53 protein-coding genes (2 of these 53 only partly in view) are annotated in these 57,671 nt (G+C 65.8%); 31 read left to right on the forward strand and 22 right to left on the reverse strand.

The annotated features are described in order from the left end of the window. The 3 genes from tpiA to ppc form a co-directional block, all read left to right on the forward strand. A protein-coding gene (gene tpiA / locus ABW18_RS01955) for a triose-phosphate isomerase (RefSeq protein ID WP_049697295.1) crosses the window boundary here: on the forward strand, positions 1 to 368 show its 3' portion. 421 nt of this gene lie to the left of the window's left edge; the window shows 368 of its 789 coding nt (coding positions 422-789); the start codon falls outside the window, past its left edge; it ends in the stop codon at positions 366 to 368. Positions 369 to 517: 149 nt separating this feature from the next. Then, on the forward strand, positions 518 to 751 hold the full coding sequence (secG, locus tag ABW18_RS01960) for a preprotein translocase subunit SecG (RefSeq protein WP_049697296.1): 234 nt from the start codon (positions 518 to 520) through the stop codon (positions 749 to 751). Positions 752 to 884: 133 nt separating this feature from the next. Then, positions 885 to 3,719, forward strand: a complete 2,835-nt coding sequence (gene ppc / locus ABW18_RS01965) for a phosphoenolpyruvate carboxylase (protein ID WP_049697297.1) — start codon at positions 885 to 887, stop codon at positions 3,717 to 3,719. A 20-nt stretch (positions 3,720 to 3,739) separates the two neighbouring features. On the opposite strand, the gene pgl is transcribed toward ppc, so the two are convergent. The 5 genes from pgl to tkt all read right to left on the reverse strand — a co-directional run bounded on the left by pgl (position 3,740) and on the right by tkt (position 10,312). Beyond that, positions 3,740 to 4,492: a 6-phosphogluconolactonase gene (gene pgl, locus ABW18_RS01970; protein ID WP_049697298.1), complete on the reverse strand. Its 753-nt coding sequence runs from the start codon at positions 4,490 to 4,492 to the stop codon at positions 3,740 to 3,742. Continuing rightward, entirely contained in the window at positions 4,489 to 5,406 is a 918-nt protein-coding gene (locus tag ABW18_RS01975; RefSeq protein WP_049697299.1) for a glucose-6-phosphate dehydrogenase assembly protein OpcA, read from the reverse strand. The genes pgl and ABW18_RS01975 overlap by 4 nt, the downstream gene beginning before the upstream one ends. 67 nt (positions 5,407 to 5,473) lie before the next feature. Further along, positions 5,474 to 7,009: a glucose-6-phosphate dehydrogenase gene (zwf, locus tag ABW18_RS01980; RefSeq protein ID WP_049697300.1), complete on the reverse strand. Its 1,536-nt coding sequence runs from the start codon at positions 7,007 to 7,009 to the stop codon at positions 5,474 to 5,476. 5 nt (positions 7,010 to 7,014) lie between these two features. Continuing rightward, a complete protein-coding gene (gene tal, locus ABW18_RS01985; RefSeq protein WP_049697301.1) occupies positions 7,015 to 8,136 on the reverse strand; it encodes a transaldolase in 1,122 nt (373 codons plus the stop codon). Between the two features lie 97 nt (positions 8,137 to 8,233). Next, on the reverse strand, positions 8,234 to 10,312 hold the full coding sequence (gene tkt, locus ABW18_RS01990) for a transketolase (RefSeq protein WP_049697515.1): 2,079 nt from the start codon (positions 10,310 to 10,312) through the stop codon (positions 8,234 to 8,236). 311 nt (positions 10,313 to 10,623) lie between these two features. Between tkt and ABW18_RS01995 the strand changes: the two genes are divergently transcribed. Continuing rightward, entirely contained in the window at positions 10,624 to 11,637 is a 1,014-nt protein-coding gene (locus ABW18_RS01995; protein WP_152929978.1) for a heme o synthase, read from the forward strand. A gap of 28 nt (positions 11,638 to 11,665) precedes the next feature. Here ABW18_RS01995 and ABW18_RS02000 read toward each other — a convergent pair whose 3' ends face one another. Further along, positions 11,666 to 12,628, reverse strand: coding sequence for a quinone oxidoreductase family protein (locus tag ABW18_RS02000; protein ID WP_049697302.1), 963 nt, complete (start codon positions 12,626 to 12,628; stop codon positions 11,666 to 11,668). Between the two features lie 54 nt (positions 12,629 to 12,682). Next, positions 12,683 to 13,201 carry a phosphoribosyltransferase gene (locus tag ABW18_RS02005; protein ID WP_049697517.1) on the reverse strand — a complete coding sequence of 173 codons (519 nt, stop codon included), beginning with the start codon at positions 13,199 to 13,201 and terminating at the stop codon, positions 12,683 to 12,685. Between the two features lie 79 nt (positions 13,202 to 13,280). On the opposite strand from ABW18_RS02005, the gene ABW18_RS02010 reads away from it, so the two are divergent. Continuing rightward, positions 13,281 to 13,658: a hypothetical protein gene (locus tag ABW18_RS02010; protein WP_049697303.1), complete on the forward strand. Its 378-nt coding sequence runs from the start codon at positions 13,281 to 13,283 to the stop codon at positions 13,656 to 13,658. A 21-nt stretch (positions 13,659 to 13,679) separates the two neighbouring features. On the opposite strand, the gene ABW18_RS02015 is transcribed toward ABW18_RS02010, so the two are convergent. The 4 genes from ABW18_RS02015 to mptB all read right to left on the reverse strand — a co-directional run bounded on the left by ABW18_RS02015 (position 13,680) and on the right by mptB (position 18,385). Beyond that, on the reverse strand, positions 13,680 to 14,720 hold the full coding sequence (locus ABW18_RS02015; RefSeq protein WP_049697304.1) for a COX15/CtaA family protein: 1,041 nt from the start codon (positions 14,718 to 14,720) through the stop codon (positions 13,680 to 13,682). Continuing rightward, complete coding sequence (locus tag ABW18_RS02020; protein WP_049697305.1) at positions 14,717 to 15,523, reverse strand: ABC transporter permease; 807 nt, start codon at positions 15,521 to 15,523, stop codon at positions 14,717 to 14,719. The genes ABW18_RS02015 and ABW18_RS02020 overlap by 4 nt, the downstream gene beginning before the upstream one ends. Further along, on the reverse strand, positions 15,520 to 16,491 hold the full coding sequence (locus tag ABW18_RS02025; protein WP_049697306.1) for an ABC transporter ATP-binding protein: 972 nt from the start codon (positions 16,489 to 16,491) through the stop codon (positions 15,520 to 15,522). Before ABW18_RS02025 ends, ABW18_RS02020 begins: the two co-directional genes overlap by 4 nt. Before the next feature lie 118 nt (positions 16,492 to 16,609). Then, positions 16,610 to 18,385: a polyprenol phosphomannose-dependent alpha 1,6 mannosyltransferase MptB gene (mptB, locus tag ABW18_RS02030; protein ID WP_200903194.1), complete on the reverse strand. Its 1,776-nt coding sequence runs from the start codon at positions 18,383 to 18,385 to the stop codon at positions 16,610 to 16,612. 129 nt (positions 18,386 to 18,514) lie between these two features. Between mptB and ABW18_RS02035 the strand changes: the two genes are divergently transcribed. The 8 genes from ABW18_RS02035 (at position 18,515) to ABW18_RS02070 (ending at position 25,436) form a co-directional block, all read left to right on the forward strand. Continuing rightward, entirely contained in the window at positions 18,515 to 19,288 is a 774-nt protein-coding gene (locus ABW18_RS02035; protein ID WP_049697308.1) for a helix-turn-helix transcriptional regulator, read from the forward strand. Continuing rightward, positions 19,285 to 20,718: a Fe-S cluster assembly protein SufB gene (gene sufB, locus ABW18_RS02040; protein WP_049697309.1), complete on the forward strand. Its 1,434-nt coding sequence runs from the start codon at positions 19,285 to 19,287 to the stop codon at positions 20,716 to 20,718. Before ABW18_RS02035 ends, sufB begins: the two co-directional genes overlap by 4 nt. After that, on the forward strand, positions 20,718 to 21,905 hold the full coding sequence (gene sufD / locus ABW18_RS02045; RefSeq protein WP_049697310.1) for a Fe-S cluster assembly protein SufD: 1,188 nt from the start codon (positions 20,718 to 20,720) through the stop codon (positions 21,903 to 21,905). The genes sufB and sufD overlap by 1 nt, the downstream gene beginning before the upstream one ends. An 88-nt stretch (positions 21,906 to 21,993) precedes the next feature. After that, positions 21,994 to 22,767: a Fe-S cluster assembly ATPase SufC gene (gene sufC / locus ABW18_RS02050; RefSeq protein ID WP_049697311.1), complete on the forward strand. Its 774-nt coding sequence runs from the start codon at positions 21,994 to 21,996 to the stop codon at positions 22,765 to 22,767. A gap of 3 nt (positions 22,768 to 22,770) precedes the next feature. Further along, positions 22,771 to 24,054, forward strand: a complete 1,284-nt coding sequence (locus ABW18_RS02055) for a cysteine desulfurase (protein WP_049697312.1) — start codon at positions 22,771 to 22,773, stop codon at positions 24,052 to 24,054. Between the two features lies 1 nt (position 24,055). After that, positions 24,056 to 24,526 carry a Fe-S cluster assembly sulfur transfer protein SufU gene (sufU, locus tag ABW18_RS02060; protein WP_049697313.1) on the forward strand — a complete coding sequence of 157 codons (471 nt, stop codon included), beginning with the start codon at positions 24,056 to 24,058 and terminating at the stop codon, positions 24,524 to 24,526. Then, positions 24,523 to 24,933: a metal-sulfur cluster assembly factor gene (locus ABW18_RS02065; protein ID WP_049697314.1), complete on the forward strand. Its 411-nt coding sequence runs from the start codon at positions 24,523 to 24,525 to the stop codon at positions 24,931 to 24,933. Before sufU ends, ABW18_RS02065 begins: the two co-directional genes overlap by 4 nt. Positions 24,934 to 24,992: 59 nt before the next feature. Next, complete coding sequence (locus tag ABW18_RS02070) at positions 24,993 to 25,436, forward strand: DnaJ family domain-containing protein (RefSeq protein ID WP_049697315.1); 444 nt, start codon at positions 24,993 to 24,995, stop codon at positions 25,434 to 25,436. Between the two features lie 27 nt (positions 25,437 to 25,463). Here ABW18_RS02070 and ABW18_RS02075 read toward each other — a convergent pair whose 3' ends face one another. Together ABW18_RS02075 and ABW18_RS02080 are read right to left on the reverse strand one after the other, a co-directional pair. Beyond that, entirely contained in the window at positions 25,464 to 26,600 is a 1,137-nt protein-coding gene (locus tag ABW18_RS02075; RefSeq protein ID WP_049697316.1) for a lycopene cyclase family protein, read from the reverse strand. Further along, positions 26,597 to 27,373 (reverse strand): SDR family oxidoreductase, encoded by a 777-nt coding sequence (locus tag ABW18_RS02080; protein WP_049697518.1) that lies wholly within the window; start codon positions 27,371 to 27,373, stop codon positions 26,597 to 26,599. Before ABW18_RS02080 ends, ABW18_RS02075 begins: the two co-directional genes overlap by 4 nt. Before the next feature lie 116 nt (positions 27,374 to 27,489). On the opposite strand from ABW18_RS02080, the gene ABW18_RS02085 reads away from it, so the two are divergent. Then, complete coding sequence (locus tag ABW18_RS02085) at positions 27,490 to 29,118, forward strand: ABC-F family ATP-binding cassette domain-containing protein (RefSeq protein WP_005202799.1); 1,629 nt, start codon at positions 27,490 to 27,492, stop codon at positions 29,116 to 29,118. A gap of 3 nt (positions 29,119 to 29,121) precedes the next feature. Here the strand turns inward: ABW18_RS02085 and ABW18_RS02090 are convergent, their stop codons facing one another. The 4 genes from ABW18_RS02090 to ABW18_RS02110 form a co-directional block, all read right to left on the reverse strand. Continuing rightward, positions 29,122 to 29,676, reverse strand: coding sequence for a prealbumin-like fold domain-containing protein (locus ABW18_RS02090; RefSeq protein ID WP_235434265.1), 555 nt, complete (start codon positions 29,674 to 29,676; stop codon positions 29,122 to 29,124). Then, complete coding sequence (locus tag ABW18_RS02095; protein WP_049697317.1) at positions 29,658 to 30,254, reverse strand: class F sortase; 597 nt, start codon at positions 30,252 to 30,254, stop codon at positions 29,658 to 29,660. Before ABW18_RS02095 ends, ABW18_RS02090 begins: the two co-directional genes overlap by 19 nt. Then, entirely contained in the window at positions 30,251 to 31,225 is a 975-nt protein-coding gene (locus ABW18_RS23075) for an MSCRAMM family protein (RefSeq protein ID WP_235434266.1), read from the reverse strand. The genes ABW18_RS02095 and ABW18_RS23075 overlap by 4 nt, the downstream gene beginning before the upstream one ends. A gap of 135 nt (positions 31,226 to 31,360) precedes the next feature. Then, complete coding sequence (locus ABW18_RS02110; protein ID WP_049697318.1) at positions 31,361 to 31,708, reverse strand: hypothetical protein; 348 nt, start codon at positions 31,706 to 31,708, stop codon at positions 31,361 to 31,363. 31 nt (positions 31,709 to 31,739) lie between these two features. On the opposite strand from ABW18_RS02110, the gene ABW18_RS22870 reads away from it, so the two are divergent. Beyond that, positions 31,740 to 32,081, forward strand: a complete 342-nt coding sequence (locus ABW18_RS22870) for a hypothetical protein (protein ID WP_049697319.1) — start codon at positions 31,740 to 31,742, stop codon at positions 32,079 to 32,081. Between the two features lie 66 nt (positions 32,082 to 32,147). Here ABW18_RS22870 and ABW18_RS02120 read toward each other — a convergent pair whose 3' ends face one another. The 3 genes from ABW18_RS02120 to ABW18_RS02130 all read right to left on the reverse strand — a co-directional run bounded on the left by ABW18_RS02120 (position 32,148) and on the right by ABW18_RS02130 (position 37,238). Continuing rightward, positions 32,148 to 33,692 carry an acyl-CoA synthetase gene (locus ABW18_RS02120; protein ID WP_049697320.1) on the reverse strand — a complete coding sequence of 515 codons (1,545 nt, stop codon included), beginning with the start codon at positions 33,690 to 33,692 and terminating at the stop codon, positions 32,148 to 32,150. 119 nt (positions 33,693 to 33,811) lie between these two features. Beyond that, positions 33,812 to 34,390 (reverse strand): TetR/AcrR family transcriptional regulator, encoded by a 579-nt coding sequence (locus ABW18_RS02125; protein ID WP_005202820.1) that lies wholly within the window; start codon positions 34,388 to 34,390, stop codon positions 33,812 to 33,814. A gap of 13 nt (positions 34,391 to 34,403) precedes the next feature. After that, positions 34,404 to 37,238 (reverse strand): aconitate hydratase, encoded by a 2,835-nt coding sequence (locus ABW18_RS02130; protein ID WP_049697321.1) that lies wholly within the window; start codon positions 37,236 to 37,238, stop codon positions 34,404 to 34,406. Between the two features lie 511 nt (positions 37,239 to 37,749). On the opposite strand from ABW18_RS02130, the gene ABW18_RS02140 reads away from it, so the two are divergent. The 9 genes from ABW18_RS02140 (at position 37,750) to ABW18_RS02180 (ending at position 47,221) form a co-directional block, all read left to right on the forward strand. Continuing rightward, complete coding sequence (locus ABW18_RS02140; RefSeq protein ID WP_049697323.1) at positions 37,750 to 38,334, forward strand: Rv1476 family membrane protein; 585 nt, start codon at positions 37,750 to 37,752, stop codon at positions 38,332 to 38,334. A gap of 394 nt (positions 38,335 to 38,728) precedes the next feature. Continuing rightward, a complete protein-coding gene (locus ABW18_RS02145) occupies positions 38,729 to 40,261 on the forward strand; it encodes an NlpC/P60 family protein (RefSeq protein ID WP_049697522.1) in 1,533 nt (510 codons plus the stop codon). A 162-nt stretch (positions 40,262 to 40,423) separates the two neighbouring features. After that, positions 40,424 to 41,644, forward strand: a complete 1,221-nt coding sequence (locus ABW18_RS02150) for an AAA family ATPase (RefSeq protein ID WP_049697324.1) — start codon at positions 40,424 to 40,426, stop codon at positions 41,642 to 41,644. Continuing rightward, on the forward strand, positions 41,634 to 42,572 hold the full coding sequence (locus ABW18_RS02155; protein WP_049697325.1) for a DUF58 domain-containing protein: 939 nt from the start codon (positions 41,634 to 41,636) through the stop codon (positions 42,570 to 42,572). Before ABW18_RS02150 ends, ABW18_RS02155 begins: the two co-directional genes overlap by 11 nt. 8 nt (positions 42,573 to 42,580) lie before the next feature. Next, a complete protein-coding gene (locus tag ABW18_RS02160; RefSeq protein WP_049697523.1) occupies positions 42,581 to 43,558 on the forward strand; it encodes a VWA domain-containing protein in 978 nt (325 codons plus the stop codon). Between the two features lie 70 nt (positions 43,559 to 43,628). Beyond that, positions 43,629 to 44,366, forward strand: a complete 738-nt coding sequence (gene fabG1 / locus ABW18_RS02165) for a 3-oxoacyl-ACP reductase FabG1 (RefSeq protein WP_049697326.1) — start codon at positions 43,629 to 43,631, stop codon at positions 44,364 to 44,366. A gap of 82 nt (positions 44,367 to 44,448) precedes the next feature. Beyond that, positions 44,449 to 45,285, forward strand: coding sequence for an NADH-dependent enoyl-ACP reductase InhA (inhA, locus tag ABW18_RS02170; RefSeq protein ID WP_005202835.1), 837 nt, complete (start codon positions 44,449 to 44,451; stop codon positions 45,283 to 45,285). After that, positions 45,282 to 46,430: a ferrochelatase gene (locus tag ABW18_RS02175; protein ID WP_049697327.1), complete on the forward strand. Its 1,149-nt coding sequence runs from the start codon at positions 45,282 to 45,284 to the stop codon at positions 46,428 to 46,430. The genes inhA and ABW18_RS02175 overlap by 4 nt, the downstream gene beginning before the upstream one ends. Before the next feature lie 2 nt (positions 46,431 to 46,432). After that, positions 46,433 to 47,221: a class I SAM-dependent methyltransferase gene (locus ABW18_RS02180; protein ID WP_049697524.1), complete on the forward strand. Its 789-nt coding sequence runs from the start codon at positions 46,433 to 46,435 to the stop codon at positions 47,219 to 47,221. A gap of 8 nt (positions 47,222 to 47,229) precedes the next feature. Here the strand turns inward: ABW18_RS02180 and ABW18_RS02185 are convergent, their stop codons facing one another. Next, complete coding sequence (locus ABW18_RS02185) at positions 47,230 to 48,030, reverse strand: hypothetical protein (protein ID WP_049697328.1); 801 nt, start codon at positions 48,028 to 48,030, stop codon at positions 47,230 to 47,232. Between the two features lie 130 nt (positions 48,031 to 48,160). Between ABW18_RS02185 and ABW18_RS02190 the strand changes: the two genes are divergently transcribed. The 3 genes from ABW18_RS02190 to ABW18_RS02200 all read left to right on the forward strand — a co-directional run bounded on the left by ABW18_RS02190 (position 48,161) and on the right by ABW18_RS02200 (position 50,709). Next, positions 48,161 to 48,991, forward strand: a complete 831-nt coding sequence (locus ABW18_RS02190; RefSeq protein WP_049697329.1) for a DUF3097 domain-containing protein — start codon at positions 48,161 to 48,163, stop codon at positions 48,989 to 48,991. A 62-nt stretch (positions 48,992 to 49,053) separates the two neighbouring features. After that, the gene (locus tag ABW18_RS02195) at positions 49,054 to 49,482 is read left to right on the forward strand and encodes an NfeD family protein (protein WP_049697330.1); all 429 of its coding nucleotides are present in this window, start codon (positions 49,054 to 49,056) and stop codon (positions 49,480 to 49,482) included. Continuing rightward, on the forward strand, positions 49,483 to 50,709 hold the full coding sequence (locus ABW18_RS02200; RefSeq protein ID WP_049697331.1) for an SPFH domain-containing protein: 1,227 nt from the start codon (positions 49,483 to 49,485) through the stop codon (positions 50,707 to 50,709). A 6-nt stretch (positions 50,710 to 50,715) separates the two neighbouring features. On the opposite strand, the gene ABW18_RS02205 is transcribed toward ABW18_RS02200, so the two are convergent. After that, positions 50,716 to 51,426 carry a TVP38/TMEM64 family protein gene (locus ABW18_RS02205; protein WP_049697332.1) on the reverse strand — a complete coding sequence of 237 codons (711 nt, stop codon included), beginning with the start codon at positions 51,424 to 51,426 and terminating at the stop codon, positions 50,716 to 50,718. A 127-nt stretch (positions 51,427 to 51,553) separates the two neighbouring features. On the opposite strand from ABW18_RS02205, the gene ABW18_RS02210 reads away from it, so the two are divergent. The 4 genes from ABW18_RS02210 to ABW18_RS02225 form a co-directional block, all read left to right on the forward strand. Next, complete coding sequence (locus tag ABW18_RS02210) at positions 51,554 to 53,497, forward strand: methylmalonyl-CoA mutase family protein (RefSeq protein WP_049697333.1); 1,944 nt, start codon at positions 51,554 to 51,556, stop codon at positions 53,495 to 53,497. Then, positions 53,494 to 55,803 (forward strand): methylmalonyl-CoA mutase, encoded by a 2,310-nt coding sequence (gene scpA / locus ABW18_RS02215; RefSeq protein WP_049697334.1) that lies wholly within the window; start codon positions 53,494 to 53,496, stop codon positions 55,801 to 55,803. The genes ABW18_RS02210 and scpA overlap by 4 nt, the downstream gene beginning before the upstream one ends. Then, entirely contained in the window at positions 55,803 to 56,795 is a 993-nt protein-coding gene (gene meaB / locus ABW18_RS02220; protein ID WP_049697335.1) for a methylmalonyl Co-A mutase-associated GTPase MeaB, read from the forward strand. The genes scpA and meaB overlap by 1 nt, the downstream gene beginning before the upstream one ends. A gap of 93 nt (positions 56,796 to 56,888) precedes the next feature. Then, a protein-coding gene (locus ABW18_RS02225) for a lipase family protein (protein WP_049697336.1) crosses the window boundary here: on the forward strand, positions 56,889 to 57,671 show its 5' portion. It continues 411 nt past the right edge of the window; 783 of the gene's 1,194 nt are visible here — the first part of the coding sequence; its start codon is at positions 56,889 to 56,891; the stop codon falls past the right edge of the window.

Below are 57,671 nucleotides of genomic sequence, written 5' to 3' on the forward strand. Positions count from 1 at the left end.
AGGCCGGAAACCAGGTCTCACACAACGTCGAGCAGCTCAAGGGTTCGCTGGCAGGGCTCTCGGCAGAAGAGATCGGCAAGGTCGTCGTCGCCTACGAACCCGTCTGGGCCATCGGCACCGGCCGCGTGGCCAGTGCGGAGGATGCCCAAGAGGTCTGTGGCGCCGTGCGCGGTGCGCTTGCCGAGTTGGCCGACGAGGCCACCGCGGCGACGGTACGCGTGCTCTACGGCGGCTCGGTCAATGCCAAGAACGTCGGCGACCTCGGGGCACAGCCCGACGTCGACGGCGCCCTTGTCGGCGGTGCATCGCTGAAGGCCGACGACTTCGCAACGCTCTCGGCCATCGCGGCAGGTGGTCCGCTGCCCTGACGGGTGGTGCCCACCGGCCGTGGGTCGCTCGCGGGGTCATAGCTCGCGACGCGTAGACTATGGCAGGTTGGTTTCGTCATGCGCGCTTGCGCCCGCAACGAGGCCAACCTGCCCTCTGCCGTACACGACGAAACAGGAATGCTCACCGGATGAAGCTCGCGCTCGAAATCGGTCTGATCGTGACCAGCGTTATGCTGGTCGTTCTCGTGCTGCTGCACCGCGGTAAGGGCGGTGGCCTGTCCTCGCTGTTCGGCGGCGGCGTGCAGTCGAGTCTTTCGGGTTCGAGCGTTGTCGAGCGCAATCTCGACCGGCTGACCATCTTCGTTGGCCTGGTGTGGTTCATCCTCATCATCGGCGTCGAACTCGACATCAAGTACTCCTGACCCAGATCACGTACTTCTGACACATTCAGCACAAGGGCCGCGCACATTGCGCGGCCCTTGTGCTGTGTCCGCTCTGTCCTTCTCGGGTTGCGTCGAGATGCCCCGTTCGCTGAATACCTGAATACTTGAGGACATGACCTCAACCGATCCGTCCCACGGTGCCCCGGCCTGGCGTCCATCGACGTCCATCGATGATCTGATCTCCGTTGACGACGAGGGGCGTGCCCTCACCGAACCGCTGCGTGAAGACATCCGGTTGCTTGGCGGTCTTCTCGGTGACGCGATCAGAGAGCACGCGGGCGCCGAGGTTTTCGATCTGGTCGAAGCTGCGCGCGTCGCGGCTTTCAAAATCCGACGCGCCGAGATCGACCGAGATGATCTCGCCGACATGTTCATCGATCTCGACATCGACACCGCGATGCCGGTCATCCGTGCATTCGGTAACTTCGCGCTTCTGGCGAATCTCGCCGAGGACATCCACCGTGAGCGTCGGCGTGCCATTCACGTGCGTGCGGGCGATCCGCCACAGGAGAGCAGCCTTGCGGCCACCTACGCGAAGCTCGCGGCCGCAGACCTGTCCGACGCGCAGGTGGGAGCGGCGCTCGCCGACGCGACGGTTGTCCCGGTGATCACCGCCCATCCGACCGAGACCCGACGTCGCACCGTCTTCGACGCACAGAACCGCATCACCGAGCTCATGCGCTTTCGCGGACGCACCAACCTCACCTCCGACGAGGACGCCGAGGTCATTGAGGCGATCGAGCGCCAGATCCTGACGCTGTGGCAGACGGCACTCATCCGTCTCGAACGTCTCACCATCCAGGACGAGATCCGCTCCGGCCTGCGCTACTACGACGCCTCGTTCTTCGACGTCGTGCCGAAGATCAATACGTCGGTGCGGTCGACACTGCAGGCGGCGTACCCCGACGCGGGCCTGTCCGACGAGCCGATCCTGCGGATGGGCTCGTGGATCGGCGGCGACCGTGACGGCAACCCGTATGTGACCGGCGATGTGGTCGCGTTGGCGACGTCCCTCGCGGCGCGCACCGCGATCGGACACCACCTGTCCGAACTCCGTCTGCTCCGTCAGGAGCTGAGCATGTCGGCGCGGTTGATCGAGACCAGCGGGCGGCTCGTCCAACTCGCGGGTGTCGACGCAGACGATCCGGCAACCGACGAGCCATTCCGGTTGGCACTCAAGCACATTCGTGCGCGACTCGTCGCGACGGCGGAGTCGCTGTTCGGCCCGGACGTGCTGCAGAAGGAGGATCTCGACCTCATCGACGGCAAGCCGCCCTATGCCGACTCCGCCGAACTTCTCGCCGAGCTCGACGTCGTCGACGAAGCGCTCCGCGAGAACCACGACGACGCCATCGCCGACGACCGTCTCCTGCGCCTGCGTGAGGGCGTCAGGACGTTCGGATTCAATCTGTCCGGTCTCGACATGCGGCAGAACTCCGACATGCACGAAGAGGTCGTCGCCGAGCTGCTGGCATGGGCAGGCGTCACACCCGACTACCTGTCGTTGTCCGAGGAGGACAGGGTGGCGGTGCTGTCGGCGGAGCTCCAGGCACGCCGTCCGCTCACCAGGCGCGACTCGGACCTGTCGGAGCTCGCGCGCAAGGAACTCGACATCGTGCGCGCTGCCGCTGTCGCCGTCGCGGCATTCGGCCCGCAGTCGGTACCGAACTACGTCATCTCGATGTGTACCTCGGTCAGCGACATGTTGGAGCCGATGATCCTGCTCAAAGAGGCAGGCCTGATCGACATCGACGACGACGGCAAGCTGGTCTCGACGGTGCGGATCGTCCCGCTGTTCGAGACGATCGAAGATCTCCAGCAGGGCGCCGAAACGCTGCTCGCTGCGCTCGATCTGCCGTTCTACCGTGACCTCGTCGATTCGCAGGCCGGGATGCAGGAGGTCATGCTCGGGTACTCGGATTCGAACAAGGACGGCGGGTACATGGCCGCCAACTGGGCGCTCTATCGCGGTGAGCTCGACCTCGTCGAGGCGGCCAAGAAGGCGGGTATCCGCCTGCGTCTGTTCCACGGCCGCGGTGGCACGGTCGGTCGTGGTGGCGGCCCGAGCTACGACGCGATCCTCGCCCAGCCGCCGGGTGCGGTGCAGGGTTCGCTGCGTATCACCGAGCAGGGCGAGATCATCGCCGCCAAGTACGCGGAACCCGTTGTCGCCGAACGCAATCTGGAGACGCTTCTCGCGGCAACCATCGAGTCGTCGTTGCTCGACGTCGAGGGTCTCGGTGACGAATCGGAACAGGCGTACCAGAACATGGACGAGGTAGCGGCCCTTGCCCGTGCCGCGTACTCGAAGCTCGTGCACGAGACGCCCGGGTTCGTCGAGTACTTCACCACGTCGACACCGCTGTCGGAAATCGGCGCACTCAACATCGGCAGCAGGCCCGCGTCGCGCAAGCAGACCGAGAAGATCTCGGACCTGCGCGCCATTCCGTGGGTGCTGTCGTGGACGCAGTCCCGTGTGATGCTGCCGGGGTGGTATGGCACCGGCACGGCATTCGAGCAGTGGGTCGGCGACGACCCGCAGCGACTCGAGACCCTCCATCGGTACTACGAGAAGTGGCCGTTCTTCCGCACGGTGATGTCGAACATGGCGCAGGTGCTCGCCAAGTCGGACATGGGTCTAGCGCACCGGTACGCGCAGCTCGTTCCGGATGAAGCGTTGCGGGACAAGGTATTCGGAATGATCGTCGACGAGCATGAGCGCACCCTCGCGATGTACGCGAAGATCACCGGCACCGACGACCTGCTGGCCGACAACGCGGCGCTGAAGCGTTCGGTGTACAACCGATTCCCGTATCTCGAGCCGTTGAACCTGCTCCAGGTGGAGCTCTTGCGACGGTTCCGCGCAGGCGACGACAGCCCGCGGGTACGGCGTGGCATCCAGCTCACGATGAACGGGCTGGCGACGGCACTGCGGAACAGCGGCTAGCCAGACCGCCGACCGGGGAACTACACCGCGAGTTTCCCGGCGGCGGCGTCGTCGAGGAACCACACGGTCTCCGACGTCCCGTGCGCTCCGGCACACGGCCAGTCGTCGCGCGACGCCCCCGAATGCGCGGCGGCCACGGCCTCGGCCTTGTCGGCGCCCGACACCAGGAACCACACCGCTGACGACCGGTTGAGCGCGGGGAAGGTCAGCGTGATCCGACGCGGCGGTGGCTTCGGCGAGTTCTCGACGGACACGACTGTCCGCACGTTCTCCGCCGTGGCATCGGTGTGGGGGAAGAGCGAATTGATGTGACCTTCGCCGCCCATCCCGAGCAGGTGCAGATCGAACGCGGGGGAGATTCCGTTATCCGCGTTGGCCGCGAGGACGGTCGCGTAATCCTGTGCGGCAGCCTCGATGTCGTCGCCGAACGGTCCGTCGGACGCCGCCACCGGATGCACTCGGGCCGGGTCGACCGGCACGTGCGCGAGAAGGGCTTCGGTCGCCTGTCCGACGTTGCGTTCGGGGTCGTCGTTCGGAACGAAACGTTCGTCACCCCAGTAGAAGTCGATCCGCGACCAGTCCAGCGGGCTCGTGTCGACCTCGCCTCCCGGTGCCAGAGCGCGCAGAATGCCGATCCCGTTGCTTCCTCCGGTCAGCACCACCGACGCGACCCCACGCTCCTTCTGCGCACGTGACACTATGTCGACGAATCGTGCTGCCGCCGTGGTGGTCAGCATGTCGCGGTCGTCGAACACGAGGGTTTCCGTCGTCATACCGGCGCTCCCTGTGCCTGTAGCTCCACCGCGCCGCGCAGGGCGAGTTCGTACATGTCGTCGGTGTCGAGTCGGCGCAATTCCTCTGCCAGGCAGATCGGCAGGTCGCGGTGCATCATCGCCACGCGGCCGTCGGGTTTGCCCGGGGCGCTCAGTACGGCGTTGCCGTTCTGGTCGATCGACATGACCGTGGTGCCCTCGTCACGGTGAAGGCGTACCTCGAAGCTGCCGATGTTCCGCCGTGTCGGAACGCCGAGCGTCGAAAGAAGCCATCCCGCAAGCAGATCGACGCTCGGGGACGTCGCGGGTCCGGTCACCTCCGCAGCAGTGATCGGGGTATGCGGAGGCCGCTCGACAGCCGACGCGAGCAGCGCTCGCCACCCGGTGATCTGCGTCCACGCGAGGTCGGTGTCGCCGGGAGCGTACGTGGCCAACCTGCGTTCGAGGACCGTCTCCGGGTTCGCCGACTTCGTCGCGTCGAGAATCCGCCGACGCCCGATCTTGCCCATCGTGTCCTTGGCGGGATCCTCGGGCGCCGCACCGGGCCACCACGTCACGATGGGGGTGTCTGGTAGCAGGAACGGAGTCACGACGCTGCGCGGATGATTCGCCAGCTCGCCATGCAGCGTCAGCAGCACGACCTCCGACGCACCCGCATCACCACCGACACGGATCTCCGCGTCGAGCCGCGATTGTTCGTCGCGCGGATCGCAGGAGATCACGATCACCCGGCTCGGGTGTTCGCTACTGGCACCGATGGCCGCCTCGATGGCTGCCTCGGTCGGTTCGCCGTGTTCGGCGACGACCACCAGGGTCAGCACGCGCCCGAGGCTGATGGCGCCTCCGGCCTCGCGGACCATGACGATCTTTTTGGCGACCTCGTTGGTCGTCGTATCGGGCAGGGTGACGATCATCAGTGCCTCCTCGGCGCGGGCGGGGGATGCGGCGAAAACCGGTCGGTCGGCATCGGCCGAGTCGGCGTCAGGGTCGACGCCATGTTCGGCCGGTACGTTCCATCATCTCGTCGGCGGAATCGGGTCCCCAGGTACCCGACTCGTAGGTGTCGGGTCGACCGGACTGCGCCCAGTGCTCGAGGACGGGATCGAGGATCTTCCACGACAATTCGACCTCGTCGTTGACCGGGAACAGCGACGGCTCACCGAGCAGCACGTCGAGGATCAGCCGTTCGTAGGCCTCGGGAGATGCTTCGGTGAACGCCGTGCCGTAACTGAAGTCCATGTTGACGTCGCGGACCTCCATGCTCGACGCGGGCACCTTCGACCCGAACCGCAGTGTGATGCCCTCGTCCGGCTGCACTCTGATCACGAGTGCGTTCTGCGACAGCTCCTCGGTCATCGTCTTGTCGAACGGAAGGTGTGGTGCACGCTTGAAGACCAGTGCAATCTCGGTCACCCTGCGGCCCAAGCGTTTTCCCGTGCGAAGGTAGAAGGGCACGCCCGCCCAGCGTCGTGAATCCACCTCGAGCGCGATCGCCGCGTAGGTCTCGGTGATGGAGTCGGCGCTGAACCCTTCCTCCTCCAGGAGTCCCGGGACCTTCTGGCTGCCCTGCCAGCCCGGCCCGTACTGGCCGCGCGCAGTGTTCTCGTCGAGAGGCAGGATGTTGCTCGTCGCCGAGAGCACCTTGATCTTCTCGGCCTGTAATTGCTTGGGCTCGAACGAGATCGGCTCCTCCATCGCGACCAGCGCCATGAGTTGGAGTAGATGGTTCTGGATCACATCGCGCGCGGCACCGATGCCGTCGTAATAGCCGGCACGTCCGCCGAGGCCGATGTCTTCGGCCATGGTGATCTGGACGTGGTCGACGTAGTGCGAACTCCACAGGGGATCGAACAGTTGGTTCGCGAAGCGCAGCGCGAGAATGTTCTGCACCGTCTCCTTGCCGAGGTAGTGGTCGATGCGGAACACCGACGACTCCGGGAACACGGCATTGACGATGGCGTTGAGTTCTTTCGCCGACTGCAGATCGTGGCCGAACGGCTTCTCGATCACCACGCGGCGCCAGTTGTCGCCCTCCTCGGAGGCCAACCCACTGCGCTCGAGTTGCTCGCATACAGTCGGGAAGGCGTTGGGCGGAATCGACAGGTAGAACGCGTGATTGCCGTCGGTGCCGCGCTCCTTGTCGAGGCGCAACAGCGTTTGCTGCAGACGATCGAACGCGGCGTCGTCGTCGAAGGAGCCCTGAACGAAGCGGAACCCCTCGGACAGCCGCTCCCACACCTCCTCCCGGAACCCGGTGCGGGCATGCTCGCGTACGGCGTCGTGCACGACCTTCGCGAAATCCTCGTCGTCCCAGTCGCGTCGGGCGAACCCGACCAGCGCGAACGAGGGCGGCAGGAGGCCGCGATTGGCGAGGTCGTACACCGCGGGCATCAGCTTCTTGCGTGCGAGATCTCCGGTGACACCGAAGATCACGAGACTGCACGGGCCTGCGATGCGGGGGAGGCGCTTGTCACGTGGGTCGCGGAGCGGGTTCTTCCATCCCTCGGTGCCTGCCACCTACGTCAGCTCTTCTTCGCGGCGGAGAGCTGCTCCTCGGTGGCACCGAGGAGATCGGTCCATGCGTCGACGAACTTCGACACGCCCTCGTCCTCGAGGACCTTGAACACGTCCGAGAAGTCGACGCCGACAGCGGCGATCGCGTCGAAGACCTCACGCGATTCCTGCGCGCGGCCCACGATCGACAACGTGTCGACCCAACCGTGGTCGGCGAACGCGTCCATGGTCTTGCCCGGCATGGTGTTGACGGTGTTCGGTGCGACGAGTTCGCTGACGTAGAGCGTGTCGGCGTAGTCGGGATTCTTGGTTCCCGTCGATGCCCACAGCGCACGCTGCGGCAGCGCTCCCTGTTCCCGGAGTGCGGCGAATCGTGAGTCGATCTCGAACGCCTGCTGGTAGGCGTGGTAGGCCAGACGCGCGTTCGCGAGTGCGGCAGAACCCTTGAGCTGCACGGCCTGTGGCGTGCCGATCGCGTCGAGACGCTTGTCTACCTCGGTGTCGACGCGGGAGACGAAGAACGACGCAACCGAGTGGATCTTCGAGATGTCATGCCCCGCAGCGAGTGCGGCGTCGAGTCCGTTCAGGTAGGCGTCGATGACCTCCTGGTAGCGCTCGACCGAGAAGATCAGGGTGACGTTCACGCTGATGCCCTCCGCGAGGGTGCGGGAGATCGCGGGCAGGCCCTCCTTGGTCGCCGGGATCTTGATCAGCGCGTTGGGACGGTCGACGATCTTCCACAACTCCACGGCCTGCGCGGCCGTGTTGTCGGTGTCGTGTGCAAGGCGGGGATCGACCTCGATCGACACCCGACCGTCGAGTCCGTTGGTGCTGTCAAAGACGGGCTTGAGGACGTCGCAGGCGTTGCGGACGTCGTCGGTGGTCAGCGTCCGGACCGTGCTGTCGACATCGGTGTCGCGTGCGGCCAACTCATTGATCTGGTCGTCGTACGCGGTGCCCTTCGACAATGCGGCCTGGAAGATCGACGGGTTGGTCGTCACGCCGACCACCGACTTGGTGTCAATCAGTTCCTGGAGCTGTCCCGAGCTGATCAGGTCTCGGGACAGGTCGTCCAGCCACACCGAAACCCCGGCTGCGGACAATTCTGCGAGCTTCTCGTTCTGTGTCACGGTTCTCTCCTCCGGCAGTGCGCCCCTTGTGGGGGCGCCTCTAGTGGGTGTGCCTCGGTTGGGATTTCGATGTTCAGTTATGGATCTCGTCCGGCGATCAGCCCGCGACTGCGCGTAGCGACGCCGCGACGACGGCTTCGGCGGTGATGCCGAACTTCTCGTAGAGCACCTTGTAGTCGGCCGATGCGCCGTAGTGCTCGAGCGACACGATCTGGTCGCCATTGCCCACCCAGCGGTACCACGGCATCGCGATACCGGCCTCGACCGAAACCCGCGGCACTGCGGGGGGCAGCACCGAGTCGCGGTAGCCCTGTGGCTGTTCGTCGAACCACTCCATGCTCGGCATGGACACCACACGGGCCGCGATTCCCTTCTCGGCCAGAGTCTTCTGCGCCTCGAGCGCCAACTGCACCTCGGAGCCGGTGCCGATGATGACGACCTGCGCGTCGTCGTCCGAGTCGCTGAGTACGTACGCGCCTGCGGCAACTCCCTCGACCGACGTTCCCTCGAGAACCGGAACGTTCTGTCGGGTGAGCACCAGGCCGACGGGATGGTTGCGACGCGTCAGCAGGTGCGCCCACGCCGCCGCCGTCTCGTTGGCATCAGCCGGACGTACGACGTCGAGGTGGGGGATGGCACGCAGTGCGGCGAGATGCTCGACGGGCTGATGGGTCGGGCCGTCTTCGCCGAGTCCGATGGAATCGTGCGTCCACACGTAGATCGGATCGATCTCCATGAGAGAAGCCAGTCGGACCGATGGACGCATGTAGTCGGCGAACTGCAGGAACGTGCCGCCGTAGGCGCGCGTCGGTCCGTGCAGCACGATTCCGGAGAGCACCGCGCCCATCGCATGCTCGCGGATACCGAAGTGCAGCGTGCGGCCGTAGGGATTGGCCGACCACTTCTTGGTGGAGATCGCGGTCGGGCCGAACGACGCCGCCCCGTCCATGGTGGTGTTGTTCGAGCCCGCGAGGTCGGCCGAACCGCCCCACAGTTCCGGCAGGATGCCACCGAGCGCCGAGAGCACCTTGCCCGACGCCGCGCGGGTCGCGAGATCTTTGTCGCCGGGAGCCCACGTCGGGATCACGTCGCGCCATCCCTCGGGTAGCTCGTGTGCGTGCAGACGGTCGAACAGCTTCTTGTTCTCGGGATTGGCGCTCGCCCAGGCGTCGAACGCCGGCGTCCACGATTCCTTGGCCTCGATCCCGCGCTCGACGAGCTTGCGGGTGTGGCTGATGACCTCTTCGGAGACGTCGAAGTTCTTGTCGGGATCGAATCCGAGGGCTTCCTTGGTCTTGGCGACCTCGTCGGCGCCGAGAGCCGAACCGTGGATGGCGCCGGTGTTCATCTTGTCGGGAGCGGGGTAGCCGATGATGGTGCGCACGCAGATGAGCGACGGCTTGTCGGTGACCTTCTTGGCCGCCTCGATTGCCGCTTCGATCGCCACGACGTCCTCGCCGCTCTCGACCGTCTGCACGTGCCAGCCGTACGCCTCGTAGCGCAGCGGGGTGTTCTCGCCGAGCGCGATGGTGGTGTCGTCTTCGATGGAGATCTGGTTCTGGTCGTAGAACACGATCAGGTTGCCCAGTTCCTGGGTGCCCGCGAGCGAGGACGCCTCGGACGTCACGCCCTCTTCGATGTCGCCGTCGGAGGCGATGACGTAGATGAAGTGGTCGAACGGGCTGGCACCCGGCGCGGCGTCGGGGTCGAAGAGGCCACGTTCGTAACGCGACGCCATGCTCATGCCCACGGCCGACGCGAGTCCCTGACCCAGCGGACCCGTCGTGATCTCGACGCCCTTGGTGTGACGGAACTCGGGGTGTCCCGGCGTCAGCGACTCCCAGGTGCGGAGTGCTTCGAGGTCGGCGAGTTCAAGGCCGAATCCGCCGAGGTAGAGCTGGATGTACTGCGTGAGGCTCGAGTGTCCACACGACAGGACGAAACGGTCACGACCGACCCAGGTGGTGTCGACCGGGTCGTGACGCATGACGCGCTGGTACAGCGTGTAAGCGAGCGGAGCAAGACTCATCGCGGTGCCGGGGTGGCCGTTGCCGACCTTCTGGACGGCGTCGGCGGCAAGAATGCGAGCCGTATTGACCGCACGCGTGTCCACGTCGGACCAGTCCTCGGGGTAGGCCGCCTCGGTGCGTTCGCGGATCTCGTCGGTATCAGCCACGTGTGCCGTCTCCTGTACGTGTTGGTGTGCCTGCGTGATGCGTGTGGTGCTGGTGTGTCGGGCGAACGCCAACTCGCGGGCGTTACGTCCGAGTGCTGATGCAGGGCCTTTCGACCCACGATGACCAGAGTAATCGGCTAGTGCCGTCGGTGTGGGGGGTGGCCGGTAACGATCGTCATGTCAGCCGGTCGTCGCAGGTCGCCGGCGGCGCGGAGCCTCAATTCTTTGATCGAACACCCCAGCGTCTACCATGCTGAGTAGTAGTCGGAAATGCCCGCGAGCCGAATCGTCGGCGGGGCAGGGGAGTTGACGTGAGGATCGGTGAGCGTGTGAGCGGAGATGGTTCCGCCACTTCTCGCGGCACGTCCGAGGTGGATTCTGACCGCCCCGTCAGCGAATCGAACACGACCGTCGGCACGAGTCTCGTCGCTCGCGTTCGCGGCACGGTGATGGCCTATATCGCGCTCACCAAGCCTCGTGTCATCGAATTGCTGCTGGTGGCGACGATCCCGGTCATGCTGCAGGCAGATCGTGGACACGTCGACCTCAGAATCATCGCGTTCACGCTGCTCGGTGGCTGGTTGGGCGCGGCGAGCGCGAACACGCTCAACATGGTCGTCGACGCCGACATCGACAAGAAGATGCGACGCACCGCGAAGCGTCCGCTGGCTCGTCACGCGGTGACGAGAACCAACGCGTTGATCTTCGGATTGCTGCTCTGGGTGGCCTCGTTCGCTGTCCTGTGGTGGTCGGCGAACCTCCTGAGCGCGCTGCTCGTGTCCGCCACGATCATTTTCTACGTCGGTGTGTACACGCTGATTCTCAAGCGTCGTACCTGGCAGAACGTGGTGTGGGGCGGCGCGGCCGGATGTATGCCGACGTTGGTCGGCTGGGCTGCGGTCACTGGTTCGCTCAGTTGGCAGCCGATCGTGCTGTTCGGTGTGATCTTCTTCTGGACGCCGCCGCATACCTGGGCACTGGCAATGCGCTACCGCGAGGACTACAAGGCCGCGGGCGTGCCGATGCTGCCGGTGATCGCCACCGAAGAGCACGTCACCCGCCAGATCCTCATCTACACGTGGCTCACGGTGATCTGCTCGTTCCTGCTCATCGGAGCGGCGAGCTGGATCTACGCCGGCGTCGCCGTGGTGGCGGGCGTGTGGTTCCTCAACCGGGTGCACAAGCTCTATCGCGACACTCGACGCGGCGTCGAGGTGGCACCGTTGAAGGTGTTCCTGCAGTCGAACGAGTATCTCGCGGCCCTGTTCTGCGGACTCGCCATCGACGCCGTGGTCAACCTGCCGACCATCGCCAGCTACTTCTGACGAGTGGCCGCAGGTCGGCGTCACCGCCTCACGGAATGAGTGCGGTGGCTCCCGTTGTGATCCGGTTCTCCAGGTCGGTTTGAGCCTGCGCGGCGTCGGCGAGGCGATACTCCTGACCGACGCGGGCATCGAGGCCGTCGAGAACAGCGTCGAAGTACTCACCCGAACGCCACCGCAATTCGTCGGTGTCGGCGATGAAATGGCCGAGCGTCGGACGCGTCACCGACAGCGAGCCCGCCGGATTGAGTCGCTGGATATCGAACGGTGGGACAGGGCCGCTGGCCGCGCCGAACACGACGACGATCCCGCGGACCGCGGTCGAGGCGAGTGACTGTTCGAAGGTGTCGGCTCCGACGCCGTCGTACACCACCGGGACCCCCTTGCCGTCGGTGAGGTCACGGACCTGACCGACGAGGTCGTCGCCGTATCGCAGGACATGGTCGGCACCCGCCTGCGCCGACAAAGCTGCCTTCTCGTCTGTCGACACGGTGGTGATCACCGTGATGCCACGACGTTTGGCGAGTTGCGTCAGGATCAGGCCGACGCCCCCGGCGCCCGCGTGCAGCAGGATCGTGTCACCGGCCGCTGGGTGTGCACTGCCGTCGAGCGGATAGTGGGCGGTGAGGCCGCGCAGCATCGTCGAGCCCGCCACGACGTCGGGAACACCGTCGGGGACCGGGATGGCACGGGCGGAGCGCACCGCAACGAGTTCGCCGTACGAACCCGGTGCGTCGACCCAGGCGATTCGTTGGCCGGGCTCGAGGTCGGTGACGTCGCTGCCGACCGCGACGATCTCGCCTGCGCCCTCGGTGCCCGGAACATACGGCGGGGTCGACGGGTACATGCCACGCCGTAGATAGGTGTCGATGAAGTTGACCCCGATGGCGGTGGTCCGCGCGATCACCTCGTCACGAGCCGGGATGGGGTCGTCGACGGTCCCGTAGTTGAGCACCTCGGGACCGCCGTGATGTGTCACCTGAATTGCGCGCATGAGTCGTTTCTACACGGCGCCGAATTGTGGCCGTCGCCGGTACCGAACGCCACGCTAGAGGTCCGACTCGCTGCTGGAGTTCCTCGTGCCGACGACCGGCGGATCCACCGACCACGGGAAGTTGATCCACTTGTCCGTGGTGCGCCAGCAGTAGTCGGGAGTCGTGATGGTGTGCGGCTTCTGGAAGATCACCGCATTGCGGACCTCGGCGACGCGCCCCTGCTGTTCGCAGAAGTCGTCGACCAGTTTGAGGGTCTTCCCGGAGTCTGCGACGTCGTCGACGACAAGCACCCGCTGATCGTGCAGGCCGCTGCTCTCGAGTAGTGAGGGGAGCATCACGGGCTCGGACAGCGTCTCACCGATGCCGGTGTAGAACTCGACGTTGAGCGACAGCATCAGCTTGCAGTCGAGCGCGTATGCCATTGCTCCGGCGGGGATGAGGCCGCCGCGAGCTATCCCGATGATGATGTCGGGGACGTACCCGTCGTCTGCGACCATCTGGGCCAGCTCGCGGCAGGCGACGCCGTTGAGTTCCCAGGTGAGGATTTCGCGCTCCTGCGCGGGCGAGTTCATGAACACAACTCTGCCAAGTCTGCGGCTGCCGCACACCTCGGATGGGCCACCGGCCGTCGGTCGGTATGCTCTACAGACCATGAGCGATGTGCAGACCACCGAAAAGGCCGAGAGCTCGACACCGCCGGTCAAGGCGCCCGCCGAGGTCGTCGCCTCGATCAAGAAGTTCGTCGCGGGCGAGGGCGGCGCTGCCAAGGCGGTCCTGCAGCCCATCGGCACCGCCGGGGTACGCATCACGCTCGTCGGCGAGTCCGACGGATACCTCGGCGACCGGGTCGTCGACGACATCGCGACCGCACATGCCGTCGTCGACGCCGTACCGGGCCTCGAGATCGGGGAGTGGGATCGGGAGCTGACGTCGAAGGCAACCGTGTCGCCCGAGCACTATCGCAAGATGGCCGGCTGGGTCGCCCATTCCGAGCACTTCCCCAAGGCGCGCAACAGCGCGATCATCTGACAGTCCAGCAGGCGTGCCCGGTCAGTTGACGGGTGCGTCGCTGACTTCGCGTCGGGTGGAATCCTGCTGATCGCGACCCGCCCGCTGGTCGCTGCCGAACCACAGCACCAGCCAGGTGGCGCCGATCATCAACAGCGCGCTTCCGAGCATGTGCGCGATGACCAACACCATCGGTAGGTCCTTGGCGTACTGAATGCCACCGATCACGCCCTGGAGTGCCAGCAGCCCGACGTAGATGAGCGCGGCGCGGGTCTGGGGCATGCGGAGCACCCGTGCGGTGACGGCGCCTGCCAGTGCAAGACCCACGAGCACGAACACGAAGTCGGCGTGCAGTTGCGTCATCGCGCTCGGATCGAGTCCATTGCGCGGCGCATCGGCATCACCGGCATGCGGCCCCGATCCGGTGACGATGGTCCCGACGTAGATGGTCGCCCAGGTGAGCACGTAGATCAGCCATGAGAGGGCGCTGCCGAGGCGAGCTGCCACGACGTTGGTCGACTTCTCCCGCTCGTACGGAGAGGTACGGAACACCAAGACGGTTGCCGCCGATACCAACGCCATCGACAAGACAAAGTGCAGCGAGACGACCCACGGATTCAGGTCGGTGAGCACGGAGATGCCGCCGATGACAGCTTGGAACGGGATGCCGAGCGCGATGAGTGTCGCCAGCCAGCGGTCGCCGGGCGTCGAGCCGCGTCGGCGGAACACGGCGAGCCATGTGCCGATGGCCACGACGACCAGGACCCAGGTGAGCATCCGGTTTCCGAACTCGATGGCTCCGTGCATCCCGAGCGCCTGATGCGGAACGAAGGAACCGTCGGTGCACTGGGGCCACGTCGGGCAGCCGAGGCCGGAACCGGTGAGACGCACCGCGCCCCCGGTGACGACGATGCCGACGTTGACCACCAGCTGTGCGATTGCCCAGCCGTAGACGAAACGCGCCGTCGGATCTGCGAATCCGGGGACGCGGCCCAACAGGCCACGACGCCGAGTCGTGGTGTCCAGCGATTCGGCATCGTTGGACTCGGGGGAGCGCTCGGTACGGGTTTCTGACGTCGTCATTGGAATCGGAACCACCTCACTGCCAGCGCCGAGCCGACGACGGCCCAGGCCAGCAAAACCACTACGCCGAAGACGTCGACACGTCCGTCGGCAGCTTGTTGTAGCGCTTCGGTCAACGCGCCGGACGGCACGACGCGCGCCACCCACCACACGGAGTCGGGTACGCGCGACGACATCACGACGAGGCTGCCGATGCCCAGCATCGCGAACCACAGGAGATTCGCCAGCGCCAGGACGACCTCTGCCTTGAGTGTTCCGCCGAGCAGCAACCCGAGGGCCGAGAACGCAGCCGTGCCCAGCGCGATGACGAAGGCGCCGATCAGTAGGCCGACGGGTTCGGGACGCCATCCGAATGCAAAGCCGATCGCTCCGAGCAGGATTGCCTGTGCGATGACGACGATGACGACGGCCATCGCTTTGCCCGCGATGATGCCCCACCGCGGAATCGGCGTCGCCCCAAGTCTTTTCAGTGCGCCGTACCGTCGGTCGAACCCGACGGCGATGGCCTGTCCGGTGAATGCGGTCGACATGACCGCGACGGTCAGGATGGCGGGCACGAACGTCGCTGCGCGCTCGGCATTGGTCGTGCCGAGGTCGGTGTCGAGGGGTAGCAGGCACAAGCCGATCAACAGTGTGATCGGGATGAACATGGTCAGCAGGAGTTGCTCACCGTTGCGGAGCAGCAGGGTCAACTCGAGCCGCGTCTGTGCGGCGAGCATGGCGGGAAGCGACGCGGGCTGCGGGTTCGGCGCGAAGGTTCCCGGCGGGAACTGCGACGTCGACCGTGTGCGTGCGGCGGTCATCGACGCAACTCCCGTCCGGTGAGGTCGAGGAAGACGTCTTCGAGGCTGCGGGTCTCGACGCGCAGGTCGGTGGCGAGAACGTTGATCTTGGCGCACCACGCGGTCACCGTCGCCAACACCTGTGGTGTCACGTCGCCGCTGACCAGGTAATTGCCGGGCAGCGGTTCGGTGCACCGATAGTCCTCGGGCAAAGCGAGTTCGAGCATCGTGAGGTCGAGTCCGCGCGGGGCGGTGAACCGCAGTTCGTTCTCGGCTCCGCGGCTGGTCAACTCCGCCGGGGTGCCGTTCGCGACGACCTTCCCGTGGTCGATGATCACGACCTGGTCGGCGAGTTCTTCTGCTTCGTCCATGAGGTGTGTGGTGAGCAACACCGAGACGCCGTCGCCGCGCAGGCGGTCGATGATCTCCCAGACCACCAGGCGTGCCTGGGCGTCGAGTCCCGCGGTGGGTTCGTCGAGGAAGACCAGTTCCGGTCGGCCGACGATGGCGCACGCGAGCGAAAGCCGCTGCTGCTGACCGCCGGAGAGACGTCGGAACGGGGTACGCGCGGCCGATTCGAGACCGAGGGCGCCCAGCAGCCAGTCGGGATCGATGGGGTCGGCCGAGTAGGCGGCGCACAGGCGCAGCATCTCCTCGGCGCGAGCGCCGGGATATGCGCCGCCGCCCTGCAGCATGACCCCGATCCGCGTGCGGAGTCGATCGTTGTCACGCCAGGGATCGAGGCCGAGTACCGACACACTGCCCTCGTCGGCGTGGAGGAATCCCTCACAGATCTCCACCGTCGTGGTCTTGCCCGCGCCGTTGGGACCGAGGAGTGCCAGGACGGTTCCGGTCTCCAGATCGAGGTCGAGGCCGTCGACGGCGGCACGGTCGTCGTATCGCTTCACCAGTCCGCGTACGCGGAGTGCGGCGTCGGGTTCTGTCGTCGCGTCCGTCGATACGGATCCGCGAGGGCGACGATCGGTCATCGGATCGTCTGCCGGAGATGGTGAAGGTGAAGCCGTGCTGCGCACACGCCAAGACTATGCGTTGAGGGGTGCTGGAGAGAAAACGGTGTTCCCTGGGACACCCCCGTGCTCGACGTCGTCACGTGTCGGCGTTCGACGACGACCGTCGGCGTCTGTGCCGGGTGAACGGCAGATCTTCGAAGAACAGCGCGGTCAGGACCGCGACCATGATCACACCGGCGAGCAGTCCTTGCGCGAGCACAACGCCGCTCGTGTTGGAGCTGGTCGGCATGACGACGATCGCGATGATCGCCGACGCCGCGATGCTCAGTACGCGGAACCACGGGCCGGTCGCCCACGCGGCGAGAGGGATGACGGCCCACAGCAGGTACCAGGCCTGCACAAACGGGAAGAACAAGACGACGGTCGCCATCGCGATGCCGAGACCGCCGAGCGGGTGTAGCCGTCCGGCGAGCGTCGCAAGCATCCACCGGACGACGAAGATCGCGGCGATGAGCTGGCCGATCGGTCGTGCGACGTCGAGGATGGCCTGCGTCTGATCGCCGAGGCCGAGCCACACGCCGACCCTGCCCGTGCTCACCGACATCAACGTCGGCATCGACATCCAGGATCTGACGATCTCGCCCGTCGACAGCGTCGTGGTCCAGCCGAAACCGAGCCCTGTGCCAAGACAAATGCCCACGACGACTATGGCGAGAATCACGAAGAGAAAGCCTGCCGACGCCGCGAGTGCGCGCACGGAATCGCGCGAGCGCGACCACCAGGTACTCACCGGAGCATGACGAAGCGCGGGCAGAGTGGCGCCCCACCGTCTCGCGAGGGCGATACCGACGAATCCGAGGGCGAGCATCGATGTGACCTTCACCATGGACGACGCCGCGATCACCGCCGTGCCGGCGATGAGCATCCACCCGGCTTGGGTCGGCCAGAATCCGGATCCCCGCAGCCTCCCGCTGCTGTAGATCCCCGCGAAACACAGCTCCAATCCGACGAGCATCAGGCCGAGCATGAGTGCCTCGTTGTGGATGCCTCCGACGAGGTGCAGGATCACGAGCGGATTCATCGCGCCGAGCCAGAGCGCGGCAACTCCCGACACCCCGCAGCGCCGTGCGAGGCGGGGTAGCGCCCAGACGATCAAGCCCACCCCGAGCAGCGCAACGAGTCGATGCAGGAAGATCGCCGCGGTGATGTTGTCGCCGGTGATCTTGGTGATGCCCTCACCGATCCAGATGAAGAACGGGCCATAGGGCGCGGGGGTGTCTCGCCAGAGATTGGGCACCGATCGCGTCAGGACGTCGTCGACGCCGAGTCCGCGGACGGGGCTCACCGAGTACGGATCCATGCCGCGTTCGGCGATGGCGCTCTGTGCCAGGTACGAGTAGATGTCCTTGCTGAGCAGCGGGGGAGCGACGAGGATCGGGGCGATCCAGAGCAGCAGCGTGCTGTCGGCCTGGCGGCGGGTCATGCGCCGCTGCGGGCTTCGACCTTCGAGCACCTCCACGCTGAACCTGCCGACCGCGAAGCGTCCGATCATCAGCCACGCGACGACGAGCATCAGCGTTCCGCCGATCGACATCGTCAGCGCCGTGCTCCACATTCGGGACGGCAGCGACAGGAGGCGCATCCCGGCGACTGGATTCTGCAGCACGGGGATCTGGCCGGTACCCAGCGAACCGATCAGCAGCAGCACCGAACCGGTGGCTCCGAAAATCTTGATCCGGAAGAGGCGTCGATTCTCTTCCGCGTTGAGTGGGCCGACTTCCTGCTCGGTCTCGTGCAGTGTCGCCACCGACCGGCCGTAGCCGCCGGGCGTATCGGAATCCGTGTCGGCTGGTCGGGCAGACTTCAGCCCGAGGTACGTCGCGGCACGACGCAGGACACTGGTTTCAGGCACGAGACGACTGTAATGGTTGCCGCCTCGCGGTCCTCCGACGCCGCACCTGAGCATCGTGCGGGCCAACCCCTTAGGTCACCCTTGCTGGAAGCCGGGAAGCAATTACGTCACACTGGCGTTGTGAAAACCATGCGGAGTGATGCAGTGCTGTCTGCCGACAGCGCCCGTCCCGGTGTGGTCGCCGATCCAGGAGCCATGCATGCCGACGGGCAGACGCGTGCTGCCGTGGTGTCGCTGCTCGTCGAAGACGGGCCGCTGACCGCGGGAGAGATCGCCGAGCGGTTGGGTATCAGTCCAGCAGGCGTGCGTCGTCATCTCGACGCGCTCGTCGATGCCGGTGATGCCGAACACGCCTCGCCCGGTTTCGGCCGGGGCGGCGAGCGCGGTCGGGGCAGGCCTGCGAAGTGGTTCCAACTGACGGCGACAGGCCGCGGAAAGCTTCAACACGCATACGACGATCTCGCCGGAGCTGCGATGCGCAAACTCCGCGACATCGCCGGCGAGGAAGCGATCGGTGAGTTCGCGCGCGACCGCATCGAGGGCATCGTCGACGGGGTACGTCCCGTCGCGGAGTCCGGTTCTGTCGCCGACACCGTCGAAGAGATCGCCGACGCCCTCACCAGCGCGGGTTACGCCGCCAACACCAGGTTGGTCGGCTCCGGCGTCCAGATTTGCCAGCATCACTGCCCCGTGGCACATGTCGCGGCGGAGTTCCCCGAGCTCTGTGAGGCAGAAACCGCGGCGTTCACCGAGCTTCTCGGTACGCACGTACAACGTCTCGCGACGATCGCCAACGGCGATTGCGCGTGTACAACGCATGTCCCCCTGATGATCGGCGACAACCAGCCCGGCAATGACGCCGTCGCCGACCCGAAGCAGACGAGTCGAAAGGCCCAGCGATGACAGTTACAGATGGACAGGCTCCATTGACCCAAGAGGAGACCATCGCCTCACTCGGCACGTACGGATACGGGTGGGCCGATTCCGACGTCGCAGGAGCGAGCGCGCAGCGTGGACTCTCCGACGCCGTGGTCGCCGACATCTCGTCGAAGAAGAGCGAACCGGAGTGGATGCTCGAGAACCGCCTCAAGGCGCTGCGCATCTTCGACCGCAAGCCCATGCCGCACTGGGGCGCCGAGCTCGACGGCATCGACTTCGACAACATCAAGTACTTCGTGCGCTCGACCGAGAAGCAGGCCGCTTCCTGGGAAGACCTGCCCGAGGACATCAAGAACACCTACGACAGGCTCGGCATCCCCGAGGCCGAGAAGCAGCGCCTCGTCGCTGGTGTCGCCGCTCAGTACGAGTCCGAGGTGGTCTACCACCAGATCCGTGAGGACCTCGAGCAGCAGGGCGTGATCTTCCTCGACACCGACACCGGTCTCAAGGAGCATCCCGAGCTCTTCCGCGAGTACTTCGGATCGGTCATCCCGGCGGGCGACAACAAGTTCTCCGCGCTGAACACCGCGGTGTGGTCGGGCGGATCGTTCATCTACGTGCCCCCGGGCGTGCACGTCGACATCCCGCTGCAGGCCTACTTCCGGATCAACACCGAGAACATGGGCCAGTTCGAGCGGACGCTGATCATCGTCGACGAGGGTGCCTACGTGCACTACGTCGAGGGTTGTACCGCGCCGATCTACAAGACCGACTCGCTGCACTCGGCCGTGGTCGAGATCATCGTGAAGAAGGGCGGACGCTGCCGCTACACCACCATCCAGAACTGGTCGAACAACGTCTACAACCTGGTCACCAAGCGTGCCAAGGCTGAGGCGGGCGCCACGATGGAGTGGATCGACGGCAACATCGGCTCGAAGGTCACGATGAAGTACCCGGCCGTCTGGCTGACGGGCGAGTATGCCAAGGGCGAGGTGCTCTCCGTCGCATTCGCCGGCGAGGGTCAGCATCAGGACACGGGTTCCAAGATGGTCCACCTCGCGCCGCACACCTCGAGCAACATCGTCTCCAAGTCGGTCGCGCGTGGCGGTGGACGAGCCTCCTATCGCGGCTTGATCAAGGTCAACAACGGTGCGCACGGCAGCCGTTCGACGGTGAAGTGCGACGCACTGCTCGTCGACACCATCAGCCGTAGCGACACCTACCCGTACGTCGACATCCGCGAGGACGACGTCACGATGGGCCACGAGGCCACCGTCTCCAAGGTCAGCGACGATCAGCTCTTCTACCTGATGAGTCGCGGACTGACCGAGGACGAGGCGATGGCCATGGTCGTGCGTGGATTCGTCGAGCCCATCGCGAAGGAACTCCCGATGGAGTACGCACTCGAACTCAACCGCCTCATCGAACTTCAGATGGAAGGAGCCGTCGGCTGATGGCTGATCCGACAATCCCGGTCTCGGTTCCGGGCAGCACAGTCGCGCCCGTCAACAAGGGCGAACTGTTCACCTCATTCGACGTCGAGGCGTTCGAGGTTCCCAGCTCGCGTGAAGAGGCGTGGCGATTCACCCCGTTCCGACGCTTGCGCGGCCTGCACGACGGCAGCGCGACGGCCGACGGACAGGCAACTGTCTCGGTCACCGGCGCCGGTGACGGCGTCACCGTCGAGACCGTCGGGCGCGACGACAAGCGACTCGGACAGGGCGGAGTCCCGTTCGATCGCATTGCGGCGCAGGCATATTCGTGCTTCGACGAGGCCACGGTCGTCACCGTCGCCCGCGAGGTCGAGGTCGCCGACCCGATCGTGGTCACGCTCGAGGGTCCCGGCGTCGACAAGACGGCGTTCGGTCACGTGCAGATCCGCCTCGAGGCATTCGCGCGCGCCGTCGTCGTTCTCGATCAGAAGGGCAGCGGAACCTACGCGGAGAACGTCGAATTCATCGTCGACGACCAAGCCGCGCTGACGGTCGTCAATGTCCACGACTGGGCCGACGACGCCGTGCACGTCGCAACGCACCACATCAAGGTGGGTCGCGATTCCGTGCTGCGTCACTTCGCGATCAGCCTCGGCGGCGACCTCGTCCGCCTCTCACCGCTGGTCCGCTACGCGGCGCCGGGCGGCGACGTCGAACTCTGGGGTCTGTACTTCGCCGATGCCGGACAGCATCTCGAACAGCGACTCCTCATCGACCACAACCAGCCGAACTGCCGCTCCAACGTGGTGTACAAGGGTGCGCTGCAAGGAGATCCGTCCGGCGACCGCAGTCGTGAGGCGCATACGGTCTGGATCGGCGACGTGCTGATCCGTCCGGAAGCCGAGGGCACCGACACCTTCGAGCTCAACCGCAACCTGCTGCTCACCGACAACGCGCGTGCCGACTCGGTGCCGAACCTCGAGATCGAGACTGGCGAGATCGTCGGTGCGGGCCACGCCAGCGCCACCGGCCGATTCGACGACGAGCAGCTGTTCTACCTGCAGGCCCGCGGCATTCCGGAAGACCAGGCCCGACGCCTCGTCATCCGTGGATTCTTCGGCGAGGTCATCGCCAAGATCACGGTGCCCGAACTGCGCGAACGTCTCTCCGCCGCAATCGAACACGAACTCGAGATCTCCGGCGCCTGATCGCGCTGATCGAGACCGAACCCGCTGATCGAGACTGAACCCGCTGATCGAGCTTGTCGAGATCACCCAGCCCCAGAAAGAAAGCCACATGAGCACACTCGAAATCCGTGACCTGCACGTCGACGTCGCGCAGTCCGACACCGACGCCGAGCCGATCCACATCCTCAAAGGCGTCGACCTCACCGTGAAGTCGGGGGAGACCCACGCATTGATGGGCCCCAACGGCTCCGGCAAGTCGACGCTCTCCTACGCCATCGCCGGCCACCCGAAGTACACGGTCACCAGCGGGTCCATCACCCTCGACGGTGAGGATGTGCTGGAGATGAGTGTCGACGAGCGCGCCCGCGCGGGCCTGTTCCTCGCGATGCAGTACCCCGTCGAGGTTCCCGGCGTCTCGATGTCGAACTTCCTGCGCACCGCGGCGACCGCCGTCCGTGGCGAGGCTCCCAAGCTGCGCCACTGGGTCAAGGAGACCAAGGAAGCGATGACCGCGCTCGACATCGATCCGTCGTTCGCCGAGCGCTCGGTCAACGAGGGCTTCTCCGGTGGCGAGAAGAAGCGCCACGAAATCCTGCAGCTCGACCTGCTCAAGCCGAAGTTCGCGATTCTCGACGAGACCGACTCCGGCCTCGACGTCGACGCCCTGCGCGTTGTCAGCGAGGGCGTGAACACGTACAAGGCGGAGGAGAACGGCGGCATTCTGCTGATCACGCACTACACGCGAATCCTGCGCTACATCAAGCCGGACTTCGTGCACGTGTTCGTCAACGGTCGCGTCGTCGAATCCGGTGGCCCCGAACTGGCCGACGAGCTCGAAGAGAACGGTTACGTCCGCTTCACGACGGCTGCTGCGGCGGGCTGAGCCATGTCGACGGAGACCGTGGCCGAACAGGCTTCGACGCTCGACGTCGACGCCATCCGTGCCGATTTCCCGATTCTGTCTCGCACCGTGCGCGACGGAAAGCCGTTGGTCTACCTCGATTCCGGTGCCACCTCGCAGCGTGCGGTCCAGGTGCTCGACGCCGAGCGTGAGTTCCTGACGACCCACAACGCCGCCGTGCATCGTGGTGCGCATCAGCTCGCCGAGGAGGCCACCGACGACTACGAGGGCGCCCGCGAGAAGATCGCCGCCTTCGTGGGTGTCACCGCAGCCGAGACGGTGTTCACGAAGAACGCCACCGAGTCGCTGAACCTGGTCACCTACACGCTCGGCGACGACCGCAGCGCACCGCTGTTCGGAGGCCGACAACTCGGCGAGGGCGACACGGTCGTCATCACCGAGCTCGAACACCACGCGAATCTCGTTCCGTGGCAAGAGCTGTGCCGACGCACCGGCGCCACCCTGCGCTGGTACGGCGTCACCGACGACGGTCGCATCGACCTCGAATCACTCGAGCTCGACGACACCGTGAAGGTCGTCGCGTTCACGCACCAGTCCAACGTGACCGGTGCCGTGGCCGACGTCGACGAGTTGGTTCGCCGCGCACGTGCTGTCGGTGCGCTCGTCGTGCTCGACGCCTGCCAGTCGGTTCCGCACATGCCCGTCGATTTCCGTGCCCTAGACGTCGACTTCGCGGCGTTCTCCGGACACAAGATGCTCGGACCGTCGGGCGTCGGCGTGCTCTACGGCAAAGCAGAGCTTCTGGCCGCGCTGCCGCCGTTCATCACCGGTGGATCGATGATCGAGACCGTCACGATGGAGGCAACCACCTACGCCGATCCGCCTCAGCGATTCGAGGCAGGCGTGCCGATGACCTCGCAGGTCGTCGGACTGGGTGCAGCGGTCGACTACCTGTCGGCGATCGGGATGGATGCTGTTGCCGCGCATGAGCATTCGCTCGTCGAGCATGCATTGCGCTCGCTCGGTGAGATCGATGGACTGCGCATCATCGGACCGAACACGACCGAAAACCGTGGCGGTGCAGTCTCGTTCGTCGTCGACGGCATTCACGCACACGACCTCGGGCAGATCCTCGACGACGAGGGTGTCGCGATCCGCGTCGGACATCATTGCGCGTGGCCGCTGCACCGACGTTTCGGAGTTGCCGCGACGGCTCGTGCGTCGTTCGCGGTGTACAACACGCACGATGAGGTCGACGCTCTCGCCGCAGCAATCGTCAAGGCGCAGAAGTTCTTCGGGGTCGTCTGACATGCGTATGGAGCAGATGTATCAAGACGTGATCCTCGATCACTACAAGCACCCGCACGGCCGCGGGCTGCGCGAGCCGTTCGGCGCAGAGGTCCATCACGTCAACCCGACATGTGGTGACGAGGTGACCCTGCGCGTGGCGCTGTCCGACGACGGCAACACTGTCACCGACATCTCCTACGACGGGCAGGGCTGCTCGATCTCGCAGGCGTCGACATCGGTGCTGTTCGACCAGCTCGAGGGTGCCAGCGTCGACGACGCGCTGGCCACGGTCGCGTCGTTCAACGCGATGATGACTTCGCGCGGCTCCGACGAGGGCGACGAAGACATCATCGGCGACGGCATCGCGTTTGCCGGAGTGAGCAAGTATCCGGCACGCGTCAAATGTGCACTGCTGGGCTGGATGGCGTTCAAGGACGCCCTGGCCCAGTCGGTGGAAGAACGTGAATCAGAACAGGTGGAAGCTCCATGACCGAACAGCCTTTGGCAGATACTGCCGCAGTCGAGACACCCCCTGTCGAGACGCCCGCGGCTGACGCGCCCGTGAGCGCGCCGAGCACCTCGTTGCCCCAGCTCGAGGACGTCGAGGAAGCGATGCGCGACGTCGTCGACCCCGAGCTCGGAATCAACGTCGTCGATCTCGGACTCGTTTACGGCATCGAGGTCACCGACGACGCGGTCGCCAAGATCGACATGACCCTGACGTCGGCGGCGTGTCCGCTGACCGACGTCATCGAGGACCAGTCACGCGCAGCGCTCATCGGCAGCGGTCTGTGCACCGAGTTGGAGATCAACTGGGTGTGGCTGCCGCCGTGGGGCCCCGACAAGATCACCGACGACGGCCGCGAGCAGCTACGCGCGCTGGGCTTCACCGTCTGAGCCGTCGGAGACACGGAGGCGCGAGGACACGGTGACAGGACGCCCCGGTGCCTGAACACATGGACGAACCCGAAGGACGGTTTCGTCGTGTCCGCCGCTGGAAGCCGCCCACGTACGAGACGCGCGTGGAGAAAATGATCCGCGAGGCCACCGAGCGGGGCGAGTTCGACAACCTGCCGGGCATGGGCAAGCCGCTCGACCTCTCCGATACCGACGACCCCGACTGGTGGGTCAAGCGCAAGATCCGCGACGAAGGACTTGATTCGACGGCCCTGCTGCCCGCCTCGCTGCAACTCCGCAAAGAGGCGCAAGGGTTTCCCGACTCCCTGGCCGACATCGCCGACGAATCAGCGGTGCGCGATATCCTCGCCGACTTCAATCGCCGTGTACGCGAAGCACATCTGACCACGCGGGCCGGACTCCCGTCGGTCGTCACTGCCCACGTCGTCGACGTCGACGAGATCGTCGAGCAGTGGCAGGCGCTCAGGCAGGGGCGTCGGTGACCCTGACGGCACCGCTCGCCTGACCGGTCACACGTCCGACCAGCCGTGACCGGTCGCCGCACCGCGCGCGATCGTCATCTTGGTTCGCATTCCGACGCCCTTGACCACGCGGCCCATCGCCTCGAGTGTGCCCGCGAGGTTGTCGCGCTCGCTGAGGTAGCTGCGTTGGGCGCTGATCGGCATGGTGAAGAAGGCGTCGAAGAAGTCGAGGGTCTGCTCGGCCGAGAGGTCCAGCAGTGCCGACAGACCGCGGATTCGGAGTTCGTGTACCGAACGTGCCGATGCCGGCCACAGCGCGGCCTTCGGGTCGTCGCCGTCCGCGATCGCGACCGCGACGGTGTCGGCACAGGCGAGTGAGGTGGCGACGCTGTAGCCCGTCGTCGGATTCTTCATCCCGCCCGCAGCGCCGAACCGGAAGACCGGGTCCTTCCACGGCGTCGTCGACGCGCCGACGAGCGGAAAGTTCACCACCTCGGTGCGGAGCACGGTCGGTTCATGGTCGCCCAATCGAAAGCGCAGGCGGTGTTCGAGGTCTGGGATCGACAGCGCGGGATGCCCTGCGAGACAGGTCTCTTCGAGCAGCACAGTCCCATCACCGAGCGGCACGGCGTAGAGAAACGACGGTAGTGGTGAGCCTGCGGCACCGAGCTGGCGAGGACTCGCCCAGTCCATGAGCAGCGCGCCCGCGCCGCCGAGTACCGCCTCCGCGTCCTTCGCGTCGACGATGATCCCGAACGCGGTCTGGTACGGGGCGTCGTGCGGCAGCGCACCTCGACAGTCGACGATCTGATCGGCCCGGACGACCGAACCGTCAGCGCACACCACCCGATCAGCCGACACCGACGTCGCGGCCGACGCCACCAGCGCCACCCCGTCGAGGTTCAATTCGGTTGCGAGAGCGACATTGTCGAGAACCGTGTATCCGCGGGCGATCTCGTGACGGGTTCGCGCAGACACCTGCACGGCGTCGGTCTGCGCTGCTATGGCGTTGTCGCTCAACCAGTTCGGCAGTTCGTCGGTCCATGCCGCATAGGTGGCGTGCCACGCCCTGTCGGGGTGCGGATCGATGAGAGTGGTATCCACCCCGTGGTGGCGTAGGCGGTGGGCCAGGCCCCTGCCCGCCGGACCGCCGCCGACCACCGCCGCCGAACGGGACACGGTCACATCGATCCGGTGGCCAACAGTCCGCCGTCGACCTGCAAGGTCTGACCGGTGATCCACGACGCGTTGTCGCTGACGAGGAAGGCGGCAGCCTGCGCGATGTCTTCCGGGTTGCCGAGTCGGCGCAGCGGGTAGCCGGCAATCGCGCGTTCTTCGTTGTCGCCAGCGATGAGTGCGTCGGCGAACTTCGTCTTGACGATGGCGGGCGCGATCGCGTTGACGCGGATCTGCTTGGGCCCGAGTTCCCACGCGAGCTCCGCGGTCAGGCGGATCAACGCGGCTTTCGACGCCCCGTAGGCGGCGATGACTCCGGTGGAGCGGATTCCGGCGACCGAGGCGATGTTGAGCACAGCTCCTCCTGATTCGGCCATGCCCGCCCGATATGCCTCTTGCACGAACCCGAGGGCGGCGACCACGTTCGTGTCGAAGATCTTGCGCACCGCGTCGAGATCGGCGTCGACGAGCGGCCCATACGTCGGGTTGATTCCCGTGTTGTTGACCAGTATGTCGATTCCGCCACCGAGCCGCACCGCGTTCGCAACGGCGTCGGCTCGATGAGCGGCGTCGCCGGTATTGCCGGGACAGATGTCGACCTTCGCCCCGTCAACCGCAGTCCGGATCGACTCGGCTGCCTGCTGCAGCGGTTCGGGTTTACGGCCGGTGATGACCACCGTGGCGCCTCGACGGGCGAGTTCGGTGGCGATGGCCAATCCAATGCCGCGGCTCGCGCCGGTGACGAGTGCGGATCGCCCGGTGAGATCGGGTGTCGGCAACATTCCGGTGGGTTCAGCTGTGCGTTCGGTCACCCTGCCACCGTATCGAGCGACGTGAGGAAGTCGCGGCCGCCCGGGGTGGAAAAACCACGGGCCGACGCACAGTAGACTGGACCGTCGTGATCACCGCGACCGACCTGGAAGTTCGAGCGGGCGCTCGGACCCTGCTGTCGGCGCCCGGCTCAGCATTGCGTATTCAACCCGGCGACCGGATCGGCCTCGTCGGCCGCAATGGCGCAGGTAAGACGACCTCGCTGCGCATTCTCGCGGGCGAGACCGAGCCCTACGCCGGAACGGTGACCAGGACCGGCGATCTCGGCTATCTGCCGCAGGACCCCAAAGAAGGCGACCTCGACGTCGTCGCACGCGATCGCGTGCTGTCTGCGCGTGGGCTCGACGACATCATGCATCAGATGGAAAAGCAGCAGGCCCTGATGGCCGAGGCTGCCGACGACAAGGTGCGCGACAAGGCTGTCGCACGATACGGCCGTCTCGAGGAGCGCTTCTCCGACCTCGGCGGCTACGTCGCCGAGTCCGAGGCCGCGCGCATCTGCAACAGCCTCGGATTGCCCGATCGCGTACTCGGCCAGCCTCTGCGCACGCTCTCGGGCGGACAGCGCCGTCGCATCGAGCTCGCCCGCATCCTGTTCGCAGCCTCCGACGGCTCGGGCAAATCTGCGACGACGCTGCTCCTCGACGAGCCGACCAACCACCTCGACGCCGACTCGATCACCTGGTTGCGCAGCTTCCTGCAGAACCACGAGGGTGGACTCGTGGTGATCAGCCACGACGTCGACCTGCTGGCCGACGTGGTCAACAAGGTGTGGTTCCTCGACGCCGTCCGCGGCGAGGCCGACGTCTACAACATGGGCTGGAAGCGCTACCTCGACGCACGCGCAACCGACGAGCAGCGTCGTAAGCGTGAGCGCGCCAATGCGGAGAAGAAGGCGTCCGCACTGCGCGCACAGGCTGCAAAGCTCGGCGCCAAGGCCACGAAAGCCACTGCGGCACAACAGATGCTCAAGCGTGCCGATCGGATGATCGATTCCCTCGACGAGGAGCAGGTGGCCGACCGCACCGCCCGGATTCGCTTCCCGGAGCCCGCGGCGTGTGGCAAGACTCCGCTGATGGCGTCGGGACTGAGCAAGTCCTACGGCTCGCTCGAGATCTTCACCGGCGTCGACCTCGCGATCGACAAGGGCAGCCGTGTGGTCGTGCTCGGACTCAACGGTGCGGGTAAGACCACCCTGCTCAAGGTGCTCGCCGGTGTCGAGGCGTCGGATACGGGTTCGCTGGAGCCCGGCTACGGACTCAAGATCGGCTACTTCGCGCAGGAGCACGACACCCTCGACGACATGGCGACGGTGTGGGAGAACATTCGGCACGCCGCGCCCGACGCAGGCGAACAGGATCTTCGTAGCCTGCTCGGTGCCTTCATGTTCACCGGACCTCAGCTCGACCAACCCGCGGGCACGCTATCCGGTGGCGAGAAGACGCGACTGTCGCTGGCAGGCCTAGTGTCGTCGGCGGCCAACGTGCTGCTACTCGACGAGCCGACCAACAACCTCGACCCGATCTCGCGCGAGCAGGTGCTCGACGCCCTGCGCAGCTACACCGGTGCCGTGGTCCTCGTTACCCACGATCCCGGTGCCGCGGCGGCGCTCGATCCGCAACGCGTGATTCTTCTGCCCGACGGCACCGAAGACCACTGGAGCGACGAATACCAGGAGCTCATCGAGCTCGCGTGAGCATCACGGCCCCTCCGTCGGTCCAGTCACGATGCCCGACAACTGCACGCGCTTGCCGACGTCCCGCGTGCTGACGTGACCGACGGGAGTGGCCAGAATCTCGTGATGATCGGTGGCATCGGACTCGACGTGCATCGTTCCCGACGCCTCGTTCGCGATGTATCCGCTGGGAGCTGCTACCTCGCGAGCGCGGTAGCAGCCCGTCGGCAGCGAACGAATCAGCAGTCCCTGTGCATCGGTGACACCTGAGCCACGGGATTGCCCGGCGCACGTCGTGATCGCGAACCGCGCACCCGGCAGTGGGTGGCCGTGGATGCGGTCGCGGACTGCGATCCGCAGTTGGCCCGACCCGTCGTCGAATCCGCCCTTGCGGTCGACGCCGGTTCCGATGGATCGACTCGGTTGCTGGTCTCGCGTCGTCACGGTGAATGTTCCCGAACCGGGTGTGGCCGAGGCGGACGCCGACGCTCCGACGATTCCGGCGAGTGTCATTGCGCCGACAACCGTGAGAGTCGTTGTCACACGGACGAATCGGCCGTTCATGCTCGCGTCGCCCACGCGATGATGTTGTCGGCGTAGCCGAGCGGGGGACCGACAAACGCCCCACCGCACGTGACGAGGGCGAGGGTCTCCGGCCCGTCGAGACGGTTGAGTTCCGCTGCCGGAAAGCCCTTCTCCTTGTCGGCCTTCTGGACGTTACGCACCCGGTAGTGGACGGTCTCACCCTTCGCTGTGGTGACCGCGACTTCGGTTCCCGGTGCGAGAGAACTGAACCGGGCGGCGAAGCCACGCCCCTGCGAGGCCTCGTCGACGTGGCCGGTCACGACGATTGTGCCCTTGCCCGATCCGGGTAACGCCGAATCGACCCACCAGCCGAGACGATGGACGTCCTGTGGCGGCAGGAGGGCACCGGTCGTATCCGTCGCAACCGCATCGGTGACAGCGGAATCACCGCCGACCTCAATACTTTTCGGTGCTGCCGGCTCGTCGGTGCGTGCGGCAACGGGTGCGGGTAGCTGGGTCTGAGCAGACGGTGTGGCCACGGACGATTCGCTCGTGCGTGTCGAGCAGCCGACGAGAAGCGTCAGACTCAGAGCCAGCAGGCAGAACAGTGTGAGTATCGGCGTGGTTTTCATGGTCGATCCACCGGTCCCGAAGGAATCGACGACAGCGATGTCCTGCCCGACGGATTGCGGTCGGTCACGTGGTCGACGGGGGTGTTGTAGACCGTCACCGTCGACACCTTGTCGGTGGACACGTCGACGGTGTACGAGCGACCCTCGGGCACATAGCCTTTCGGTGCCGCCGTCTCCTTGACGCGGTAGCAGCCCGGTGCCACCTCACGGTTGACCACACCGCCCTCGCCGGTGGTTTCCCACCCCAACACATCCCCGGAGCAGGTGGACACGATGAAGCTCGCTCCCGGCAGCTTGGCGCCGGTGACTCTGTCTGCCTTGACCACCTGCAGGGTTCCGGAACCATCTCCGCCGCCGTCGGTACGTGCGAAGGAAATCTGGATATGGTTGCCGAGCAGTCCGAGTTCGACTGTGCCGCTTCCCGAAATCAGCCTCAATCCGTCGGGCCAACTGATCGTCTCGAAACTGTAGGTTCCCACGTTCAGGGTCAGTTCGGCGGGGGCGGTGACCATCGTTACCGCGCCGGTCTCGTTGTTGGTGAGACGTACCCGAGCACCCTGCACCGGCGTGATGCCGTTGGGGTAGGGGATGAATGATGTGACATAGAGGTGTGCGGTCCCGGACTCCGGAGGGGCCGTCGGAGAACTCGGGGTTGTCGACGTCGGCGCTTCGACGGTCGTCGACGGACCGGGGGCGGAGGTACTCGGTGCCGACGAACTCGGGGGCGCCGGATTGGTGGCCGTACTCTCCGGTGTCGTGGTTGAAGGTGCCTGCGTCGTCGGCTGGTCAACCGTCGTGGCGGGTGCCACGGTGGTCGACGAGGTCGACGAGGTCGACGAGGTCGACGGGGTTTCCGCCGAACCGACTGCGGGAGCCATCGCAAGGCTGAGCAGGATTCCCGCCGCAAAGGCTGCGGTGCTTGTCCGCGGAGTGCGGAATCTGCTGGGGTGCTTGGGTGATCGTTTCGACATTGGAGTGAGCCTTTCGGTGGGGTGGACGGCCCCGACACCCGTGAAGTCGGGTGGGCCAATCGATTCGTTATCGCCTGCGGCCGTCGGCGGGCGGAAATCATTCACGCGTCGTACGGCCTGTACGTGGCGGTGCATTCACGGCCGGTAGACGGGCCCCGAGGGAATCGAGCTCAGCGGAGTGCGTGCGCCCGGATCACGGCCGGGAGCCGAGGGTCCGGGATTCGTTGTTCCCGGACCTGACGTGCCCTTTGCGGCGAAGTGGATCGTGTAGATGATGTCCCGGCCACGCTCGAGTGGAATGTTGAACGACGACGGCCCCACGAGCGTCAGTCCCGCGGGTACTTCGAGCACAAGGACACTCACCGTCCCGGTCGGGGACTGCACGGTAGCGGGCAAGGTCGTGACGTAAGGGTTGACCGCGACCAGGCGAACCAACACGCCGTTGACCCCGTCGTGCGCGCCGTCGAGCACGGCATTGATCATCACGGACCCATACGCGACAGGGCTTGTGGGCGTGGACGTTTCGGTGCTCGCGGGTGTGCTCGGTGGGGTCGATGACGAGGGCGGGTTGGTCGTCGGCGGCGTGGTTGTTGTTGGCGGTGTTGTCGTCGGCGGCGTCGTGGTTGTCGGCGCCGTGGTGGATGGAGTGGTCACCGACGGCGCGGTCGTGTCGACGTCGGCGTGGGCACCACCCACCCCGAGAGACAGACACGCCACGACGACGATGAGTGTGCTCGAGAAAGAACGGAAATGTGTGACGGTACGCATGAGCGGACTCGCGATCTCCCCGACCCGAATCGGATCACTGTGTGACCCCCGATGTCTGATGAGTCCGAATCGGGAGGGCGATCGTTAACACGCGCGAAGAACCGTTATCCACGCGTTATCTGGTGTCATTCACGCGTTCGACGGCGACCACTGCTCATCTCGACGCCGCATACCGCTTCGTGAGCTCGCCCTTGACCAGCTTGCCGGTGGGTGTGCGAGGCAGATCTGCAACGAAATCGACCGAGCGTGGAACCTTGTACCGCGCAAGCGAATCGCCCGCGAAGTCGAGGAGCTCGTCGGCAAGCGTCGGCGAGGCCTCGTACGCCGGATCGAGTTGCACGAGCGCTTTGGCGACCTCGCCGAGGTCGTCATCGGGCACACCGATCACGGCGACGTCGTAGACGGCCGGGTGGTTGATGAGAACGTTCTCGGCTTCTTGGGGATAGATGTTGACGCCGCCGGTGATGATCATGAACGCCTTGCGGTCGGTGAGATAGAGGAAACCCTCATCGTCGACGTAGCCCATGTCGCCTGTTGTGGCCCAGGTCGGGTGTTTCGGGTGATACGCCGACGCCGTCTTGCCCGGGTCGTTGTGGTACTCGAAAGCGGGTGTCTCACGCTCGAAATACACGAGGCCGACGTCGCCGATGGGCACCTCGTCGCCGGCGTCGTCGCAGATCCTGATGACGCCCATGCCCGCTCGTCCGACGGAACCGGGATGCGTCAACGCGTCCTCGGGGCCGATGAACGTCGCGCCCGCGGCCTCGGTCGATGCGTAGTATTCGTGGATCACCGGACCCCACCATTCGATCATCGCGCGCTTGACTTCGGCGGGGCACGGGGCCGCGGCGTGGATCGCCACCTTCAGGCTCGACACGTCGTATTTGTCGCGGATATCCGCGGGCAACTTGAGCATCCTGATGAACATCGTCGGCACCCATTGGCTGTGCGTGGCGCGATACTCCTCGACGAGACTCAGCGCTTCCTCCGGCTCGAAGTGGTCCATGAACACCACGGTGCCGCCGACAGAATTGGTGACGCCGCAAAAGCGCAGTGGCGCAGCGTGATACAACGGCGCTGGGGATAGGTAGACGCTCTCGGCGTCGAATCCGTACAGCGGGCTGAAGATCGCGGTGTACGCATCGGGGACTTCTGCGACCAAGCCATCCGGTAGCGGTGTGCGAATCCCCTTGGGGCGTCCCGTGGTTCCCGACGAGTAGAGCATGTCGGTGCCGCGGGGTTCGTCGGTACGCAGCGTGTCCGGTGCTGCCGCCAACACGTCGTCGTAGGGTTCGAAGCCATCGATGACCCCACCCCACGCGATGCGATGACCCGCTTCGGCAAGCGCTGCGATATCGCCGCTCGTCGAGACCGCTTCTGCCACAGCGGCATCGGCAAACAGCACCTTCGCCGCGCTGTCGGTGAGGATGTAGGCGGTTTCGTCCGCGGTCAGGTGATGATTGATCGCGGTGACGTAGAGGCCACTGCGGATCGCTGCCCAGTACACCTCGAACATGTGAAGGTTATTGCGCGACACCATCGCGATCGTGTCGCCAGGACGTAGCCCGAGTTCGTCGAGGTGGTTCGCCAACCGCGCGGAGTTGTCGTCGAGTTCGCGATAGGTGAGTGCGGTTCCGGTTGCAGCGTCGACGACGGCGGCTTTGTCAGGTGTGGTGGCGGCGATGGTTCCTGGGAACACGACGATCTCCTCGATGACTCGGGATACGGACGATGCCGAGTGTGATCGGCATCATGCGAGATCGTATACCGAGCGATAGTTCGGCGGGGCCGTCATTGCCGCAATGGCGGGCGCCTAACTCATGACTCCGCAGTGGCGCGCGAGCGCACCGAAGCCTCCACGAGGTCGAGAACTGCCGACAGGTCGTCGGTAGGACGTCCCGAAGCCAATCGGGTGATCAGCCCGTCGAGGACGAGGTCGAGGTAGTCGAGCAGAACGTCGGTGGGGACGTCGTCACGCAGTCGGCCGGTCTCACGGCCGCGTTCGAGTCGATCGAGAGTGGCCTTCTCGAGCTCAGCCGAGCGTTCCAGCCATGCCGACCGGAACGTCGGATCGGTGCGGAGCTTCCGCGCGATTTCCAGCCGCGTGCCCAACCAATCGAAATCCTGTGGGCGCGCGAGCATGTCGCGCATGACCTGAACAAGGCCCTGCTCTGCCGCGACGTCGGCCATGCGTTCGGCGTCTTCCCGTGCGAGCGCGAGGAAGAGTGCCTCCTTGTCGCGGAAATGATGAAAGATCGCACCGCGAGAGAGTCCTGTCGACTCCTCGATGCGTTTGACCGTCGCTCCGTCGTAGCCGTACTCCGCGAAGCAATGCCGCGCGCCGTCGAGAATCTCCCGACGACGCGCGGCAAGGCGGTCATCACTGACCTTGGGCACTGCTATCGCCCTGTCAGCTCTTGATCATGTTGCGGAGCACGTACTGCAGGATGCCACCGTTGCGGTAGTAGTCGGCTTCACCGGGTGTGTCGATGCGCACCTTGGCGTCGAACTCGACCTTCGAGCCGTCTTCCTTGGAGGCGGTGACATGCACCGTCTTCGGCGTGGTGCCGTTGTTCAGCTCCTCGATACCGGTGATGTCGAAGGTCTCCGTGCCGTCGAGGCCCAGCGACTTGTGCGACTCGCCCTCGGGGAACTGCAGCGGGATCACGCCCATGCCGATGAGGTTCGAGCGGTGGATGCGCTCGAAGCTCTCGGTGATGACGGCCTTGACGCCCAGCAGGCTGGTGCCCTTGGCTGCCCAGTCACGCGAGCTACCGGTGCCGTACTCCTTGCCGCCGAGCACGACCAGCGGGGTGCCCTCCTTCGCGTAGTTCTGCGCGGCGTCGTAGATGAACGACTGCGGAGCGCCCTCCTGCGTGAAGTCACGGGTGTAACCACCGGTGACGTCGACGAGCTGGTTCGCCAGGCGGATATTGCCGAAGGTCGACCGGATCATCACCTCGTGGTTACCGCGGCGGGCTCCCAGCGAGTTGTAGTCCTTGCGAGCCACACCGTGCGCGTCGAGGTACTGCGCGGCGGGAGTGCCGGGCTTGATCGTCGAGGCGGGGGAGATGTGGTCGGTGGTCACCGAGTCGCCGAGCTTCGCGAGGACGCGGGCGCCCTTGATGTCGGAGACCGGATCGGCTTCGAGCTTCATGCCGTCGAAGTACGGAGGCTTCCGCACGTAGGTCGACTCGTCGTCCCAGTCGAAGGTCTTGCCCTCGGGGGTCGGCAGGCTCTGCCAGCGCTCGTCGCCCTTGAAGACATCGGCGTAGTCCTCGGCGTACTGCTCGGGGCTAATCGAGCTCGAGATGGTCTGCGCGATCTCCTCGTTGGTCGGCCAGATGTCCTTGAGGAAGACGTCGTTGCCGTCCTGGTCCTGGCCGAGAGGATCGGACTCGAAGTCGAAGTCCATCGTGCCCGCGAGCGCGTAGGCGATGACCAACGGCGGCGACGCGAGGTAGTTCATCTTCACGTCGGGGTTGATACGACCCTCGAAGTTACGGTTACCCGACAGCACCGCGGTCGCGGCCAGGTCGTTGTCGTTGATCGCCTTCGAGATTTCCTCGGGCAGCGGGCCCGAGTTACCGATACAGGTGGTGCAGCCGTAGCCGACGAGGTAGAAGCCGAGCTTCTCCAGGTACGGCCACAGGCCCGCCTTGTCGTAGTAGCCGGTCACGACCTGCGATCCGGGGGCCATCGAGGTCTTGACCCACGGCTTGGAGGTCAGGCCCTTGTCGACGGCCTTCTTGGCGAGCAGGCCGGCGCCGAGCATGACCGACGGGTTCGACGTATTGGTGCAGCTCGTGATCGACGCGATCGTCACGATGCCGTGGTCGAGGATCATGTCGCCACGCTCGGTCGACGACACCTTGACGGGCTTCGACGGCCGACCCGCAGCACCCTTGCTGGCGTTGTGGGCGGGCTCGTAGCCGTCATCGGCGAACGAGAGCTTTGCACCACTGGGGTCGATGGCGGGGGAGTCCGAGGCGGGGAAGCTCTCCGCGTTCGACTCGTCGACACCGTTGTAGGCGGGCGTGTTGCCCTCCTCGACGTAGTTGTGGATGTCCTTGCGGAATGCGTTCTTGGCGTCCCACAACTCGATGCGGTCCTGCGGGCGCTTCGGACCTGCGATCGACGGGACGACCGTCGACAGGTCGAGCTCGATGTACTCGGAGTACTGCGGCTCGGTGGCGTCCTTCTCCAGCCACATGCCCTGTTCCTTGGCGTATGCCTCGACGAGGGCCAGCGTCTCCGCGCTGCGGCCGGTGAGCTTCAGGTAGTTGATGGTCTCGCCGTCGATCGGGAAGATCGCGCAGGTGGAGCCGAACTCGGGGCTCATGTTGCCGATGGTGGCGCGGTTGGCCAGCGGGACCTCGGCGACACCATTGCCGTAGAACTCGACGAACTTGCCGACGACGCCGTGCTTGCGCAGCATCTCCGTGATGGTCAGCACGACGTCGGTCGCGGTGACGCCCGGCTTGGCCGCACCGGTCAGCTTGAAGCCGACGACGCGCGGGATGAGCATCGAAACCGGCTGGCCGAGCATGGCGGCCTCGGCCTCGATACCGCCGACGCCCCAGCCGAGCACGCCGAGACCGTTCTGCATCGTGGTGTGCGAGTCGGTGCCGATGCAGGTGTCGGGGTAGGCGACCTCGGTGCCCTCGGAGTTGGGGCGAACCATGACCGAGCGGGCGAGGTGCTCGATGTTGACCTGGTGCACGATGCCGGTGCCCGGCGGCACGACGCGGAAGTCGTCGAATGCGCCCTGGCCCCAGCGGAGGAACTTGTAGCGCTCTTCGTTGCGCTGGTACTCGATCTCGACGTTGCGCTCGAATGCCTGCGCGTTGCCGAAGGCCTCGATGATGACGGAGTGGTCGATGACCATCTCGGCGGGTGCTAGCGGGTTGACCTTGTCGGGATCGCCGCCGAGTTCCTTGACCGCGTCGCGCATGGTGGTCAGGTCGACCACACAGGGAACGCCGGTGAAGTCCTGCATGATGACGCGAGCCGGGGTGAACTGGATCTCGATGCTCGGCTCGGCCGAGGGATCCCAGTTGGCGATCGCTTCGATGTGGTCCTTGGTGACGTTCGCGCCGTCTTCGGTGCGAAGCAGGTTCTCGGCGAGGACCTTGAGTGCGTAAGGGAGCTTCTCGGTTCCCTTGACAGCGCTCAGCCGGTAGATCTCATACGACTTGTCGCCCACCTCGAGGGTGCCTTGGGCGCCAAAGGAATTGATACTCACGACTTAATCCACTCTCCTCGTGCCGACGGGCTGCGTCGGCGTCGTTCGACGTCTCACGTGTGCGCACGTGGACTGCTTGGCCGGCTCGTCGACGAACGCCGCTCGTCGACTCCGACCGTGACCCGACGGGCTGCGCCGGGTGTTCGAGTGCTGTCGGTGGCGCCGGTGGGTGGTACCGATGCCTCCCTGCCCTCGCGGGGCGGCCACGGGGCCGCCGTGGTCACCGTGTCATCCTAACAGTACGGCTGTACTGTTTACAACACGCGACACGCCCGTTTACCGCCTACCTACAGCATCCTCCATTCTGTCGCATGGCACGAGGCGAGGGTCACGCGGTCGTGTGCGCGTCGGCGACATTTAATGGCTGCGAAACCTTCTCCGGTGACACGCGGGGGTGGGTCCCCGGCCGTGACGACCCATTGGGCAGGATTGTCGTGGCAGCGCGCATGCGGTTCGGAGCATGCGGTAGGTGCACGCAGTTTCGAGCAGAACAGAAAGTTGGGTACAGCCGATGAGTCCAGGTCCACAGGGCTACCCCGCGATCATTCCTGCGAATGTCGACATGACGGCCCTGCGGCAAGAACTGCTTGCCGACCACGTCGCCGCACCCGCCGATCAGGAACCAGCGCTTCGCGCCCTCGTGGCCCGGGCCGAGTCCGACGGGCATGACCTCAACGTGGTCGTTCTGACCGTGCCGCAGCCGAACTTCACCTACTACCGCGACATCGCCACCCAGTTGCAGTCCGAGGTCGGTGGGACCGTGCTGGTCATCGGCCCGAACTCGGTCGGTAGCTCGTCGGCCGACTTCAGTCGCGTGGTGCAGGAGCAGGCCATGGACGACCTGACGCTGCAGAATCCGTCCGTCGCCGCCACACAGATGTACGACGAACTGACGTCGCCGCAGATCGACTGGACGCTCGTGACGCTCCTCCTGGTGGTCGTGACGATCATCGGTGCCGTGCTCGCGCGTGTGCGGACCGTACGTGCGCGTCGGCGCCGCGGTGAGGTCGCGCAACCGGCTGCACAACCGCCGCGAGCAGCCGAGTCGACCTCGGGTGACGACGTGGTGTCGGCGACCGAGTCGTCCGCCCGCTGAGGCAGGCTGCACCAACCAACCTCGCGAAGCTCGGACCCGGGTCGTACGGCACAACCGGGTCTCGTCGTCGTTCGACGCTCTGTTGCCAATTCGATACCTGGCAAGTCATGTCACCCTTTGGGCTGTTCACGGCATTTTCCCAGGTAATCACCCCTATGTAATTCGTTGCAGCGGTTTTCTCGTGTGTCCGATGTGACGTACGGTTCTCATGTCGCTTGTGTTGCTGTTGGTATCCAATGCACCACATGTGGTAGGTGATGCACGTTGGTTGGTTGGGGAAGACGTGCACCCTGTGTTCGGACATGGAGATGCGTGCGACTCGAGACGGTGCGACTCGAGGCATGACATCGCCGGCGAGGGCGAGGAGTTTCACGTGAGGCGAGTGACCACCGGTGTGGCTCGTGGTACCCCGGGGCGGGGTAGGCCGCGATTCGCACGTCTAGGGGCCGTACTTGCGGTCGCGATACTCAGCGGAATGGGTGCGGGCCAGGCATTGGCCGCTCCTGGCGCGACGGCGCCGAAAAAGCCGACGAGTGCGGTGTCGACGTTGATCAATCAGATCGCGACGGCAAATCAGAACATTAAGGATCTCGACGGAGCGGTCGCCGTTCGCCAGGAGAACGCCAACAGGTCGCTTGCCGATTATCAGAACTCGATCGCGGCGCAGCAGCTGGCCACCCAGGCGGCATCCGGCGCCGAGAACTCTCTCACCAAAGCCAACCGTGCTGCCAAAGACGCCCAGAAATCGTTCGATGCACTGATCCGCGATGTCTATCGGAATGGCACCACGTCGAGTTCGATGACCAAGTACGTGTCCTCCGACAATCCCGACAGGGTGCTCGAGCGGATGTCGACGCTCGACCGGCTCGCCCGGAACCAGCAGGACACGATCCGTCGCCTGCAGGTGGCCCGCAACCAACAAGCCAACAGGGTGTCGGCGCTCGAAGCTCTCAAACGGCAGGCGGCGCTTGCCACCTCGGGCGCGGAGCAGCGCAAGAACGACGCACTTGCCGCCGTACGCGAAGCCCGGTCGGCGATGCTCAACGAACAGCAGCGTCGCAATTCGCTCGTGACTCAACGTGATTCGGTCCAGCAGAAACTCGACAAGCTGCGTGGCACGGTCACAACACCCAAGAAGGTCGACGCTCCCGCGCCGACCGACCTGTTGTCGGGACTCTTCCCCGGAATCCCGGGACTCCCGGGACCTCGTCCGAGCGCGCCCGGCGCGACTCAGGTCGAAGGGACGAGTGACAACCAAGCGCTTCAGGTGGCCGCGGAGGCCGCCGCTCGTCTCGCGGGAGACCTTGGCCAGAAGGCACTCGCGGCAATGGTCGGCCAGGCGCAGATCCCGCACTCGGAACTCCTCGACGAACTCGGCCTCGGGGGTGCGTCGCTGGGATCCTCCGGTGCCGACAGCATCGCCAGCAGGCTCGGTTCCGGCAGTCTCGGCACGCTGTTCGGCAGCTCCTCGGGCGGCGGTGGCCCGGTGCGTCCTGGTCTGCGTGGCCCTCAGGCCGTCGAGATCGTGGTGAACCGCGCGCTCTCGCAGCTCAACGTGCCCTACGCGTGGGGTGGTGGTGACGCCAACGGTCCCACCCTCGGTATCCGCGACGGTGGTGTTGCCGACAGCTACGGCGACTACAACAAGGTGGGCTTCGACTGCTCGGGCCTCATGATGTACGCGTTCGGAGGTGTCGGTATCCAGCTCCCGCACTACACGGGTTACCAGTACACATCGGGTCCCCAGGTGCCGCTGGCGCAGATGCAGCGTGGCGACATGATCTTCTACGGTCCCAATGCGAGTGAGCATGTCGCGCTCTACCTCGGCGACAACAAGATGGTCGAGGCGCCGCAGTCGGGCGACGTCGTCAAGGTGTCGCCGCTGCGGACGGCGGGCGCGATGCCCAACGTGGTGCGCCTGCTCTGATTCCGCACCGAGCCGGATGCCGTGATACCGCGCCATCCGAACGACCTTCTTGGCGCGTTTTCAGGACGCACGGCTAGGCTGGCTTGCAATCATGTCGGCAACCGATTCTGCGAAGGCACAACGCGGCTGCGCCGGGATCCGGACGAACCTTAGGAGTAGGGGTTGACCTCTTCGCATCCGAACACTGAGCAGGCGCACGCCGCGTCGAACTCGGGCGGGGGAGCGGTGACGCTCAGCGACGACGACGTGAAGCTCGTGGAACGTGCGATCTATGAGGTCAAGCGTGTGATCGTCGGCCAGGATCAGCTCGTCGAGCGCATCCTCGTCGGACTGCTCGCTCGCGGGCACATCCTCCTCGAGGGTGTCCCCGGTGTGGCCAAGACGCTCGCGGTCGAGACGTTCGCGAAGGTCATCGGCGGCAGCTTCTCCCGCGTTCAGTTCACGCCAGACCTCGTGCCAACCGATCTGCTCGGAACGCGCATCTACCGCCAGGGCCGTGAGGAGTTCGACACCGAGCTCGGCCCGGTTGTCGCGAACTTCCTCCTCGCCGACGAAATCAACCGTGCACCGGCAAAGGTGCAGTCGGCGCTCCTCGAGGTGATGGCCGAGCGGCACGTCTCGATCGGCGGAACCACCTATCCGATGCCGAGCCCATTCCTCGTCATGGCGACGCAGAACCCCATCGAGAACGAGGGTGTCTACCCGCTGCCCGAGGCGCAGCGCGACCGCTTCCTGTTCAAGATCCTCGTCGACTACCCGTCGGTCGAGGAAGAGCGCGAGATCGTCTACCGGATGGGCAATGTGCCACCGAGCGCGGCGCAGATCCTCGATCCGGAGACGACGATCCGGCTGCAGGAGACCGCGGCCAACGTGTTCGTCCACCATGCTTTGGTCGACTATGTCGTCCGTGTCATCAACGCGACCCGACGTCCCGCCGAGCTCGGTCTGCACGACGTCGATTCCTGGTTGTCCTACGGCGCCTCACCGCGTGCGACGCTCGGCATCGTTGCGGCTGCCCGCGCGCTGGCACTCGTGCGTGGTCGCGATTACGTGATCCCCGCCGACATCGTCGAGCTCATCCCCGACGTCCTGCGCCATCGTCTGGTGCTGAGCTACGACGCTCTCGCCGACGAGGTCACAGCCGACCAGATCATCAACCGCATCCTGCAGACCATCGGGTTGCCGCAGGTGGGTACACAGCCCGTGCAGCAACAGTCGCCGCCGATGCAGGCGATGCCGGGTCAGCCCGGCGTCGGACCACAGGCCCCGGGCGTGAACGGCGCACCCGGTCAGAACCCGCAACAGGTACAGCCGGTCAACGGTGCACAGGGCCGCTACCCGGCGGGGCCGGCCAACCAGACGTCAGCGCGGTATGGCGGCTAACAGCACACTGCCGTCGCTCGAATCAGGCCTGCTCGACGAACCGCAGCTCTCGGCAGCGCTGAAGTCGCTCGAACTGACGGTGCGCCGCAAGCTCGACGGCGTGCTGCAGGGCGAACACCAGGGACTGATTCCGGGACCGGGTTCCGAACCGGGAGAGGCACGGCCGTACCAGCCCGGCGACGATATCCGCCGGATGGAGTGGTCGGTCACTGCCCGTACGACCCAGCCCCATGTCCGTCAGATGATCGCCGACCGCGAGCTCGAGACGTGGCTCGTCGTCGACGCGTCAGCGAGCCTCGACTTCGGCACCGTCGCCCACACCAAACGTGAGCTCGCGGTGGCCGCGTCGTCGGCCATCGTGCATCTCACCTCCGGTGGTGGCAATCGCCACGGCGCGGTGGTGTGTACCGGCGACAAGATCGTCCGCGTACCCGCCCACGCCGGGCGTGCCCACGACCTGAGTCTGCTGAAGACGATCGCCACCACCCGTCGCGCGGAACCCGGCGTGCGGGGCGACCTGAAAGCAGGACTCGAAGCGCTGCGCCGACCGCAGCGGCGTCGCGGACTGGCGGTCGTGATCAGCGACTTCCTGGGTCCGATCGACTGGGAGCGCTCGCTGCGCGCCATCGGCGCCCATCACGAGCTGCTGGCGATCGAGGTTCTCGACCCACGCGATCTGGAATTGCCACCCATCGGCGACGTCACCCTCGCCGACGCCGAGTCGGGTGAGATCAGGCAGGTCACGATCACCGAGTCGCTGCGTCGCGACTTCGCCGACGCTGCCCGAGCTCACCAGCAGAAGGTGCATCGGACCATCCGTGGCTGTGGCGGCCCCGTGTTGTCGCTGCGTACCGACCGGGACTGGATCAACGACATGGTGAAGTTCGTGGGGCGTCGTCGCCGCGGACTCGCCGCCGGGGTTGGGTGAGGACGGCAGTGTTCTCGCACCCATGGTGGTTGCTCGCGCTTGTCCTCGTCGCCGCTCTCGGCGCAGGCTATTGGTACATGCTCCGGATGCGGCGCCAGCGGGCGTTGCAGTTCGCCAACACCGAGATGCTCGACCGCATCGTGCCCGCAGAGCCGCGGTGGAAGCGTTGGCTGCGCCACGCACCGATGGTCGCGCTGCTCTTGGCGTTGGTGCTGCTCGTGGTCGCAGTCGCCGGACCGCAGGCCAACCGCAAGATCCCGCGGAACAAGGCGACGGTGATCCTGGTGATGGACGTGTCGCGCTCGATGAACGCCACCGATGTCGCACCGTCGAGAATCAAGGCGGCACAGTCGGCGGCGAAACAGTTCGCCGACAACCTCACCGACGGCATCAACCTGGGACTGATCTCGTTCGCCGGCACGGCGTCGACGTTGGTCACCCCGACGCCGAATCACGACGCCACCAAGCAGGCGGTCGACAAGTTGCAGCTCGCCGACAAGACGGCGACCGGTGAGGGAATCTTCGCCGCTCTGCAGCAGATCCAGACTCTCAACGCGGTGCTCGGCGGAGACGAGGGCGCACCACCCGCGCGCATCGTGCTGCTCTCCGACGGTAAAGAGACCGTGCCGGACGACCCGGACGACCCGCGCGGAGCCTTCACCGCCGCTCGCAAGGCGAAAGAGGAGAAGATCCCCGTTTCCACGATCTCGTTCGGTACCTCGACGGGAACCGTCGATCTCGAGGGCGATCAGGTTCCGGTTCCGGTCGACGACGAGTCGCTGCGCAAGATCGCCAACCTCAGCGGCGGCCGGTTCTTCACGGCGTCGAGTCTCGATGAGCTGAACAAGGTCTACAGCACCTTGCAGGAGGAGATCGGCTACGAGTACCGCAAGGGCGACGATTCGTGGCCGTGGCTGCTCGCCGGCACCATTTTCGTCATCCTCGCCGCGGGCGGTGCGATGCTCATCAACCAGCGATTACCCTGATCGTCGTCGATCATCACCGCATCGACCCTGCCGACGTCACACGCACTCGCAACCGATAGGTTTGTAACCCATGTCGCAGAGCAATGAATCTCCCAGCCGTGTCTCGCGTTCGGTTCTCGTGACCGGAGGCAACCGCGGCATCGGTCTCGCGGTCGCTCGCCGGCTCTCCGCGGACGGTCACAAGGTCGCCGTCACCCACCGCGGCTCCGGCGCCCCCGAGGGCCTGTTCGGCGTGACGTGCGATGTCACCGACACCGCATCCGTCGACGCCGCGTTCAAAGAGGTCGCCGAGCACCAGGGGCCGGTCGAGGTGGTCGTGTCGAACGCGGGTATCACCGCAGACACCCTTCTGATGCGGATGAGCGTCGAGAGCTTCGAAGACGTCGTCGACGCCAACCTGACGGGCGCATTCCGCGTCACCAAGGCCGCGACACGCGACATGCTGCGCAAGCGGTGGGGTCGGTTCATCTACCTCGGTTCGGTCGTCGCGCTGATGGGCACCCCGGGGCAGGCCAACTACGCGGCGTCGAAGGCCGGATTGGTTGGCCTCGCCCGCTCGGTCACCCGCGAGCTCGGCGGACGCAACATCACCGCGAATGTCGTCGCACCCGGCCTGATCGACACCGACATGACCCGGTCGCTGCCCGAGGGGTACACCAAGACGGCCGTCGACCAGGCGATCCCCGCCAAGCGCATGGGGCAGCCGGAAGAAGTGGCCGCAGTGGTCAGCTTCCTCGCGTCCGACGACTCGGCCTACGTCACCGGCAACGTGATCAACGTCGACGGCGGCCTCGGCATGGGCCACTAGACCCCCTCGGCCGCACACCCCCCAGCCTCACACGCACAGACACCATCCACAGACACGCCTACCCGCAGAGGAGCCCAGCACTGTGAGCGGAATCCTGGACGGAAAGACCGTCCTCATCACCGGCATCATCACCGACGCGTCAATCGCGTTCAGCACGGCCAAGGTCGCGCAGGAGCAGGGCGCGAAGGTGATCATCACCGGCATCCCCGAACGACTGCGACTGATCGACCGCATCGCCAAACGGCTCCCGCAGGAGGTTCCGCCAGCGATTCCGCTCGATGTCACCGACGAGCAGAGCCTCGGCGAGCTCGCCGACAAGGTGCGCGAACTCGCGCCCGAGGGGGTCGACGGTCTCGTGCACTCGATCGCGTTCGCACCGAAGACGCTGATGGGGCCCGACGCCGTGCCCTTCCTCGACGGTCCTGGTCCCGATGTCGCGAAGTCGTTCGAGATCTCGGCGTGGAGCTACGCCTCGCTGGCTCGCGCGGCGCTGCCCGTGATGAACGAGGGCGGTTCGATCGTCGGCATGGACTTCGACCCGCGGACCGCGCTGCCGGACTACAACTGGATGGGCGTTGCGAAGGCCGCACTCGAGTCGGTCAACCGCTACGTGGCGCGCGAGGTCGGCTACGCGAAGAAGATCCGTTCCAACCTCGTCGCCGCCGGTCCGATCAAAACGCTTGCAGCCAAGGCGATTTCGGGTACGGCTACCGACGATGCCAAGAAACTCACCATGCTCAACACCTACTGGGACGGCGCGTCGCCCATCGGTTGGGACGTCAACGACCCGGTAGTGGTCGGTAAGAGTGTGTGCACCCTGCTCAGCGATTGGCTGCCCGGCACAACGGGCTCGATCGTGTACGTCGACGGCGGAGCCAGCCACAACACCTGGTTCCCGGAGAACTTCCTCAGCGAGTGACTTCGCAGAGCTCGAGCGCACAGAACAGCACGGCATTCGACGCCGTGCTGTTCCTCTCGTTCGGCGGACCCAACGGGCCCGACGAGGTGATGCCATTCCTCGAGAACGTCACGCGCGGTCGAGGCATCCCGCGCGAGCGACTGGAAGCCGTCGCCGAGCACTACTACCACTTCGGTGGGGTGTCGCCGATCAATCGACTGAACCTGGACATGATCGAGTCGTTGCGTGCCGAACTCGCGCGACGGGGACGCGACCTTCCGGTCTACTTCGGCAACCGCAACTGGGAGCCGATGGTCGAGGACACCGTCGAGCAGATGTACGCCGACGGTCATCGGCGGGTGCTCGTGTTCCCGACCTCCGCCTGGGGCGGCTACTCGGGATGCCGTCAGTATCACGAGGACATCGCCCGTGCCCTCGACGCACTCGCCGCCCGCGTCCCCGATTCGGCTGACGACCCGTTGTTGCTTCGCAAGCTCCCGCAGTACTGGGCCGAGCCGTCTTTCGTCGACGCCGGCGCCGACGCGGTGCGTCGCGCGGTGGCTTCGCTGCCCGCTTCGGACACGCCCACTCATCTCGTCTTCACCGCGCACTCCGTACCGATGTCGGCTGACGCGGCGTCCGGGCCCGTCGACGACACCGCCGAGCGCACCGGCGACACCACGAATGGTGAGGGCATCACAGCCGGTGGCGGTCGGCTCTACTCACGGCAGGTGCGCGCGGCGTCGAACGCCGTCGCCGAGGCGCTCGAAGGTGCTGCACACTCCGATGTCGACCAGGTCTGGCAGTCGAGGTCTGGCCCGCCACAGATCCCGTGGCTCGAGCCCGACATTTGCGACCACCTCGAATCACTCTCCGCGGCAGGCGTTTCCAGAGTGGTGGTGAGTCCCGTCGGATTCATCTCCGATCACCTCGAGGTGGTGTGGGACCTCGACAACGAGGCCGCGGACGTCGCCGAGAAACTCGGGATGGAGTACGCGCGTGCCGACAGCGTGGGAACCGATCCGCGTTTCATCACGATGATCGCCGACCTCATCGAACGCTACGCCGACGGCGAGGGTGACCTGCGGGCACTCGGGTGCGCCGACAACGGTGCGACGTGCCGCCCGAACTGCTGCGTCCCGGTGCGCCGACCTCAGCGGGCCTAGCAGTGGGGTCGGGGTCGGAGGTAGACGACGATGCGGTCGCGACGTCGTTCACCGACCTCGTGGCCGACGGCGCGGCCGCCGACGTGTCGGGTTGGGATTTCTCGTGGTTGGACGGACGCGCAACCGAGGAACGCCCACCGTGGGGTTACGCGCGTGCGATGGCGGATCGTCTCGGCACCGCGTCGGCATCCTTGGATCTTCAAACCGGCGGTGGCGAAGTGCTGGCGGAGGCGGGACGTATCCCGCCGACGGCGGTAGCGACGGAGTCGTGGCCACCCAATGTCGCGCACGCGACCAAGCTGTTGCACCCGCGTGGGGTAGTGGTGGTCAACTGTGCCGATGAGCCACCATTTCCGTTCGCCGACAACGCTTTCGACCTTGTGACAAGCAGGCATCCCGCAACGATCTGGTGGGATGAGATCGCTCGCGTACTCGCACCCGGTGGCACCTACCTCGCACAGCATGTAGGTCCTGCGAGTGCTTTCGAATTGATCGAGTTCTTCCTGGGACCTCAGCCCTCGGGACGCAGACACCGGCGTCCCGAGGACGAGGTGCGGTCAGCTGAATCGGCGGGATTCGAGGTCGTCGATCTTCGCACGGCCAGACTCCGCATCGAGATCTTCGACGTCGCCGCGGTGATCTATCTCCTGAGAAAGGTTGTGTGGTGGGTCCCCGGATTCACGGTGGACGGATATCGGGGCCGGCTTCGCGAACTACACGAGCAGATCCAGCGGGAGGGGCCGTTCGTCGCCCACTCCACACGTCACCTCATCGAGGCACGTCGACGCTGACGACGGCTTTACGGGATCGTCGGTACGTACTCGGAGATGACCCGATTGACCGCGGCGCCGCGTGCGGCGCGGGCAAGCGAGACCAGGCGTCGTAATTCGCCGTCGCCGGAATGCAATTCGTTCGACGTCGCGCCGAAGGTGACGTCACCTCGACCGGCGACGGTGACGATGGCCTCGATCTGAGCGGCGCTATCGATCACTCTCCTCGCACGGGTGTCGTCGTGGGGCGGGAGGTCGACCTGATTGCGCAGCGTGAGCGCGCGGACGGAGCCACGGAGATCGGCAGGAGGGTTGCCTGCGCGCGAGCCGACCCTGGTGGCCAGGGCTGCTGCCTCCGAGACCGATTGCCGCAGTTGATATTCCACTTCACCGACGGGTGCCGACGGGTCTGCGGGCAGCGGGGCGGCGTAGCGGTACACAGACCACCGGCATACGTCGGCGTCGAGGTTGGGGACGAGCGCGAGGGGGCCTGCGCGCTTTCCGATCTCGTCGTCGACAAGCAGGACTTCGCCGGCTGCGAAGCACGCAGACGTGGCAGGTCCGGGGGGCAGACCGTGGGGGTCGCCCGCTGACGGCAGGCGCACCGACATCGCCGTGGCACCGCGTAGGAGTGAGAGGAGTCCGAGAACGCCGTCGTTGCCGATGCGCGGGTGGTCGGTGTGGTCGTCGACCGTGTGGTGATCGGCGAAGATCGCGAGTGTGTCGGCCACGTCGTCGGGTGAGCATCGGCCCGCCAGCCACGCCGCGGCCCAGCCGCCGAGCGCGCATGCTGGCCACGCTCGCGTCACGGTGTGGTCGGTACTGGTCACGAGGAATCACGATACCGATGGCGGCTCACGCGCGCCGCGCGCATCGACACCGACATCGACACCGACACGTCATGGAGGTGCCCGGCGTGGCGACACGCAGCGCGTCGGGTCTGCCCTTAGCGTGTCCGGAGTGAGCGACGATCGATATGGACGAGACGTGCTGGCGACGCCGCGCCGGGCCAAGCCGAGGCCTCCAGAGGTGGCGGCCGAACGTGACCTGGTTGTCGAGGACGCCGCGACCGGCTTCTGTGGTGCCGTCATCGGCTTGGAGAAGAGCTACTCCGGCGACCTGGTGCGACTCGAGGATCGTCACGGACGATCGCGCGTGTTCCTGATGCTGCCGGGGGCGTTTCTCATCGACGGCAAGCCGGTGACGCTCGTACGTCCGCGGACCCGCGGTCCGCAGGCCGCGTCGCGCACCGCATCCGGATCGCGGGCGCTACCGCAACAACGTGCACGGCAAGCCAGAGCGAGTCGACTGTTTGTCGAGGGTGTGCACGACGCCACCCTCATCGAGCGTGTGTGGGGCGCGGACCTCCGCGCGGAAGGCGTCGTCGTGGAGAGTCTCGACGGACTCGACAATCTCGAATCCGCGTTGGCGGAGTTCGGTCCGGCACCGCATCGCCGCGTCGGCGTTCTGGTCGATCATCTCGTCGCGGGATCCAAGGAGGAACGACTGACCGCGGACGTTGGCGAGAACGTTCTGGTGTGCGGGCATCCCTATATCGACGTCTGGCAGGCGGTGAAGCCGTCATCGGTGCGGATCACGAAGTGGCCTGATGTTCCGCGCGGCGAAGACTGGAAGACAGGCATCTGTGCACGACTTCGATGGGGCACACCGCAGGACGGCTGGCGTCGAGTTCTAGCCGGAGTCAACAACTTTCGTGATCTCGAGGTTCCGCTGTTGCGGTCGGTCGAAGAACTGATCGACTTCGTGACGCTCACGCCCGGCGACGACTGACCAGACGGCACAGTTTCTGCTCGTCGTCGGGTTTGTCGGATTCGTTCTGGCACAATGAATATATGAGCGCACTGATCTGGCTTGCCGCCGCGATCGTGCTGCTGATCGGAGAGATCTTCAGTGGCGATCTCGTCCTTCTCATGCTCGCAGGTGGTGCGTTCGCCACTGCGGGTGTCGACGTCGCGTTCGATCCACCGATATGGGTCGACGGAGTCGTCTTCGCCGTGGTGTCCATCCTGCTGGTCGCCGTCGTGCGGCCGGTTGCCAAGCGCCACATGTTGAGTCGACCGCGCGTGCTCACCAACACCGAGGCGTTGGAGGGCAAGCAGGGAATCGTGACCGAGCAGATCGACGGCAATGACGGTCGGGTGAAGATCGGCGGCGAGATCTGGTCGGCGCGGTCGATGGACCCGGCCGAGACCATCGAGCCGGGTGAACATGTGACGATCGTGCAGATCGACGGCGCGACCGCTGTCGTCTGGAAGGGATGAATGGCAATGGAATACATCGGCTTGGCCGTGGTGATCCTGCTGGTGCTCCTCGTTGTGGTGGTCCTGGCGAAATCGGTAGCACTGATTCCGCAGGCCGAGGCCGCGGTGATCGAACGGCTCGGTCGCTACACGCGAACCGTCTCCGGTCAGTTGACGCTCCTGCTGCCGTTCATCGATCGCATTCGCGCACGGGTCGACATCCGTGAACGTGTCGTGTCGTTTCCGCCGCAGCCGGTGATCACCGAGGACAACCTGACCCTGTCGATCGACACGGTCGTGTACTTCCAGGTGACCAACCCGCGGTCGGCGGTCTACGAGATCGACGACTACATCGCGGGTGTCGAGCAGCTCACCATCACCACGTTGCGCAACGTCGTCGGTGGCATGACGCTCGAGGAGACGCTGACCTCTCGTGACTCGATCAACGGGCAGCTGCGTGGTGTCCTCGACGAGGCGACCGGCAGGTGGGGCTTGCGAGTGGCTCGCGTCGAACTGAAGTCGATCATGCCGCCTCCGTCGATCCAGGAGTCGATGGAGAAGCAGATGAAGGCCGACCGGGAGAAGCGCGCGACGATCCTCGCCGCCGAGGGCCAGCGTGAGTCGGCGATCAAGACGGCCGAAGGTAACAAGCAGAGCCAGATCCTCGCGGCGGAGGGCGCCAAGCAGGCTGCGATTCTCGGCGCGGAGGCCGACCGGCAGTCACGCATTCTGCGCGCCCAGGGCGATCGCGCGGCGGTCTACCTGCAGGCGCAAGGCGAGGCCAAGGCCATCGAGAAGACCTTTGCTGCGGTGAAGTCGAGCAAGCCGACGCCCGAGGTTCTCGCCTACCAGTACCTGCAGCAGATTCCGGAGATGGCCAAGGGTGAGGCGAACAAGGTCTGGGTGCTCCCCACCGATTTCGGCTCGGCGCTGCAGGGATTCGCGAGGTCGTTCGCTCAGCAGGGTGATGACGGCGTGTTCCGCTACGAGCCCAACCACGACGAATCGGCCCCGGAGGTCGACGACGCCGAGACCGAGGACTGGTTCTCTCTCGCATCAGATCCCAAGGTGGCGCAGGCGGTAGCAGAGGCCGAGGCCGTTGCGCGCAAGCCCGTCGCCCCCGAGGTGACTGCGCGTCCCGTGCGGTCGTCGCTGCCGTACGCCGAGCCCCAACCTGCTGCGAACGAGTTGGCCGACACCGCGTCTCCCGCGACGACGGCCGACGATGAGGCGCTGCGAACCGAGTGAGGCCGCTTACGCAGTGGTCGACTGGTCGCGTACCGGTAGTCGGACGTCGACGATCAGTCCGATGACCCCGACGGCGAAGAAGGTCGCGCTCAAGAGCATGAGCAGAGGATTGCGCTCGCCGGTCAGAGCGTTGCCGAGCAGGACCACCGCGACGGTGCCCGGCGCAGACGCGATGACCGACGCGATCAGGTAGGGGAGAAGCCGCACGGACGAGAGCCCGGCGCACCAGTTCAACAACCAGAACGGACAGATCGGGATCAATCGCAGCGATCCGATCGCCAGCCACCCGCGTGCGGCAAGCCTCGCGTCGATCGTCATGACAACCGGACGGCTCAGGAAAGGCGTGACCCGATCGCGCCCTGCCCACCGCGCAAGCAGAAATCCGAGCGTCGCGGCAACAGCTGTCGAGATCAGTGCGCCGATGAGTCCGACCACCGGCCCGAACAGCACGCCCGCGGAGACCGTGAACACGGTGCGGGGGATGGGAAACACGGTGACGAGCGCGTACGCGAGGAAGAAGACCCAGACGAACCCCGGTCCGAGGTCCTCGCCCCAACTACGGACGCTCGCAACCGTCGGCACTGGGACCAGGTATGACGTGACCAGCACAGCGCACACCGCTATGAACGCGATGACGGCGTTGCGGACCAGACGTCTGCGTGCCACACGGTCTCCGACATCCTGTGTAGGCGTCGGGGTCACGGTCTCTGAGGGCACCGGGTAACTCTACTCGTCGTCCCTTGTGGCGAACTGCTTCCATGGAGCGCTTACCCGACCGAGCGAACGATCGGCTAAGGTTCGGTTACGCGCCCAACAGGAGCATCACGGAGGTTAGCCAGACCACATGAATGATCAGCCTGTGCAGTCAGACCCGGCACTCGACGAGGCCTACCAACACTGGTCGGAGTCGGCGGCTGCGGTGCTCGCCAAGTCGCGACGTGTCGACGTCGCCGACCTTCCCGATACTCCGGAAGCCCTGCTGTCGACCTCGACAGCCGACGGCCTCACGGTGCGGCCGCTCTACACCCGCAAGGACGAAACCCCCGAGCCCGGACTGCCCGGGGCGTTTCCCTTCGTTCGAGGTGCAGATCCCGCGCGCGATGTGACGGCCGGTTGGCGAGTCACCGAACGATTCGGCGACGACCCGGCGGTCGACGCAGCGGCGGTCAACACCGAGATCCTCGAGGCGATGAACAACGGCACCAGCGGCCTGTGGATCGCGGTCGGCGGGGCTGTGGCTGCCGATGACCTCGCCACGGTGCTCGACGGCGTCTATCTCGATCTCGCGCCGGTGACGCTCGACGCCGGGGCCGACGGAATCGCGGCGGCCGAGGCATTCGCTGCGATCCGTGCGGGCGCGCCGGAGCCGCCGGTGACCACCGCACCCACGGTCGGCACCACGCATTCGCTGGGACTCTCGCCGTTGACTGCGGCGTACAGCGGCCGACCGACCGTGGACGCGGCGCAGGCCACGGCGCTGGCAGTCTCGAATCCCGACCCCGCCCTGCGTGCGTTCCGCGTCGACGGTGCCGACTTTGCCACCGCGGGCGCCGACAACGGCCTCGAGATCGCGCTCGTCGTCGGAGCGGCCCTCACACATCTGCGTGACCTCACCGACGCCGGATTGTCTCCGGCGCAGGCGTTGACCCAGGTGTCGTTCGGTGTGTCGGTAGATGACGACCAGTTCGCATCCATCGCGAAACTGCGTGCGCTGCGTAAGATCTGGGCGCGCGTCGCCGGTGTCGTCGGCGCGCCGGAGGTCGGTGGTGCGCTCACCCACGCGGTGACAGCACTCTCGATGTACTCCCAGCGGGATCCCTGGGTGAACATGCTGCGCAGCACGGTTGCGGCTTTCGGCGCGGGTGTCGGTGGTGCCGACCAGGTGAGCGTCCTGCCCTACGATGCCGCGCTGCCTGCGTCGAAGCGTACGTCGGGGTCGACGTTCACCCGACGTATCGCCCGCAACACCCAACTGTTGCTTCTCGAGGAATCGAACGTCGGCCGCGTCCTCGACCCGGCGGGCGGCTCGTGGTTTGTCGAAAGCCTCACCGACGACCTCGCATCCAACGCGTGGGCGGTCTTCACCGACATCGAAGCGGCCGGTGGCTACCGCGCCGCACTCTCGTCGGACTGGGTCGCCGACCGTATCGGCGAGTCCCTGGCACGACGTGACGTCGAGGTTGCGCACCGGCGTAAGCCGGTCACCGGCGTGAGCGAGTTCCCCAACCTCGACGAGAAGCCGCTCGGCCCCGACACCGCGGACACAACCACCCTCGCGACCGGCGGTCCGCGGCTCGCACGGGTGGGACGTGCATTCGAGGAATTGCGCGACCGATCCGACGCCGTGCTCGCCGACACCGGACGTCGTCCGACGGTGCTGCTGCTGCCGCTCGGAAGCGTCGCCGAACACAACGGTCGTACCACTTTCGTGGCAAATCTCCTTGCCGCAGGCGGTATCGCGGTCATCAACCCCGGGCCGGTGACCGCCGACGACATCGCCGACCTGGCAACAGCGGCGAACACCCCGATCGCGGTCATCTGTGGAACCAAGCAGCGCTATGCCGACGACGGGCCGGCCGCACTTGCGGCGGCACGTGCGGCCGGGATCGGCAATGTGCTTCTCGCCGGCCCTGAAAAGGAGTGGCCTGCAACCGAATCCGACGGGCAGGCGAAGCCCGACGGGTCGCTCCGTGTCGGTATCGACGCCGTCGCCACCCTGAACGATCTCTTTGACACGCTGACCACATCGACCCCGGCCGGGTCGAACACCTCGGGAGCCTCGGCATGACCGAAACACAGCAGACGGGTACGCAGCAGACGGGCACACAGCAGGCGGGAACCATCGGTAGCTTCGCCGACGTCGATCTCGACGGCGCAGGCGATTTCGCGGCCACCGCGGGGTCGTCGGATGTCGCCGACGCGATCGACACGCTCGCAGCGGCAAATGGCTATACGACGGAGCAGGTCGTCTGGAGCACACCCGAACAGATCGACGTCAAGCCCATCTACACCCGGGCCGACCGCGACGCCGTCACCCGCGACGCCGAGCACCCCTATCCGCTCGACTCCATCCCCGGCGCCGCACCCTTCATCCGGGGGCCATACCCCACGATGTACGTGAACCAGCCGTGGACGATTCGTCAGTACGCGGGCTTCTCGACGGCCGCGGAGTCGAACGCCTTCTACCGCCGCAATCTGGCGGCCGGGCAGAAGGGTTTGTCGGTCGCCTTCGACCTCGCAACCCACCGCGGCTACGACTCCGACCACCCGCGCGTCGCAGGTGACGTGGGTATGGCGGGCGTCGCGATCGACTCGATCCTCGACATGCGTCAGCTCTTCGACGGCATCGACCTGGGCGCAGTCTCGGTGTCGATGACGATGAACGGCGCCGTGCTGCCCATCCTGGCGTTGTATGTCGTTGCCGCCGAAGAGCAGGGTGTGCCGCCGGAGAAGTTGGCCGGGACCATCCAGAACGACATTCTCAAAGAGTTCATGGTCCGCAACACCTACATCTATCCGCCCAAGCCCTCCATGCGGATCATCTCCGACATCTTTGCCTACACCAGCGCGAAGATGCCGAAGTTCAACTCCATATCGATCTCCGGCTATCACATCCAAGAGGCCGGAGCGACAGCCGATCTCGAACTCGCCTACACGCTTGCCGACGGCGTCGAGTACATCCGCGCAGGGATCGAGGCCGGCCTCGACATCGACAAGTTCGCGCCACGACTCTCGTTCTTCTGGGGCATCGGCATGAACTTCTTCATGGAGGTCGCCAAGCTCCGTGCCGCACGGCTGCTATGGAGTGAGCTGGTGGCGCAGTTCACTCCGAAGAACCCGAAATCGCTGTCGCTGCGCACACATTCGCAGACCTCCGGATGGTCGCTGACGGCGCAGGACGTCTTCAACAACGTGGCACGCACCTGCGTCGAGGCAATGGCTGCGACGCAGGGCCACACGCAGTCGTTGCACACCAACGCGCTCGACGAGGCCATCGCTCTGCCGACCGACTTCTCGGCCAGGATCGCCCGCAACACGCAGCTACTGCTCCAACAGGAGTCGGGCACGACGCGTCCCATCGATCCGTGGGCGGGGTCGAATTACGTCGAGTGGCTCACCGCGCAACTCGCCGACAAGGCTCGTCGCCATATCGCGGAGGTGGAGGAGACCGGCGGCATGACGCAGGCCATCAACGAGGGTCTGCCGAAACTCCGCATCGAGGAGGCCGCCGCCCGCACACAGGCGCGCATCGACTCCGGGCAGCAACCACTGATCGGCGTGAACAAGTACCGAGTCGATGACGACGAGGAGATCGAGGTCCTCAAGGTCGAGAACTCAAAGGTGCGGGCCGAGCAACTCGAGAAGCTGAAAAGGCTTCGGACACAACGCCATCAGGCCGCGGTCGATGCTGCACTTGCCGATCTCACCCGCGCCGCCGCGTCGACCGACACCTCGGGCGGACTGGACAACAACCTGATGGCGCTCGCGATCGAGGCGGCACGTCATCAGGCGACCGTCGGCGAGATCTCGGCCGCCCTGGAAAAGGTCTATGGTCGCCATCAGGCGCAGATCAAGACCATCAGCGGGGTGTACCGGCATGAGGCAGGCGACGTGAGCAACATCGACGCGGCGACCGACATCGTTCGACGTTTCGCGGAGGCGGAGGGTCGACGACCCCGCGTGCTCGTCGCGAAAATGGGTCAGGACGGCCATGATCGCGGACAGAAGGTGATCGCGACCGCCTTCGCCGACCTCGGCTTCGACGTCGACGTCGGCCCCCTGTTCGCCACGCCGGAAGAGGTCGCCGCACAGGCTGCCGACAACGACGTCCACGTCGTCGGGGTGTCATCGTTGGCGGCGGGTCATCTCACCCTGGTACCTGCGCTGCGTCAGGCGTTGACCGACGTCGGTCGCGAGGACATCATGATCGTCGTCGGCGGCGTCATCCCGCCGGGCGATTTCGACGAGCTCTATGAGGCAGGTGCGGCCGCCATCTTCCCGCCCGGCAGCGTGATCGCCGATTCCGCCGTCGAGTTGATCTCCAAGCTCGCAGACAGCCTCGACATCGAGTTGCCAGAGGTGGCTGCCGGTTAATGGGAGTGCAACGTCGGGTTGATGTTCAGGCGCTGACCGACGGTGTGCTCGGTGATCGTCGCGCCGATCTCGCGAGGGCGATCACCTTGGTCGAGTCAACGCGACCGGATCACCGTGCGGCGGCACAGGAGTTGCTGTTGGCGCTCACCCCGCATGCCGGGAAGTCGTTTCGCGTGGGGATCACCGGTGTGCCGGGGGTCGGCAAGTCGACGACGATCGAAGCGCTCGGGATGCACCTCATCGAGCAGGGTCACCGCGTCGCGGTGCTGGCAGTCGACCCGTCGTCGACGCGTACGGGTGGTTCGATACTCGGCGACAAGACACGCATGGGCACGCTGGCCGTGCACCCCGACGCCTACATCCGCCCGTCTCCGACGTCGGGCACACTCGGTGGCGTCGCGAAGGCGACCCGCGAGAGCATCGTGCTCGTCGAGGCCGCCGGATTCGACGTCGTGCTCGTCGAGACGGTCGGCGTCGGTCAGTCGGAGGTGACCGTCGCCAACATGGTCGATACCTTCACGTTCCTCACCCTCGCGCGGACAGGCGATTCGCTGCAGGGCATCAAGAAGGGCGTGCTCGAACTCGCCGACGTCATCGTGGTGAACAAGGCCGACGGCTCGCATCTGACCGAGGCCAAAGGGGCTGCGCGCGAACTGAAGAACGCGCTCAAGCTGATCTATCCGCACGACGCGCTGTGGGTGCCACCCGTCCTGACGATGAGCGCACTCGAGAACACCGGCGTCGACGACTTCTGGCAGGCCGTCGAGCGCCATCATTCCGTGCTGGTCGACGCGGGCGAGTTCGACGCGAGGCGCAGCCGCCAGCAGATCGACTGGACGTGGACAATGGTGCGCGACGAGTTGCTCAATCGCCTGGCGGCCAGCCCGGAGGTCGCCGGGATCCGCAGTGACGTCGAAGCGCGTGTCGGATCCGGAGACCTGACGCCCGCCCTGGCTGCGCAGGAAATCCTCGCCTCCTTCGATCGTCGGTGACCGAAGGGCCATCGACGGCGAGACCCAGATGACCTGCTACGTTGCTTAGGGTCGCCTAATGTCGGGCACCGTGTCTGTAAGGAAGGCGGTCTCATGCGTTCTCTGGCCAGGATCCCGCGGCGTCGTTTCGCCGCGATGCTTGGGTCGGTGGTATCCATACTCGTCGCGGTGGTGATCGGGTTGGTGCCCACGCTCACCGCGACCCCAGCTGCGGCAGCGCCTGCCACCGCGGGCACGGTGCTAAGCGCCGAGGACATCACCGACAGGCCGGACGCGAAGGTTGCAGGTGCGGGCAAAGTTGTTGCCGTGACCTACCTTTCGCCGCAGAGTGACGGCACGCTCGTGCCCGTGCGTGCCACGATCATGATTCCCGCTGTTGCCGCACCGAAGGATGGCTATCGCGTCCTGGCCTACGGTCACGGCACCGCGGGCCTCGGCGACGACTGCACCGTCACCGACCGCATGGGGCATCAGGGGCGCTACGACTCCTGGCTTGGTCCGTGGCTCAAGAAGGGCTACGTCATCGCGGCGACCGAGTACGCGGGTATCGGCGGCCCCGGTGTGCACGCCTACCTCGACGGCGACATCGCAGGCAAGAACATCCTCGATTCCGTTCGCGCGGCGCGCGTCGTGACCCCACAGTTCACCGGAGCGCAGACCTCGAAGGGCTTTGTGTCCACGGGTGGTTCGCAGGGTGGACACGCCGCGTTGTGGGCGGGTCATCTCACGCCGACTTACGCTCCCGAGTTGACCAATGTCGGTGTCGCCGCGACCTCACCGCCCGTCGACATCGCCGACTACTTCTCGGCGATCCGACCGGGCGTCCCGCCGGTCGAGGTGCCCGACTACGTCACCTACTTCTCGTACGTGCTCGCG

Source organism: Gordonia jacobaea (assembly GCF_001186365.1).
GTDB classification, from domain to species: Bacteria; Actinomycetota; Actinomycetes; order Mycobacteriales; family Mycobacteriaceae; genus Gordonia; species Gordonia jacobaea.

Coding starts and splice junctions, on each gene's coding strand:
- sufC (WP_049697311.1), top strand. CDS start 21,994: ATGAGCACACTCGAAATCCGTGACCTGCACGTCGACGTCGCGCAGTCC.
- ABW18_RS02095 (WP_049697317.1), bottom strand. CDS start 30,254: ATGAAAACCACGCCGATACTCACACTGTTCTGCCTGCTGGCTCTGAGT.
- sufU (WP_049697313.1), top strand. CDS start 24,056: ATGCGTATGGAGCAGATGTATCAAGACGTGATCCTCGATCACTACAAG.
- ABW18_RS02200 (WP_049697331.1), top strand. CDS start 49,483: ATGGCAATGGAATACATCGGCTTGGCCGTGGTGATCCTGCTGGTGCTC.
- ABW18_RS02070 (WP_049697315.1), top strand. CDS start 24,993: ATGGACGAACCCGAAGGACGGTTTCGTCGTGTCCGCCGCTGGAAGCCG.
- ABW18_RS02015 (WP_049697304.1), bottom strand. CDS start 14,720: ATGACGACGTCAGAAACCCGTACCGAGCGCTCCCCCGAGTCCAACGAT.
- ABW18_RS02065 (WP_049697314.1), top strand. CDS start 24,523: ATGACCGAACAGCCTTTGGCAGATACTGCCGCAGTCGAGACACCCCCT.
- sufB (WP_049697309.1), top strand. CDS start 19,285: ATGACAGTTACAGATGGACAGGCTCCATTGACCCAAGAGGAGACCATC.
- ABW18_RS01975 (WP_049697299.1), bottom strand. CDS start 5,406: ATGATCGTCACCCTGCCCGATACGACGACCAACGAGGTCGCCAAAAAG.
- ABW18_RS02195 (WP_049697330.1), top strand. CDS start 49,054: ATGAGCGCACTGATCTGGCTTGCCGCCGCGATCGTGCTGCTGATCGGA.
- secG (WP_049697296.1), top strand. CDS start 518: ATGAAGCTCGCGCTCGAAATCGGTCTGATCGTGACCAGCGTTATGCTG.
- ABW18_RS02020 (WP_049697305.1), bottom strand. CDS start 15,523: ATGACCGCCGCACGCACACGGTCGACGTCGCAGTTCCCGCCGGGAACC.
- ABW18_RS02010 (WP_049697303.1), top strand. CDS start 13,281: ATGAGCGATGTGCAGACCACCGAAAAGGCCGAGAGCTCGACACCGCCG.
- pgl (WP_049697298.1), bottom strand. CDS start 4,492: ATGACGACGGAAACCCTCGTGTTCGACGACCGCGACATGCTGACCACC.
- ABW18_RS02000 (WP_049697302.1), bottom strand. CDS start 12,628: ATGCGCGCAATTCAGGTGACACATCACGGCGGTCCCGAGGTGCTCAAC.
- ABW18_RS02025 (WP_049697306.1), bottom strand. CDS start 16,491: ATGACCGATCGTCGCCCTCGCGGATCCGTATCGACGGACGCGACGACA.
- ABW18_RS02035 (WP_049697308.1), top strand. CDS start 18,515: ATGCGGAGTGATGCAGTGCTGTCTGCCGACAGCGCCCGTCCCGGTGTG.
- ABW18_RS02155 (WP_049697325.1), top strand. CDS start 41,634: ATGGCGGCTAACAGCACACTGCCGTCGCTCGAATCAGGCCTGCTCGAC.
- ABW18_RS02110 (WP_049697318.1), bottom strand. CDS start 31,708: ATGATCAATGCCGTGCTCGACGGCGCGCACGACGGGGTCAACGGCGTG.
- meaB (WP_049697335.1), top strand. CDS start 55,803: ATGGGAGTGCAACGTCGGGTTGATGTTCAGGCGCTGACCGACGGTGTG.
- ppc (WP_049697297.1), top strand. CDS start 885: ATGACCTCAACCGATCCGTCCCACGGTGCCCCGGCCTGGCGTCCATCG.
- sufD (WP_049697310.1), top strand. CDS start 20,718: ATGGCTGATCCGACAATCCCGGTCTCGGTTCCGGGCAGCACAGTCGCG.
- scpA (WP_049697334.1), top strand. CDS start 53,494: ATGACCGAAACACAGCAGACGGGTACGCAGCAGACGGGCACACAGCAG.
- fabG1 (WP_049697326.1), top strand. CDS start 43,629: ATGTCGCAGAGCAATGAATCTCCCAGCCGTGTCTCGCGTTCGGTTCTC.
- ABW18_RS02080 (WP_049697518.1), bottom strand. CDS start 27,373: ATGTTGCCGACACCCGATCTCACCGGGCGATCCGCACTCGTCACCGGC.
- ABW18_RS02140 (WP_049697323.1), top strand. CDS start 37,750: ATGAGTCCAGGTCCACAGGGCTACCCCGCGATCATTCCTGCGAATGTC.
- ABW18_RS02005 (WP_049697517.1), bottom strand. CDS start 13,201: ATGAACTCGCCCGCGCAGGAGCGCGAAATCCTCACCTGGGAACTCAAC.
- ABW18_RS23075 (WP_235434266.1), bottom strand. CDS start 31,225: ATGTCGAAACGATCACCCAAGCACCCCAGCAGATTCCGCACTCCGCGG.
- ABW18_RS02210 (WP_049697333.1), top strand. CDS start 51,554: ATGAATGATCAGCCTGTGCAGTCAGACCCGGCACTCGACGAGGCCTAC.
- ABW18_RS02055 (WP_049697312.1), top strand. CDS start 22,771: ATGTCGACGGAGACCGTGGCCGAACAGGCTTCGACGCTCGACGTCGAC.